Genomic DNA, 57671 nt, shown 5'->3' with positions numbered 1-57671 from the left:
CTTATCAGCTTCGTATTCTTGGTAATTGCCGTCAAAGAATACCCATTGGCTGTCGCCCTCGGCTGCCAGGATGTGCGTCGCGATACGGTCGAGGAACCAACGATCGTGGCTGATGACCAGCACGGTGCCAGCGTATTCCAGCAACGCGTCTTCCAGCGCACGCAGGGTTTCCACGTCCAGGTCGTTGGACGGTTCGTCCAGCAGCAGCACGTTGCCGCCCTGGATCAGCGTCTTGGCCAGGTGCAGGCGGCCGCGCTCGCCCCCGGACAGGTTGCCCACCTTCTTCTGCTGGTCCTGGCCGTTGAAGTTGAAGCGCCCGGCATAGGCGCGCGACGCCATTTGGAACTTGCCCACGTTGATGATGTCCAGCCCGCCGGAGATGTCCTCCCACACGGTCTTGTCATCGGCCAGTGCGTCGCGGTGCTGATCGACAAAGGCCATCTTCACGGTCTGACCGATTTCCACGGTACCGGAATCAGGTTGCTCCTTGCCCGCGATCAGCTTGAACAGGGTCGACTTGCCGGCACCGTTCGGGCCGATGATGCCGACGATGGCGCCGGCAGGGATGTTCATGCTCAGGTTGTCGATCAGCAGGCGGTCACCAAAGGCCTTGGAGACATTCTTGAATTCGATGACCTTAGAGCCCAGGCGATCCGCTACAGGAATGAAGATCTCCTGCGTTTCGTTGCGGCGCTGGTATTCGTAATCGCTCAGCTCTTCGAAGCGGGCAATACGTGCCTTGGACTTGGCCTGGCGGCCCTTGGCGTTCTGGCGCACCCACTCCAGTTCCTTCTTCAAAGCCTTGGCGCGAGCCTCCTCGCCTTTTTGCTCGGCTTCCAGACGGTTGCCCTTCTGGATCAGCCAGTCAGAGTAGTTGCCCTTGTAGGGGATGCCGTGGCCTCGGTCCAGTTCCAGAATCCACTCAGCGGCGTTGTCCAGGAAGTAGCGGTCGTGGGTGATCGCCACCACGGTACCGCTGAAGCGGTGCAGGAATTGCTCCAGCCAGTCCACGGATTCGGCGTCCAAGTGGTTGGTGGGTTCGTCCAGCAGCAGCATGTCGGGCTTGGACAGCAGCAGCTTGCACAGGGCCACGCGACGCTTTTCGCCACCCGATAGCTTGCCGATCACCGCATCCCACGCCGGCAGACGCAGCGCGTCGGCCGCAATTTCCAACTGGTGTTCGGAATCGGTACCGGCCGCGGCGATGATGGCCTCCAATTCACCCTGCTCTTTGGCCAGCGCGTCAAAGTCGGCATTCTCTTCCGCGTAAGCAGCGTATACCTCTTCCAGGCGGGCTTTGGCGTTGTTCACCTCGGCCATGGCTTCTTCCACAGCCTGGCGCACGGTGTGCTCGGGATTGAGTTGGGGCTCCTGGGGCAGGTAGCCGATCGACAGCCCGGGCATGGGCAGTGCCTCGCCTTCGAATTCCTTGTCCACGCCCGCCATGATCTTGAGCAGAGAGGACTTGCCGGAGCCGTTCAGGCCCAGCACGCCGATCTTGGCGCCCGGAAAGAAGCTAAGGGAAATGTCCTTCAAGATCTGCCGCTTGGGCGGCACGGTCTTGGTGACGTGGTTCATCGAGAAAACGTATTGGGCCATGGATTTATTCAGGAAACGGGCAGAAGAAGGCGCCAAAATTTTTTGCGCACAAACGCGGATTATCGGCGCATGCGACAATAGACCCCGTCTTGGGCTCCAGTTGCCCACGGCATCAGCCTAGACAAGCTGGGGACGAAGGAAGAATTTTCCGGGCTCCCACCCTTGCAATCATCTGCCTAACAAACTGGCTCGGCGGCCCGTAAAGTCGCCTGCGACAGGCCGATACCCAGCGCCCCGGATGGGCGCATCCAATTACATGACATTTGAAGAACTGAAGCTGGCGCCGGCCATTTTGCGGGCCGTGCAAGAACAAGGCTACGACAACCCGACCCCTATCCAGGCCCAGGCCATCCCAGCCGTCCTCGCTGGACACGACCTTCTCGCCGGCGCACAGACCGGCACCGGCAAGACCGCCGCGTTCACGCTGCCCATGCTGCACCGCCTGGCCGAAGGCCAAGCCCCACGCAGCCAGTTTGGCGGCAAGGGTGTGCGCGCCCTGGTGCTCACGCCCACGCGGGAGCTGGCAGCGCAGGTCGAAGAATCCGTGCGCGGCTACGGCAAATACCTGGATCTGAACTCCACTGTGATCTTCGGCGGCGTCGGTATGAACCCGCAGATCGAACGCATCAAGCGCGGCGTGGACGTGCTGGTGGCTACCCCTGGCCGCCTGCTGGACCTGCAGCAGCAAGGCTTCATGGACCTGTCCACCGTCGAGATCCTGGTGTTGGACGAAGCCGACCGCATGCTCGACATGGGCTTCATCCACGACGTGAAGAAGGTGCTGGCGCTGCTGCCCCAGTCCAAGCAAAGCCTGCTGTTCTCGGCCACGTTCAGCGACGACATCCGTGAACTGGCCAACTCACTGCTCAAGAACCCGCAGAGCATCCAGGTCACCCCGCGCAACACCACGGTGCAACGCATCAGCCAGGTGATCCACCCCGTGGGGCGCGGCAAGAAGAAGCAGGTGCTGCTGCACATCATCCAGGAGCACGACTGGAGCCAGGTGCTGGTGTTCACGCGCACCAAGTTCGGCGCCAACAACGTGGCCGAGTACCTGACCAAGAACGGCGTTTCGGCCATGGCGCTGCATGGCAACAAGAGCCAGAGCGCCCGCACCCAGGCGCTGGAGGGCTTCAAGACGGGCCAGATCCGTGCCCTGGTGGCTACCGACATCGCGGCACGCGGCATCGACATCGACGACCTGCCGCACGTCGTGAACTACGAAATCCCCAACGTGCCCGAGGACTATGTGCACCGCATCGGCCGCACGGGCCGCGCCGGCCGCGAGGGCCATGCCGTGAGCCTCGTCTGCATGGACGAGGAAGGTTTCATGATGGAGATCGAGCGCTTCACCAAGCAGGAAATCCCCGTGCAGGTGATCGACGGCTTTGGCCCGGACGAGGGAGAGAAGGCCGAGCCCATCGCCATGGGCCGCCAGACCATCTGGGGCGGCGCGGGCAAGCCGCCCAGCCGCGAAGTCATGCAGGCAGCGGCCAAGGCGGCACGCCAGGAGATGATGGAGCGCATCCGCACCAACAAGGCGGCCACTGGCGGCCAGCGCGGTTCGCGCCAAGGCGGTGGCCAGGGCGAAGGCCAGCAGCGCGCCGGGGGTCAGAACGGCAGCGGGGGCCGCGGCGGCAACGCAGGCAATGCAGGCCGTACTGCCGGTCCACGTGATCAGCAACGTCCGCAGAACACGGCCGGTGGCCGCCGCCGCGGCGGTCCCGCTGGTGCAGGCAATGGCGGGGGTAATGGCGGTAATGGCGGAAATCGCCGTTTCGACGACAGCCAGCCTCGCAGCGAGAACGCTCACCTGGGCACGCAGCTCGGCAACATTGGCATCGGCCCACGCCATGGCAGCGGCCGTGCCAGCCAGCCGGACCCCATGCGCACCAGCGTGGACAGCATGGCGGACCGCGGGCGTCGGGGCGGCTTCGGCCGTGGCAACGGCGGCGGCGGTGGTGGCCGCGGCCCACGCGGCGGCGGCTTCGGCCGCTGAGACCTTCACGACAACAGAAAGCCCGGCACAGCCGGGCTTTTTTCCATGGCCCCTGAGCCAACCACCCCGCCGCACGCGCAGGACATCAAAGCTGCCGGGTAACATCCGCCCCAGCACCACTTCCGCCACGCCCACCATGACGCCGAAGAATCTGCTCTCCCACACTTACGCGCTGCCAATCGCCGCAATCGCTGCACGGCACCGCGCTACCGCGCTGCTGGGCGCATTCCTGCTGTCCGCCTGCTCCAGCACGCCCCTGCCTCCGTGGCCCGCGCAGTCCTCCCCCCCCGCGCCCACTGGTCCGCAAACGTCCCGCGCCGTACCGCCGCCGCTGGGAACAGTGCAGCGTGGCGAAGTCGTGCCCAGCCCGGTCACGGTAACGCCCGTCGCCCCGGCCACCGAGCCGGCCTCCACCGCGCTCCCCTACAGCGCGGCTGTCGCGGCACGCTTTCCCGCGCCTTCCGTGCGGTACGAAACGCCGGGGCTCGCCGAGGGGCGCCAGGCTTTCACCACCAACGCCGAACTCACCCAATGGCTGCGTAATCTGGCCACGGCGCAGCGCGGCACGACCCGTGTGCAAATGCTGGACCTGGGGGTATCGCAGCGCGGCACACCCTTGCACGGCCTGGTGCTGACCCGCGCGGCTGGCACCAACGTGGCCGCGCTGGACGCCAGCCGCCGCCCCACGGTGCTGCTGCTTGGGCAGCAACATGGCGACGAACCCGCCGGCAGCGAGGCATTGCTCGTACTGGCGCGCGAACTGGCACAGGGTCTGCTGGAGCCCATGCTGGAGCGCATCAACGTGATCGTCGTTCCCCGCGCGAATCCCGACGGAGCCGAGGCCGGCACACGAGCCACGTCCAACGGCATCGACATGAACCGGGACCACCTGCTTTTGCAAACTCCGGAGGCCCAGGCACTCGCCAAACTGGTGCGCAACTATCGCCCGATCGCCATTTTCGATGCGCATGAATACACCGTCACCGGACGGTTCCTCGAGAAATTCCATGCCATCCAACGCTACGACGTGCTGCTGCAGCACGCAACGACGGCTAACCTGCCGGAATTCATGACCAAGGCAGCTCTGGAATGGTTCCACCACCCCATGATCAGGGCCCTGGAAGCGGAAGGCCTGAGCCAGGAGTGGTACTACACCACCTCGACCCGCGCCGAAGACCTTCGCCTGTCCATGGGAGGGACGCAAACCGATACCGGCCGCAACGTGAATGGTCTGAAGAACGCCGTCAGCATGCTCGTGGAAACGCGCGGCGTGGGCATTGGCCGCACCCACATCCAGCGGCGCGTGCACTCGCAGGTGACGGCCCTCACCAGTGCACTGCGCAGCACCGTGGACCGCGCCGCCGACTTGGAGCAGGTGCGCTCCTATGAAGCGCGGGACATTGCCTCCCAGGCATGCCGTGGCGAGATCGTGGTGGAAGCCACGCAAACCCCCGGCCAGCGCGACCTGGTCATGCTGGACCCACAGACCGGCGCAGACCGGACCCTGCGCGTGGATTGGAATTCCTCGCTGCAACTCAAGCCGGTCAAAAAACGCCACCGCCCCTGCGGCTATTGGTTGGCAAGCGGCGCAACGGATGCAGTGGAGCGCCTGAAGCTGCTGGGCATCCAGGTGATGCACGTCGCCGAGGCGGGCTCCGTACTGGCCGACATCTATGAGGAAACCAGCCGGGAGAGCTCCGAGCGAGAGGACGTGCGCGGAGCCATCCCTGGCGCCCGCCCGATCATCCGCGCCACCGTGACCCCCATGCGCAGCGCCATCGACGTGCCGGGAGGCAGCTACTACGTGTCTCTCAACCAGCCCTTGGCCAATCTGGCCGTGGCAGCGCTGGAGCCCGATACGCAGAACAGCTATTTCGCCAACCATGTCATCGGCCAGCTCGGCGATGTGGCACGGGTCATGGCACCTCCATCGCTGGTGTTTGAGGAGATGGACTGAAGAGCACGCCAGACTGCGGCCACTCTTTAAATGATAGCTGCTTGCGCTTGCTGGATAAGCGCTAAAGGCATATTTGGCATCATACACAGCACCCGCATGCCGTCTTCTATTTCATGGGCTGCGCAGGCTGGCGCGGAAGCGCTCCGGGCGCCTGTATGATCCTGCACTTCGAGCGCGCACATCACCGCTCGCACCGCATACCTGCATCATCTGCCCGTAGCTCAACCGGATAGAGCAATTGCCTTCTAAGCAATAGGTCGGGGGTTCGAGTCCCTCCGGGCAGGCCAAAACAGACCTCCACACAATCTCACGACCTTTTAGAGCCCGCATGCTTCCTAGCGTTGCGGGTTTTTTGTTGTCTCAAGCCGTTTCACCGCGTACCGTGACATACCAACAAAAAGTTGGTACTTTTGCCGGCATCTCCACATACTGTTGACCCAGCAGAAACTGCACAGGTCACAGGTCATGCCGCTAATGCGAATGCCTCAGCGGGGGTTCTCACGTTCAGCGCCTGGTGCGGGCGCCGGTGGTTGTAGAAATGGATCCAGTCCCCGATCAGGCGACTGGCATGCTGCAGCGAGTCGAAGCGATGCCGATGCACGCACTTGAGCGTGCGGATCACCCGCTCGACCAGACCGCTCTGCTCAGGGCTGTGCGGCGTGATGAATTCTTGACGCAGTCCGTAGCTTCCCAGGGCCGTGAAGCTGCGGCTGGTGAAGACCAACCCATTGTCCGAACGCAGCAGGAACGGCTCGGGTACTCGGCCCAGCGTGGCGAAGCGCGCGATCAGGGCCTGCTCCAGCGCTGACTCGGCCGTCTTCGATTTCCCGCTGCGCGACAGGTGCGCAAGCTCTACTGGCCAGCCTGATCGAGAGGCTCTGCCGCAGGCGTTGCGGCCTGGGACGCAGTGACGGTGTCTGGCCGCGCCAACAAACCCTGCCCACCATGCCACATAGCCTGACGCCACGGCGAATCGTGCTGGGGAGGTGGGTTCACCAGATCGGTGGGATACCAACTGCCCCGCGTGCGCTGCAGCAGTTCCGGCACCACCGCTTGGCCTTCTTGCAGGCGCACCAGGTCAGGCGCCCTCAACTCCTTGCCCACCACCAGCACACCCGCCTGCTGCGCCACATGCACCACGGCCGCCAGGTTTTCCACACAGGGGGCATGGCCCATGGTCCATCCATCGGCCAACAGCCAGTAACGCGACCGCTCCATGCCGTCCAGCCCTGCGATGGTTTCCTCATAGACCAGACACAGTGGACCATCCGCACCCGGCCCTACCGGGGTGCCGTAGGCTTTCCAGACGGACAAATAGCGTTGCACGTCCGGCGCTTCCGCCTTGCGCGCCTGCAGCCAAGGTCCGTATCGGGCGGGGTGCTTGTAATGGTCTACAACCAAGTGCGGCGGCACATCCTCCCTGCCGTCCAACCAATCCCTGCGCAGATTCAAATAACCTGCCGCCCAATCCAGCAATGCCGGGGTCAGCTTGGGCTTGAGTTGCTCAGGCGACGAGCAATCGGCCATACCCAGCCCAGGCTTGGCCTGGGCGATAGCGGCGGGCACCAGGCGAATGATCTACTGCCGAGGCACGCCATGCGCCTCAAAGGCACGGATCAGGCGCTGAGCCGCACGACGGGCCGGGTCGCGCCTGCCCCGCCACCAGTCCCAGCCCTTGCTGAGCACACCCCACAGGCCCGTGGCTTCGCCTACCCAAGACATGGTCAGGCGACCTCTTGCACCAGCGCCTCGGCCAGACGGGCCTGCACGGACTGGCGTTCGGCCAGGCGCTGGCGCAGGTCGGCGCACAGGCGGCGCAGGGCGGTGACGCGGGTGACGATGCGGGATTGTTCGGCCAGGGGTGGCACTGGAAATGCGCAATCTTTTAACTGCGTCATGTTGATCGAAGCCAAATTGGTTGTTTGCTTTGCAGAGGAAGCGAAATAGCTCCGGGCCACCGCCGAGTTGAGAAAAAGCTCTGCCCAAACGGCATTCCAGTCACTCGTGATCCCTCGTGCTTTAAACACATGGTTCTGATGCAAGCATGTTGTGATTTCATCGCGCCAAATGGCTGTTCGTCCCACCTTGTCCCAGTCGCCACCTTCGGTGATGAGCAAATCCCCCTTTTGCAGCTGATAACGGGGCAGTTCAGTCTGATCAACAACAACTTCCTTCATGGAAGTGAGGTCTAAGCGCCACCGCTGAACATTCGCAACACGCAGATATGGCAAAGACACAGGCTTGGTCAAAGGCGTCTTTCGCCCAAGCGTGACGCCACTGGAAACCGAGACAACATCCCCAAACCTCACCCACTCCCACCCAACAGGCAACTCAAACGGTTTTTCCTCGTCGGTGATGGGCGGCAGGGGTTTGTCGCGTTTGATCTTCCCCTCGGCGATGAGGCGGTCTTTTTCGGCGCGGATTTTTTGCAGCAGGGCGCTGGCGGGTTCGTCGGTGGGGTCTTGGGGCACGAGCAGGCCGCGCACGGCCAGTTGCAGCAGGGTTTGCTCCAGGGCGTCGATGGCTTCGGGGCGGTCCAGCAGCAGGTCGAAGTGCTGGGCCACGCGCTGCCAGTGGGCGGCCAGCTCTTCAGGCGTGGTGCTGGCGGTGAGCGTGCCCAGCAGGGTGCTGACCAGTTGGGCGTGTTGCGCGGCCTCCAGCCGGTCCTTGGCCTCCAGCGCATCGCACAGGCGCATGAGGGCTTCGACACGGTTTGCGATACGGGATTGTTCAGCGAGGGGCGGTACTGGAATTGGTATCAGTTGCAAACGAGCAGATTTGATTCCTTGGGCTGTTACGCCAGTAGCTTGGTCTGAGAACACACCTTGCATCCAGGGCGACCGGAGAAATGTTGAGAGCGCACCGGACATTTGGGGCTCGTACAGTCCAAAACAGATGACGCGCTGGGCGAGTGCAAAGCGTTCTTCAATATCAATTGCAGCGACATTTCCAAGCGGGGCTTCGGTTGTGAACAACAGATCACCGACTTTCGGGAATCCGCGAGTCATCCAGCCAGCGTAAGCCGCTTCAGCAATGAATTCGCGCGGCAAACGGTTGATGAACCCTTGCCGAACATTTTTTGCGGTGATCAGTGGAATACCTGACTCGGTCTTCGTCGGCGTTTTGCCGCGATAGTCGATGAAGTTTGCAAGTTGGCCAAGCCGCACCCACTCCCACCCCTGCGGCAACCCAAACGGCTTTTCCTCCTCCGCAATCTCCGCCAGCGGCTTGTCCCGCTTGATCTTGCCCTCGGCGATCAGCCGATCTTTCTCCGCCCGAATCTTCTGCAGCAGCACGCTCGCCGGTTCATCGGCCGGGTCTTGCGGCACCAGCTTGCCTTGCACGGCCAGGGTGAGGATGAGTTCGCGCAACTTGGCGACGCCACCGGGGGCGGTGGCGATTAGCTCCATATTTGATAGCAGCATGCGCTTGCTCCTCAAGCGCCAGAGGCGTTTTTGTTCAATAACGGGGCCAGCTTGTGCTGCGCCAGCTCGCTGAGCGTTTGGGCCTGTTGCAGGCATTCGCGCAGGGTTTGCTCGGTGACCAGCTCGCCGTCGTAGTCGCTCAGGTTGCGCTGTTTGCGCAGGGCATCGAGCACGCGCACGGTGGCGGGGCTGACGCCCAGGGTGTGCACCAAGCAGCCGATGGTGGTTTGGTGGTGGCCGGGCTTGCTGGTGGAGGTGCGCCAGCCTTGGGCGTGCAAAGCGGCGTCGGCCAGGGCGCGGATGGCGGTGTAGGCGCAGTCAAAGCGCGTTTCCGTGCTGTTGTCGGTGCGCTGTGCGTCTTGCAGGCGGGTGTGGGCGGTGGCCAGCATTTTTTGCAGCAGGGCGGCAGAAAACGGCACCTTGTCGAGCATGCCAATGCGGGCCAGGTTGTTGAGTTCTTCTTCAGGCATCGAGGGTTCCGGTCAGCAAAATTCGGGGCTTGGCCAGCAGCTCTTGCACAAAGGGGTGGCCTTCGGCGCGTTTGGCGGCCCATTCGGTGGGGGTCATGACCTTGGGGTTGATGTCGCGCCCCAGCTGGGTCTGGGCGGCGTAGGTGGCTTCCACCACCTGGGCAAAGCTGGCGCTGCCCACCACCAGCACATCCACATCGCTGCCTGCGTGGGCGCTGCCGCTGGCCATGGAGCCAAACACAAAGGCCAGCGCCACCTGGTCGCCCAGCGGCTGCAGGGCCTGGCGCAGCACATCAGCCAGGCCAGTGGTTTTGCGGATGAGGGCTTGCAGCTCGGCAAACACGGGGTGGCTTTGGTTGGCCTGGAACTGCACCTGGTTGCCTACGCGCTCGCTGGTGAGCAGGCCCACATGGCACAGCGCGTCCAGCTCTTTTTTCAGGGTGCCGGGGGCGGCCTGTGTTTGCCGAGACAGTTCGCGCAGGTGCATTTTTTGGTCGGGCTGCATCAGCAGCAAGGCCAGCACTTTGCGGCGGTACTGGTTGGGGAACAGCAGCTCGGCCAGGGTGGGTGGTGTTTTCAAAATGGAAACGAATGTTTTCTTTTAGAGAACAAATTATGCGTTCCGGCGCATGAATGTCCAGCCCCCCGGCGCCCCCCCCAACGTGGCTCAGGGGCTTGGCGGGTGCACGAACTGCTCTTTTTTTGATAGCTACTAGCGCTTGTCCTTCAAGCGCTAGCGGCTGTTTTTGCCAAAGACTGGGCCAGGATGCCCTTGAGCTCATCGCGCAGGGCCTGGGCCTCGGCCTGCAGGCGGGCGTAGTCGGCCAGCAGCGCGTCGGGGTCGTGGCTTTGCTGTTCGCCGATGTGGGGGTTCTTCTGGTCCAGGTTGTAGCCTGCGGCCTTGATCTGGTCGATGCCGACCTTCCAGGCCCGTTCGTTTTCCACGCGGGCGGCAAAGCCGTCCTGCTCGGTGCCCCACCAGGCTTTCTCGGCGTCGAACTCGTCGATGCGGATGGGTTTGGTCTTGTTGTAGGTTTTGACGCCCTGGGGGTAGGGGTGTTCGTAGTACCAAATGTGCTGGGTGGGCTGGCCCTTGGTGAAGAACAGCAAGTTGGTTTTGATGCCGGTGTAGGGCGCAAACACGCCGTTGGGCAGGCGCACGATGGTGTGCAGGTTGCAGTGCTGCAGCAGTTGCTCTTTGATGCGGGCCTTGACGCCTTCGCCAAACAAAAAGCCATCGGGCAGCACCACGGCGGCGCGGCCGCCGGGTTTGAGCAGGTGCTGGATGAGCACGAGGAAGAGGTCGGCGGTTTCCTTGGTGCGCACGTCGGCGGGGAAGCCCGCCTCGATGCCCGGCTCTTCAATGCCGCCAAAGGGCGGGTTGGTGAGGATGACGTTGACGCGGTCTGCCGCCGTGTAGTCGCGCAGCGGGCGGGCCAGGGTGTTGTCGTGCACGATCTGGCTGGGCACTTCAATGCCGTGCAGCAGCAGGTTGGTAACGCACAGCATGTGCGGGAGCTGCTTTTTCTCTACACCCCGAATGCTGTTTTGCAGCACGGCTTCTTGCTCTGCGTTGTGCACTTGTTTGCGCAGGTGTTCGATGGCGCAGACGAGGAAGCCGCCGGTGCCGGTGGCCGGGTCCATGACGCTTTCGCCCAGCTGGGGGTTGGTCATGTCCACCATGAATTGGGTGACGGCGCGGGGGGTGTAGAACTCGCCCGCGTTGCCTGCGCTTTGCAGGTCGCGCAATATCTTCTCGTACAGGTCATTGAACTGGTGGCGCTCGGCCTGGCGGTTGAAGTCGATGGCGTTGAGTTTGTTGACCACCTGGCGCAACAGGTGGCCGCTTTTCATGTAGTTGTAGGCGTCTTCAAACACGCCGCGTACCACGTAGCCGCGCGGGTTGCGCTGGGGGTCGGCGCTCAGGCCCTTGAGGGCGGGGAAGAGTTGCTTGTCCACAAAGTCGAGCAGGGCGTCGCCGGTCATGCCCTCGGCATCGGCCGCCCAGTGGCGCCAGCGCAGGTGCTCGGCAATCGGGCTTTGGTAGTCGTCGCGGGTGTGTTCGAGTTCTTCTTCCAGAGCGTCGAACACCTTGAGGAACAGCAGCCATGTGAGCTGGCTGATGCGCTGGGCGTCGCCATCCACGCCAGAGTCCTGGCGCATGATGTCTTGGATGGATTTGATCACGGGGGTGAGGTTGGACATGGGGTGCAAAATTTAAGTCAAAACAGGCTCTAGCGCTTATGGGATAAGCGCTAGTAGCTATCATTTTATGAGCTACTGCGCCACTGTTTCGGGCGGTGTCCGGGGCAACAGGCGGTCGCGATAAAGCGTCCCTTGGGCACGGCAGGCGGCGAGTTGCTCTTTGAAGCTGCTCCGGTAGTTTGGCCCCAGCCAGGCGCCAAAGCCCACCAACCCGTCGCAGATGACCTGCCCTTGAAACACCAGCAGACCGCAGGAGATGACGGCACCGCTGCTGCCAAGCATTTCTTTGAGGGGCGTGGTCAGCGTCTTGATGGCATACCCCGCATTCGTCTCATGGGGCTCCAGAAAGTGGCTGTGTATGGCGGTGTCGTTGACATAGATCCAGTTGTCAACGCGCAGCGTGTGCACGGCTTGCAGCACGTCGTCGGCACAGAAGCGGCCCTGGTCCTGCAGTTGTGCCAGCGCTTGCTGCAAAAGCGCAGGGTTGGCATACAGGGCATCGCGTGCCGCGGTCAGTTGCGCCACCAGGTTCGCCTTGCGCTTGGTGGTGGGGATGGTTTCGAGCAGGCTTTGGTAGTTGGCAATGAAGTGCCGTGCCGCTGCAGGGTCGATGCATTTTTTGTTCGTCATAGGGGTTTCCAACGCGGCTCTTGAGAGGCTGGCGTTTGTCTGAATTTCGGCGGGCAGCAGTCAGCGAGGAGCGTACAGCTCGCGCTCCAGGGTTTGCAGCGCGCTCAGGTACTGCGGGCGGCCGCCAAAGCTGCGCACCAGCTCCACGGGGCTGCCCAGGTCGGTGAAGGGTTGGAGCTTGAAGACTTCGTTGCTCTCGATGGTGGTGATGCCTTCGTCCGCGTATTTGTCGAGCAATGCCTCCAGCACCTTGCGGGCCACGGGGCCGTATTGGGTGAAAACGTTGCGCTTTTGCACGCGGCGTGCGCGTTCGCGGCGGGTGAGCGGGGGCTGGTCGTAGGCGACGTGCAGCAGCAGGTCGAAGGGGTCGAGGTCTTTGCCAACCTCGTCGGCCAGCGCATCGAGCAGCACGCCCTGCGCTTCCAGTTCTTGCAGCAGGGCGGCCTTGCGGTCGGCCTGTTGCCAGGCTTGCAGGAACTGGTCGAGCGACTCGTATTGCTTACGCACGTTGATGCGGGTGTAGTCGCGCAGGCTCTCGGTGATGAGCTTGCCTTCGGCGTTGAGGTACTGCACGCGCTCGCGGGCCACGGCCACGGTGACGTTGTTGCCGAGGACGTATTTTTTGGGGCCATCTGATTCGCCACTGCCGCCAGCAAAGGGGCCTAAAGTGCTCAAAGGATCCAGAGGGTCTGGCGCACCTGGGTCGCCAGGAGTGGAGCCAGGCAGTGCCGGTTCGGGCGGGGCCACAGGTTCACCACCGCCGGGTTCGTAGATTTGCACGGGCTCGCCATCAAAGTCCTTATCGGCAAACAGTTCGGTGGCGCGCTTGAAGTCGAGGATGGTGAACCAGGTCTTGCCCAGGTCTTCGCGTAGGCGGGTGCCACGGCCGATGATCTGCTTGAACAGCGTCATGGACTTGATGGTCTGGTCCAGCACGATGAGCTTGCAGGTCTGGGCATCCACCCCGGTGCTCATGAGCTTGGAGGTGGTGGCGATCACCGGGTAGGTTTTCTCGGGGTCGATGAAGTTGTCGAGCTCCAGCTTGCCCTCGGTGTTGTCGCCGGTGATCTGCACCACGTATTTGGGCTGGGTGGCGCACAGGTCGGCATTGGCGTTGCTCAGCGCTTGGCGCATGCGAGCGGCGTGGTCGATGTCTTCGCAAAAGACGATGGTCTTGGCGTAGCGGTCGGTGGCCTTGAGGTATTCGGTGATCTTGGCGGCCACCACGGCGTCGCGCTGCTCCAGCACCAGCTTGCGGTTCATGTCGGCGCCGGTGTAGATGCGGTCTTCGATGGCGTGGCCGTGTTTGTCGGTCATGCCCGCCGTGGGGCGCCAGCCAAAGGTGTCTTTGTCCAGATCGACGCGGATGACCTTGTACGGCGCCAGGTAGCCGTCTTCGATGCCTTGCTTGAGGCTGTAGGTGTAGACGGGCTCGCCGAAGTAGTCGGTGTTGGAAACGTCCTTGGTTTCTTTGGGCGTGGCGGTGAGGCCGATCTGCGTGGCGCTGGCAAAGTAGGTGAGGATGTCGCGCCAAGCGGAGTCTTCGGCCGCGCTGCCCCGGTGGCATTCGTCCACCACGATCAGGTCGAAAAAGTCGGGGCTGAACTGCTTGTAGATGTTGCGCTCTTCCTCGGTGCCGGTGACGGCCTGGTACAGCGACAAGTAAATCTCGTAGCTCTTGTCCACCAGCTTGGTGGTTTTGTTGACAGCCAAGTCCACGTCTTCGACCGACACCGCGCCCTGCGCATCGACACGCTCCACGCCCTTGGCGTTGGGGCTGAGCTTGGCCATGGCGCCCTTGAAGGGGCGAAAGTCGTTGACCATGGTCTGGTCGATGAGGATGTTGCGGTCGGCCAGGAACAAGATGCGCTTCTTGGCGCCGCTCTTCCACAGGCGCCAGATGATCTGGAAGGCGGTGTAGGTTTTGCCGGTGCCAGTGGCCATGACCAGCAGCACGCGGTCTTGCCCTGCGGCAATGGCCTCGACGGCGCGGTTGACGGCGTTGAGCTGGTAGTAGCGCGGGGTCTTGTTGGGGGCGTAGTCAAAGCCGGCGATGCGGCTTTCTTCGGCGGACCAGCCCTTCCAGGCGCAGTAGCGACTCCACAGCTCGGCAGGTGACGGAAATTCCTCCAGAGTCAGGTTGCGCTCCAGCACACCATCGGCCAGCGTGGCATCACGGAACACGAAGCCATCGCCATTGCTGGCGAAACTGAACGGCACGCCCAGCAGCTCGGCATATTGGATGGCCTGCCCCATGCCTGCGCCCACGGCATGCTGGTTGTCCTTGGCCTCCACCACGGCCAGGGGGATGTTGGCCTTGAAGAACAGGGCGTAGTCGGCACGCAGCACGGTGCTTTTGTCGCGCTGGGCCTGCTTGCCGCGCACCACCACACGGCCCGCGCGCAACGGGTACTCCCGGTAGATCTGGTCCATGCCGTCCCAGCCCGCCTGCTCCATGGCCGGCCGGATGAACTTTTCGCAAATGTCGCTTTCGGAGAGTTTGGTTTTATCCATTCGGCAGTTCGCACCATCCCAGTGCATGCAAAGGCGGCGTGTGGTTGTTACCGGATACTACCGCCCCTGCCCGAGACCACCGAAAGAATCACTACCATTAAAGCCGTCTCATAGCGTGTCCTAAGCGCCACAAACGAGACGCACCGAAAATGATGGTACTTTTCAAAATCGAAAGTACGAAACGTAGCATCTGTGCGGCTTTCAAGGCGTTATGTGAACTCGTCCGGGCTTCGAGTGTGCATCCGCATCCTGGAGAAGACGTCTCTCTGCGGCCGAAGTGCCACTGTCGGGCGGAAATGCGGGACGCCGTCCGACACCCTACAGCGCGTTGCGCGCTCTATGGTCTTGCTACCCCTTCACAGGAGAAGACCATGCTCAAGCGCCTCTTTGATCCCGCTGCCATGTATGCCCACCGTCTCGAGACCAGCCTGAATGAGGCGCGAATGGGGGCATTCGAACACGAAAACGCTGCCGAACACCATGCTGCACTGGCACGGATGTACCGGCAGCGCATTGCACGGCTGGAAGCCGAGCTGGCTCCCGCAACTGCGGGCATACCTTCGCGGTTGATCCTCGACCCGGCGGGGCCCATTCCACGTGTGACCCCGCTCAAGAAGCCTCGGGAGCCGCACCAACGCATGCCAGCTTATCTGCCTCAAGGGGCGGGAGGATAGTGTGCGGTGCGACTGTGCAGAGCAACCTTTGGTACCCCGCCCCCTTCCCAGGACTCACGCCATGACGCCCCAGGACCCGACAGAACACCCGCTGCACACTGTGCCAGACGACTTACCGCGCCCGCCCGGTGATTTGCCACCGGCCCCACCCCCGGCCTCGCCACCGCGGCAGCCCAACGAGGAAATACCAGCCAACTTGCCGGGTTAAACCACCTGCAGGCTCCACTAGCTTGGTTCTTGCATAGGGTCACCGGGTAGTTCGATGGGCGGCGTATTGTCGGGCGGATCAATGGGAATAGGTCGCGGCGGCACCTCGCCGGGATTTGGCGGGACGGGCGGGACCGGTTGAGGGGCGGGGGTTGCTGGCATGGGGCATCCTTTGTGCTGGTTGTAGTGCCTTTGCACTTGGCACTCCCGTCGGACAAAACCGTATGCAGGCGAACGACTTCCGGCACGATCAGTCTGCTGTTCGGGAGTGCCTCTTCAGTCAGGCCACCGGTCACACCAACCTTGTTGAATGCAAAGGCCCCCGCAGCTTGCGCTGCGGGGGCCTTTGTTATTTGGGGTGGCTGATGGGACTCGAACCCACGACGACAGGAATCACAATCCTGGACTCTACCAACTGAGCTACAGCCACCGTAGCCTTGAATTATAGCCTGATAAATCTACCCGCTGAGGTAACCGGCTTAGTTTTGTAGCTCTGCCTGGGCCACCGGTCGGGGGGCCTTGATCTGGACCTTGAAACGCTGCTTGAGCAAATCGTAATACGCTAGCGCCTCGGCCGACGCCCACGATTGCAAGTATTGCTCTCGCTCCATACGCGCACGAGCGTCGTCCACACCGTCCCGGGGAACGACGCGGTTGATTTTCACCACGGCATAGCCCTGCGCACCAAGGTCCACACCTGTCCAGGCCGGGAGTTGGTCCACATTGGCACGCAAGGCGGCATCCACCACGGAACGAGGTTGATCCTGCAGCCGGTCCCGCGACACCGTCAACGCAGCAGTCAACCCGGAGGCTGCGTCCGGCGCGGCCTTCCAAGCGGTCAGTTTGGCTTGGCCTTCCTGCCGCGCAAGTTCAGCGGACTTCTCGGCGATATAGATCGCGCGCACCTGGTCGCGCGCCTTGTCCAGCGGCAGCGTCATGGCGGGCTGGTATGCCGTAACGCGGCCGGCTGCCAGCACACTTGTACCGATCTCGATAGCCTCGGTATTGCGCTTGTTCTGCAGCGAGTCCGACTGGAACAGCGCCTCCAGGAAGCGTGCGTTGGCAAGCGGCCCCGCGCCGCCCGCAGCCGGAGTACGGGTAACCCCGTCGGCCGTCTGAATCTTGAGCTTGAGCTTGTCGGCGACGGGTTGCAGGCTGTCCGCCTGTTCATACACACCATTGGCAAACGCCTCGGCCACTTCGGCGAACTTGCGTTGGGCCTGTTGCTGCTTGAGTTCTGCCTCGAGCGAGGGGCGCAGCTCCTCGAAACTAGGCTGGCGCGGAGTCTTGATATCGGAAAGCAGGATGATGTGGAAGCCGAAGTCGGTTTCCACTACGTCGCTGATCTCCCCCTTCTTCATGGAAAAAACGGCGTCTTCAAAGGGTTTGACCATGGCTCCCCGGCCAAAAAAACCGAGGTCACCGCCGGACGGTGCTGAGCCCGGGTCCTGCGACTCCTTTTTGGCAATCTCCGCGAAGCTGCCCGGCGCTTTGCGTACCTGCGCGAGCAGTTCCTCCGCCTTGGCCTTGGCCTGGGTGCGCGCATCCGCAGGGGCGTCCTTGCTGGCGTTGATCAGTATGTGACTTGCGCGACGCTCCTCCTTGCCCGCGAGGCGATTCAGGTTTTCCTTGTAATAGGTGCGCAGGTCATCTTCGCTGAGCGTGATTCCCGCTTTCACGGCATCAAGGTCAAGCACCACATACTCCACTGACGCTTGTTCAGCCTGCTGGAATTTCGCAGGATGGGCGGTGTAATAGGCCTCCAGGTCGGCATCCGTCACCACGACCTTGGACACAAACGCCGAAGCATTGAAACGAGCGATTTGGATTTCACGGCGCTGGAACAGTGCATCCAGTGCCAAACGTGCTTCCGCCGGGCCGCTGAATGCTGAACCCATGACACCGCCCATGACCTGGTTGACCGACAAGTCCTGCCGGATGCGTGCTTCAAGCCCCTCAGGGGTGAGTCCCTGCGCACCAGCCAGGGCGCGATAGGCTTCGGCATCCAGCGTGCCGTCAGCTCGTTTCAACGCCGCTATCTGCGGAATGCTCTGCAGCTCGCGTGCCAACCGCGCATCGCTGGTCAGCATGTGCATGTCCTGCGCCGCGACTTGCAGCACGCGGTCACGCACCAGCCGCTCCAACGTGGCATAGCGTGCCTGCGGTGAATCCAGCAGCTTGGCGTCGATACCTGGCGACTGAGCGCGGATTCGATCACTCTCCATACGGTGGGCGTTGTCCCAGTCGGCTTGGGTGATGTCCTTGCCATCGACCCGCGCTACCACCGGGCTTCCTCCGCTGAAATAGTTGCTGTCGATACCCACGAGGATGAACGACGGGATGATCAGCAAGAACAACAAGAACATGACGATCTTGGAGTGCTTGCGGATGGATTCGAACATGGTCAATCTTTCAACAGCTGCAAAAGAAAAGGCGAACTTGCGTTCGCCTTTGAATGGGGTGGTGGGTGCTAACGGGGTCGAACCGCTGACCTACGCCTTGTAAGGGCGCCGCTCTACCAACTGAGCTAAGCACCCCCCATATTTCACAATCAGTTCAAAGCATCTTTCAGTGCTTTGCCTGGACGGAACTTTGGAACTTTAGCAGCCTTGATTTTAATCGTAGCCCCCGTGCGGGGATTACGACCAGTGCGCGCAGCGCGCTTGCCGACGGCGAATGTGCCGAAACCGACGAGCGACACCGTGCCGCCCTTCTTGAGAGTCTTCTTAACCGCTTCGATCGTGGACTCCAGTGCGCGCGCAGCTGCAGCCTTGGAGATATCAGCGTTGTTGGCGATGTGCTCAATCAATTCGGTTTTATTCACAAGAAGCCTCTCGGGAAAAGAGTGGATGAATGTCTTTATGCAAATCTGGCCTCCGCGCCCCCTGCAACGGAAGCGGTCCGAAAGGCAGAGGCGGAGGGAACTGAAGCAGCGTCAGAAATTGCTGTGTCAGATTAAAGCCATCGCACTGTAGGGTGTCAATAAGACGTACCGCGTGGGCGACAGCGTGGGAGCGAATTCTAGTCGTATTTGATCCCCGTCCCGGATTCGAGCACCGCTTTTGTTTCGACCTTGCGCGCTAGGCGCATTCCGTATTGACAAGCACTTTCGCCCTGCGGTGCCGAGTTGCCGCCACCAGCCGTCTCCATGTGGGCGCGGATTGCCTTGCTATGTCATATATAGCAATGAACCCTTTTGACACAAGGCTCTCCCAGCAGCAGCAAGAAACTTAACGGACTCTCGCTCGAATTTCTGGCAGTGCTTTTTGCAGGTAATAAACCATGGACCACACCGTCAGCACTGCGGCGCCCCAGATCAGCCAGGTACCCCACACACCCGTGTCAATGACGCCAAACAACTGCCCGTCATACAACAGGAAAGGAATGGCAATCATCTGCACCGTGGTCTTGAGCTTGCCGATCATGTGCACGGCCACACTCTTGCTCGCCCCGATCTGCGCCATCCATTCCCGCAAGGCACTGATAGCGATTTCGCGGCCGATGATGATGAGTGCCACGAACACATCGGCACGTTGCATATGCACGAGTACCAATAGCGACGCACATACCAAGAACTTGTCAGCCACGGGATCCAGAAACGCCCCGAACGCGGAGGTCTGGTTGAGCTTGCGTGCAAGAAACCCATCGAGCCAATCGGTGGCCGCAAAAACGATGAACATCACCGTGGCGATGAGGTTGCGCATCGCAGGGTCCAGCGGCGCATAGAACACTCCCACGATCAAGGGTATCGCGACAATGCGCGTCCAAGTCATGATGGTGGGAATAGTGAAAAACATGGGTGCCAATTGTGGCACGCGCGGCAATGCCCCGGGCCGTCAACCGGGTCAGCGCAGCGCGCGATAGATCTCTTCTGCCAAGTCGTGAGATATGCCCTCGACCGTGGCGAGGTCGTCCACGCTGGCATCTGCCACGCCGCGCACGCCGCCAAAGCGCTGAAGCAGCCTTGCCCGTTTTTTAGGCCCCACACCGGGTATATCTTCCAATCGGCTGCCGCCTACGCGTACTTTTGCACGAGCGGCGCGCATTCCGGTGATGGCGAAGCGGTGGGCCTCGTCACGGATCTGCGCCACGAGCATCAGCGCAGCCGAGTCTCGCCCCAGATAGACTTTGTCGCGTCCATCCGCAAAGACCAGTTCTTCCAGCCCCACCTTGCGGCCCTCCCCTTTTCGACACCAACGATGCGTGAGATATCCAGGCCCAGTTCCTGGAACACATCGCGCGCCATGCTTACTTGCCCCTTGCCACCGTCCACCAGCACCAGGTCCGGCAAGCGCGGGGCATTTGTCACCTCCGCTCCCCTGCCTCACGCTGTGCTTCGGCAACCTTGCTGTAGCGACGCATGAGTACCTGACGCATAGCTGCATAGTCATCGCCCGGGGTAATGCCCTCGATTTTGAAACGCCGGTACTCGCCACTTTGCATTTTGTGGTGATGAAAAACCACGCAGGAAGCCTGGGTCGCCTCCCCTGCAGTGTGCGAAATGTCGAAACACTCGATGGTGAGGTCATCCAAGCTCTCTGCCTCCAGATCCAGCGCTTCCGCCAGGGCACGCGTGCGCGCCCGCTGGGAACCCTCCTCCGCCAGCAACCGTGCCAACTGAATCTGTGCGTTCTGCTCCGCCATTTCCAGCCAGATTCGCCGTTGTTCGCGCGGCTGGTGGACGACTGTCGCTCGCACCCCCGTCTGCTGTGCCAGCACCCAAAGCAATGCGGGGTCGACTGGCTCGTTCGTGATCAGTGTCGGTGGCAAGGGTACCCCAAGGTAGTGCTGCGCAATGAACGCAGCAAGGATCTGCGCCGGCACCGACTGCTCGAGTCCGCCAGCCTCCTCTACCATCAGGTTATCCGGGGCATCCTCGCGCGTTTCCAGTTGGAAGACACCTGTCGCTTCCTCTACGTGAACCGGAAAGTAAGGCCTGTCGCCAAGGTGCCGGCCACCGCGCACCATCGCCAGGTTGACGCAGGCACGGCCGCCAGCCACTTTAACGGCGAGTATGTCCACGTCCTTGTCCGATGCCGTCTCCACCGCTTGTTGGTGCAACACACGTGCGAGTGCCGTGATCTGGTTGCGGACCTCGGCAGCCTGTTCAAACTCCAGCTTCTCGGCGTACGCGAGCATGCGTTCTTCCAGCGTTTGAAGCAGTTCCTGGGTTTCACCCAGCAGCATCGACTCCGCACTGCGGACATCTGCTGCATAGGCCGTTGGGGAAATCAAACCCACACACGGAGCGGAGCAGCGTTTGATCTGGTACAGCAAGCAGGGACGCGTGCGATTCGCAAACACCGTGTCTTCACAAGTACGCAACCGAAAAACCTTCTGCAGTAGCTGAATGCTCTCTTTGACGGCCCATGCGCCAGGGTAAGGACCGAAGTATCGGTGACGTTTATCCACTGCCCCGCGGTAATACGCCATGCGCGGGTAGCACTGTCCCGGAGCATCCCCCGTACCGTCCTTTGCCGAGACACCGGTGATCTTGAGATAAGGGTAGCTCTTGTCGTCCCGAAAAAGAATGTTGTACTTCGGGCCCAGGGACTTGATGAGATTATTTTCCAGCAGAAGCGCTTCGGCCTCGGAGCGCACCACCGTCGTTTCCAGCCGCGCAATTCTGCCCACCATATGGCCAATGCGCGTGCCTCCGTGCTGCTTGCTGAAGTAGCTGCTGACCCGCTTTTTCAGGTTGCGCGCCTTGCCGACATATAGCAAGACATTCTGTGCATCGAAGTAGCGGTACACCCCTGGCAAAGGTGGCAGCGCCGCCACCTGTGCCAGAAGCTCATCCGAATAGGTTGTGGTCATGACGCTATTGTGGGCACGCGTCGAAAGCCTCTTCTATACCGTGCGAGGGGAGCACTGCAACTCACGCCATGGTGTCCGATACAAAGATTTGTCGAGCACGTCAGTGAAGGTGACGCGGCCGGCGTCCGCCGCCATGCCCGCTGCCACCCGGACCTCGTGGCGGTTTACCAATTTCAAGCGAACTCACCAGCGCATCAAAACGTTGAGAGAAGAGCTTGTCAATCTCTGAGACAACGCCACCGAGCTCGGAGCCGTCGAAGTGCCGCTCCATCAGATTGACCACATCTTGCACAAGAAGGTCACGTTGTACTTGCATGATGGCGGCGGGAGTGGGCCCCACAAACAGCATCACGAAATCATCACGCGCCTCTTCGTCCTCGGGTGCCTCATCCTCATCGAACTCGGCATCATAGAACGTCACCTCGATGGCTGCGCCCTGCTCGGCCAATTCATTGAGACTCATGCACATTTCATCCAAAGACTGGCGGAAGTCTTCGTCGCCACGCACCGTCCAGCACATCTGCAGAATGTGCTCCTTGGCATCGAACTGTATGCCCGGCTCCTCCTCATAGGCGCTCGAAGCCCCATCCGCGAGAGAACGCGCACCAGCGTACTTCCACAATGGCTTGAGTGCTTCCTGAAGCTGATTGAAGTCCACATCAGCACGCAATTGCACTTGACCATGGACGTGGATTTCAAAGGGAGCGTTGTAATGTGACATAGCGAATCCAGATGGTGCCCCGAGCCGGGGTCGAACCGGCACGCCCCTTCTCAGGAAGCGGCGGATTTTAAGTCCGCAGTGTCTACCAATTTCACCATCGGGGCGCCGGTCGGTATGCAAGCCATGAAGACAGAGTAGCGGGGCCGGCATTGTTGCGCAACACCACAGACGAACCGACTTCTTGCACCAGCACTTCGACCAATAAAAAAGGGAAGCCGTAGCTTCCCTTTCAAATTTTGGAGCGGGAAATCGGTCTCGAACCGACGACCTCAACCTTGGCAAGGTTGCGCTCTACCAACTGAGCTATTCCCGCATTTTCCGCCACCAACTGGTACCGGAAAGACTTTGATTGTAGCATCAATTTTCCACCATTAGGCTTCCAATTGACCCTTTGAAGAAGCTTGCGCCTCCTCTACATAACACCATCTGGAGGCGCGGCCCGGAGTCGAACCGGGCTAAACGGATTTGCAATCCGGTGCATAACCGCTTTGCTACCGCGCCAGGTCTTGCGCCTTGATGAAAAGCGGAAGCATTGCCTCCTCTTTTCTTGGATATGGAGCGGGAAATCGGTCTCGAACCGACGACCTCAACCTTGGCAAGGTTGCGCTCTACCAACTGAGCTATTCCCGCATTTATCTAAGCCTCACACTGTAGCATGTTTAGCGTCGATAAGTGAAATTATAGAGTACTTTTCGCGGGCTCCAAGAATAGTGCAAAGTTTTTTCCATCAATGTTTCACGGAGCCCCGTGACACATCGGCGGGTGCAGGCACCGTCACGGTTTGGGCACCGTCGTCCTCTGCCAATGCAACAGGCTTGCGCTCGAGTGCTATCTCCAGCACCTTGTCGATCCACTTCACAGCAATGATCTCCAGCCCCATCTTGACGTTGTCTGGAATTTCCTGGAGGTCTTTTACGTTTTCTTCAGGAATCAACACCGTCTTGATCCCTCCACGCAATGCCGCCAAAAGTTTCTCCTTGAGCCCACCAATTGCTGTGACCTCTCCGCGCAATGTGATCTCCCCCGTCATCGCAACATCTGCGCGGACCGGTATTCCGGTCAGCGCAGAAACGATCGCCGTCGTCATCGCAATGCCGGCGCTAGGACCATCTTTAGGGGTCGCACCATCGGGCACGTGGATATGAAGATCTCGCTTCTCGAACGCCTCATCGCGAATACCAAGTAAGCGCGCACGGCTACGTACTACTGTGCGGGCCGCTTCGACCGACTCCTTCATGACATCGCCCAGCGATCCTGTGCGAAGGATGTTGCCTTTGCCGGGCATGGTCGCGACCTCGATCGTGAGCAGATCCCCGCCGACTTCGGTCCATGCCAGGCCAACCACTTGTCCCACTTGGTTCTGCTGTTCCGCGCGACCGTAGGTGTACTTGCGCACTCCCAAGTATTCAGGCAAGTTGTCCGCCGACACCTCCACGGGAGCCGTCAGCTTCTTGAGCTGGATTGCCTTGACCACTTTTCGGCAGATTTTGGAGAGTTCGCGCTCTAGGGAGCGGACGCCCGCTTCACGCGTGTAGTAGCGCACAATGTCCCGTACGGCGGATTCCGTGACCTGCAACTCGGCGTCTTTCACGCCATTGTTTTGCATCTGCTTGGGGAGCAAATACTTGATGGCAATGTTGGTTTTTTCGTCCTCGGTATATCCGGAAAGACGTATCACCTCCATGCGATCAAGTAGCGCCGGCGGGATGTTCATCGAGTTCGAAGTCGCGACAAACATGACATCGGAAAGGTCGAAGTCGACCTCTACATAGTGGTCGCCGAACTTGTGGTTCTGCTCAGGATCGAGGACTTCCAATAACGCGCTCGAGGGGTCACCTCGAAAGTCCATGCCTAGTTTGTCAATTTCATCGAGCAGGAACAACGGATTGCGCGCCCCCACCTTGCCCAGGCTCTGCAACACCTTGCCTGGCATCGCCCCAATGTAGGTACGACGGTGACCCCGGATCTCTGCTTCGTCACGCATCCCCCCCAGCGCCATACGCACGTATTTGCGCCCCGTTGCCTTTGCAATGGACTGACCGAGCGAAGTCTTGCCCACACCCGGTGGGCCGACCAAGCACAGGATGGGCGCCTTCACCTTGTCCACCCGCTGCTGCACGGCGAGATATTCCAGGATCCGGTCTTTCACCTTTTCCAGGCCATAGTGGTCCTCGTTTAACACAGCCTCTGCATGGGCAAGATCGTGCTTGACCTTGGACTTCTTGCTCCAGGGCAGTCCCGTGAGCACATCAATGTAGTTGCGAACCACAGTGGCTTCGGCAGACATAGGAGACATGAGCTTGAGCTTTTTCAGCTCGCCTTCCGCCTTCTTGCGCGCTTCGACCGGCATGCGCGCGGCCTTGATCTTTTTCTCGATCTCCTCAAGATCCGCGCCTTCTTCGCCTTCGCCCAGTTCTTTCTGGATCGCCTTGACCTGTTCGTTGAGATAGAAGTCCCGCTGGTTTTTCTCCATCTGGCGCTTCACGCGACCGCGAATGCGCTTATCCACATTGAGGATATCCACTTCGCGGTCCAACTGCTCGAACAGATTCTCCAGACGCTGCTTGACGCCTGCCAAGTCGAGAACAACCTGCTTGTTCTCCAGCTTGAGCGGCAAGTGCGCGGCAATGGTGTCAGCCAGCCGCCCCGGATCGTCGATGGCCGAAATGGAAGTCAGAATCTCAGGGGGAATCTTCTTGTTCAGTTTGACGTACTGATCAAACTGCTGCATTACCGCCCGGCGTAGCGCTTCAATTTCACTCGAAGCGGCGTCCTCAGCGGATGCCTGCATGGGCTCAACCGTCGCCGTGAAGTGAACGTCCGATTCATGCACCATGCGAACGTGGGCGCGCTGCTGCCCCTCCACCAGCACCTTCACCGTGCCATCGGGAAGCTTCAGCATCTGCAGGATGGTGGATATGCAACCGACTTCGAACATATCCGAAACCTGCGGTTCATCCTTGGCGGCTGCTTTTTGCGCAACCAGCATGATTCGTCGATCGGCATCCATGGCGGCTTCCAGCGCCTTGATGCTCTTGGGACGCCCCACAAACAGCGGAATCACCATGTGAGGAAAGACCACCACATCGCGCAAAGGCAACAGTGGTAGATCCAGGGGCGTATCGGGCAGGGGTGTGTGTCCGGACATGGGGCAATCCTCTAGTAGTTCCATGGAATATGGTCCATGGACCACATTTTTCAACCCGGCAGCATCTGCACCCAGGTGTTAGCAACATGGCTCGCCGGGGCGCATCACTAACGCGCGCGACTCCCGGCGACACACGGCTTTCAGGCGGTCTTGGCGGCCTCGCGATAAACCAGCAAAGGGGCCTTGTTCTCTTCGATGGTGGCCTCGTCCACCACCACCTTTTCCACGTTGGAGACGTTGGGCAAGTCAAACATGGTGCCAATCAACGCTTGCTCAAGAATGGAGCGCAAGCCGCGGGCACCCGTCTTGCGTGCGATGGCTTTTCGCGCGATGGACTTCAACGCAGCGGGACGAATTTCCAGCTCAACGCCTTCCATCGCCAGCAACTTGCTGTACTGCTTGACCAAGGCGTTTTTGGGCTCGGTGAGGATTTGCACCAGCGCGTCCTCGCTCAGTTCGGCCAGCGCTGTGACCACGGGCATGCGACCCACCAACTCTGGAATCAGGCCGAATTTGATGAGGTCCTCAGGCTCGATATCCTGAAACACCTCGGTCAAAGAACGCTGCTTTTTGCTACGCACTGCCGCGCCAAAGCCAATACCGGAAGCTTCAGTACGGTTCTCAATGACCTTTTCCAGCCCAGCAAACGCACCACCACAAATGAACAGAATGTTGGTGGTATCGATCTGCAGAAAATCCTGATTGGGATGCTTGCGTCCACCTTGTGGAGGCACGCTCGCCATGGTCCCCTCGATGAGCTTGAGCAGCGCTTGCTGCACACCTTCACCTGAGACATCCCGCGTAATACTGGGGTTGTCGGATTTGCGCGAAATTTTGTCGATTTCGTCGATGTAGACAATGCCCCGCTGGGCACGTTCCACATCGTAGTTGCAGCTTTGCAGGAGTTTCTGGACGATGTTCTCCACGTCCTCTCCAACATAGCCGGCTTCCGTCAGCGTGGTGGCGTCAGCCATCACGAAAGGCACATCGAGCTGCCGCGCCAAGGTCTGCGCCAGCAACGTCTTGCCCGACCCCGTAGGGCCGATCAACAGGATGTTGCTCTTGGACAGTTCCACCTCGTCCTTACCGGCCTTGTCCTTGTGGCGCAGGCGCTTGTAGTGGTTGTACACGGCGACGGCCAGCGTACGTTTGGCCTTTTCCTGGCCAATCACGTAATGATCGAGGTTGGTCTTGATTTCCGCAGGCGTAGGCAGATCTCCGCGGCCTTCGCGTCCGGCATCGCCGGTGGGCAGCTCATCACGGATGATCTCGTTGCACAGGTCAATGCACTCGTCGCAGATAAAGACCGACGGACCGGCGATCAGCTTCTTTACTTCATGCTGGCTTTTACCGCAAAAAGAGCAGTAAAGGGTTTTTTCGCTGGAGGAGCCTTTTTTCTCGGCCATGGGGGCAATGCCTTATGACTGGGGATGTTGTCAAGATGATAACGAAATAAAAACGGCGTTTCCCACAGGGGGAAACGCCGCGCGCGCCGGCCAAAACTCAGGGGCGCTTGGCAATGACCTGGTCCACGATGCCGTAATCCTTGGCTTCGTCCGCGGTCATGAAATAGTCCCGCTCGGTATCCGCCTTCACCTTCTCGATGGGCTGTCCCGTGCGCTCCGCCAGGATGCGGTTCATCTGATCCTTGGTACGCAGAATGTCGCGGGCGTGGATCTCGATATCCGTCGCCTGTCCGCGGGCGCCGCCCAGCACCTGGTGGATCATGATTTTGGAGTTGGGCAGCGAATAGCGCTTGCCCTTGGCCCCTGCAGCCAGCAGGAAAGCCCCCATGCTCGCCGCAAAGCCGCAGCACAGCGTGGACACATCCGGCTTGATGAACTGCATGGTGTCATAGATGGCCATGCCCGCCGTCACGCTGCCCCCCGGGGAGTTGATGTAGAACGAAATATCCTTGTCCGGGTTCTCGCTCTCAAGGAACAGCAGCTGCGCAACCACCAGGTTGGCAGTCTGGTCATTGACCTCACCCACCAGGAAGATCACGCGCTCCTTCAACAGGCGCGAATAAATGTCGTAGGACCGCTCGCCGCGGCCGGACTGCTCAATGACCATGGGGATCATGCCCAGGGCTTGCGTTTCCAATGCGCTCATACGTTTCTCCAGTCAGGCGGATACTGTACCCAGAAAATGAATTGGCGCTTGTGCCGCAAAGCACAAGCCCCGCCGGGTTTCGTCCTCACCCCTGGGTCAAAGCCCGGGGCAAGGGCCAGCTACTCAGGCCTGGCCCATCAGTTCATCGAAGGACACGGCCTTGTCGTTCACCTTAGCCTGGCCCAGCACGAAGTCGGTCACATTGTTCTCGATGACCACGGCTTCCACCTCAGCCAGGCGATTGCGGTCGCTGAAGTACCAGCGCACCACGTCCTCAGGCTTCTCGTAGCTGGCAGCCAGCTCGTCCACGTGGGCCTTCAACTGCTCCGGCTTGGCCTGCAGGTTATTGGCACGCACGAGTTCGGCGACCACCAGGCCCAGGCGCACGCGGCGCTCGGCCTGAGGGCGGAACACGTCCTCGGGGATTTCGGCCTTGTCGGCGTCCTTGATGCCGCGCTGCTTGAGGTCAGCGCGTGCAGCCTCCAGCAGGCGGGCAATTTCAGCCTGCACGCTGGCTTTGGGCAGATCCAGTTCCGCTTTGGACACCAGAGCGTCCATCACGGCTTGCTTGTTGCGGGCCAGCAGGCGGAATTTGACTTCGCGCTCCAGGTTCTTCTTGATGTCGGCGCGCAAGCCTTCCACCGTGCCGTCGGCAATGCCGAGCGACTTGGCCAGTTGCTCATTCACCTCGGGCAGGTGGGCCGCTTCGATCTTCTTGACGGTCACCATGAAGTCAGCCGTCTTGCCAGCCACGTCCTTGCCGTGGTAGTCCTCGGGGAAGGCCAGGGGGAAGGTCTTGCTCTCGCCCGACTTCATGCCGCGCACTGCGTCTTCGAATTCCTTGAGCATCTGGCCCTCGCCCACCAGGAACTGGAAGTCCTCGGCCTTGCCGCCCTGGAAGGGCTCGCCGTCGATCTTGCCCTCGAAATCCACCGTCACGCGATCGCCGTCTTCTGCAGCAGCGGCCAGGGCACGCTGTGCAAAGGTACGGCGCTGCTTGCGCAGGATGTCCAAGGTCTTGTCGATGGCGCTGTCGGTCACTTCGGCGGAGAGCTTCTCGACTTCCGCGGTGGACAGATCGCCGATCTTGACCTCGGGGAACACCTCGAACACGGCCTCGAAAGTCACTTCGCCTTCAGGCGCGCCGTCCTTCTCCGTGATGCGGGGCTGGCCTGCCACGCGCAGGTTGGCTTCATTGGCGGCCTGTGCAAACGCCTCGCCCACCTTGTCGTTCAGCACTTCGTATTGCACCGAATAGCCGTAACGCTGAGCCACTACGCTCATAGGGACCTTGCCGGGACGGAAACCATCCATCTTCACCGTACGGGCCAGGCGCTTGAGGCGCGCGTCCACTTCGGTCTGGATCGTGGTCAGGGGCAAGCTCAGCGTGATCTTGCGCTCAAGCTTTTCAAGGGTTTCAACAGTTACGGCCATGGTTGTTCCTAGTGTCTGGATGTGGACCGTGCCGACTTGCAGTGCAAGCCTGCACCACGTTCCGCCAAAGTCTCACGTTGGTGCGCGGGGGGGGACTCGAACCCCCACACCATTGCTGGCGTCAGGACCTAAACCTGGTGCGTCTACCAATTTCGCCACCCGCGCAGTTCTGAAAGCCACCCGGATGGCAGGCACAGCAGGCCACCCCGGTGAAATAGGTCAAACGGCAGATTTTACCCTGTTGCGGCCCGCCTTTAAATGGAATCGGTTATCGGCGCTCCGGGATCGGGCCGCCGCACACGAAACCACGCGGCGTACATCGCGGGCAGTGCCAGCAGCGTGAGCACCGTGGCCACGACCAGTCCACCCATGATGGCCACAGCCATAGGCCCCCAGAACACACTGCGCGACAGCGGGATCATGGCGAGCACCGCCGCCGCCGCCGTCAGCACGATGGGCCGCAGGCGCCACACGGCCGCCGCCACGATCGCGTCCCACGCGGGCACGCCGGCCGCACGGTTGAGCTCGATCTGGTCGATCAGGATCACCGAATTGCGCTGGATCATGCCCATGAGAGCGATAACCCCCAACAGCGCCACAAAGCCGAAGGGCCGGTTCAGCAGCAGCAGCGCCGCCGCCACTCCCGCAATCCCCAACGGGCCGGTGAGGAACACCAGCACGGAGCGGCTGAAGCTGTGCAGCTGCAGCATCAGCAGCGTGAACACGATGAACAGCATGACGGGCACGCCCGCCACGATGGAGGCCGAGCCCTTGCTGCTCTCTTCCACCGCACCCGCGACCTCGATGCGCACGCCGTTCTCACCGGCCGCCTGCCAGCGGGCCTCCAGCGCGCGCAGCTCGGGCAGCAGTTGCGCCGTGACGGTGGCGCCCTGCAGCCCCTCCACCAGGTCGCCCTGCACGGTGATGGCGTAGTTGCGGTTCCAGCGCCACATCACCCCCGGCTCCCAGGTAAACACGGGCCTGGCGATCTGCGTGAGCGGAATGGAGCGGCCCGAAGCCGTGGGCAGGTAGGCGTTGCCGATGTCGGAGATCGCCTCGCGCTCGTCCTGCGCCTGGCGCAGCACGATCTCGATGAGCTTGTCGCCCTCGCGGTACTGCCCCACCGTGGAGCCGCTGAACATGATGCGCGAAGCCTGGGCGATGGACTGGCTGGTCACTCCCAGCGCGCGCGCCTTGTCCTGGTCCACCTCCAGGCGAACCACCTTGACCGACTCGTTCCAGTTGTCGTTCACGCCGATCAGGTTGGCGTTGCCGCGCATCAGCGCCTTCACCTCGTCGGCGCGCTCGCGCAGCACGGCCGGGTCGCTGCCCACCACGCGGAACTGCACCGGGTAGGGCACGGGCGGGCCGTTGGGCAGCAGCTTCACGCGGCCGCGTGCCTCGGGGACCTCCTCGGCCAACAACCGGGGCAGGCGCAGGCGCAGCGACTCGCGCTCGGGCAGGCTCTTGGCCAGCACGATGAACTGCGATACGTTGGGCTGGGGGAACACCTGGTCCAGCGGCAGGTAAAAACGCGGGGCGCCCGAACCCACCCACGCGGCCACGCTGGCCACGCCTTCCTGCTCCATCAGCCGCTGCTCTACCCGGCGCACCACGGCCTCGTTGGCTGCGAAGGAGGTGCCCTCGGGGAACCACAGGTCCACCATGATTTCCGGCCGGCTGGAGTCGGGGAAGAACTGCTGCTGCACGCGCCCCATGCCCATCAGCCCCAGCGCAAAGATGCCGATGGTGGCACCGATGGTGATCCACCGGTGCGCCACGCACCAGTCCACCATGTGCCGGAAGCGATGGTAGAGCGGCGTGTCGAACACCTCGGGCGGCGGCGCATCGGGCGCATGCGGCTTCACCTTCAGCAGCAGCGTGCCCAGGTAGGGCACGAAATAGACCGACACGATCCACGACAGCACCAGCGAAATCACCGTCACCGCGAAGATCGCGAAGGTGTATTCGCCCGTGACCGACTTGGCGATGCCGATGGGCAAGAAACCCGCGGCCGTGATGAGCGTGCCGGTGAGCATGGGCTTGGCCGTCACGTCATACGCAAACGTGGCCGCGCGCACCTTGTCGTAGCCCTCCTCCATCTTGCGCACCATCATCTCCACGGCAATGATGGCGTCGTCCACCAGCAGCCCCAGCGCGATGATGAGCGACCCCAGCGACACCTTGTGCAGCCCTATTCCCAAATAGTGCATGGCCAGGAAGGTCACGGCCAGCACCAGCGGGATGGTGATCGCCACCACCAGCCCCGGCCGGTAGTCCACGTGCCAGCCAAAACGCCCGCCCTTGTGCAGCCCCAGCGAAATGAAGCTCACGGCCAGCACGATCACCACGGCCTCGATCAGCACCTTGATGAACTCGCCCACCGAATCGGCCACGGCCGCCGGCTGATCCTGTACCTGGTGCAATTGCACGCCGGCCGGCAGCCGCGCCTGGATGTCGGCCGCTGCAGCGCGCAGCGCCTTGCCCAGCCGGATGATGTCGCCACCCTTGGCCATGGAGATGCCCAGGCCGATGACCTCGTGCCCCTGGAAGCGCACCTTCACCCCCGGCGGATCGACATAGCCCCTTCGCACCTCGGCGATGTCGCCCAGGCGCAGCTGGGCTCCAGAGCCGCCGCGGATCGGCATGTCACGCAGCTGCTCCACGCTGGTGAACTGCCCGCCCACGCGCACCTGCACCACGTCCTGCGGCGACTGGATCGCGCCCGCGCTCTCCACCGCATTCTGCGCACCCAGCTGCTGCAACACCGCGTTGAAGTCCAGCCCCAGCTGCGCCAGACGCTTTTGCGAGACCTCGACCCAGACGCGCTCGTCCTGCACGCCGAACTGCTCGACCTTGGCCACGTCCCTCACGCGCAGCAGCTGCTGGCGCACGTCGTCGGCGAAGTCCTTCAGCTCGGCATACCTGAAGCCCTCACCCTGCAGGGCGTAGATCACGCCGTACACGTCGCCGAACTCGTCGTTGAAGAACGGCCCCTGGATATTGCCCGGCAGCTGGTAGCGCATGTCACCCACCTTTTTGCGCACCTGGTACCAGATGTTGGCCACCTCCGCCGGCTTGGACGAGTCCTTGAGCTCGAAGATGATCTGCGACTCGCCCGGCTTGCTGTAGCTGCGGATCTTGTCGGCGTAGGGCACCTCCTGCAGGGTGCGCTCGATCTTGTCCGTCACCTGCTCGGCCACCTGCTGCGCCGTGGCGCCGGGCCAGTAGGTGCGCACCACCATGGCGCGGAAGGTGAAGGGCGGGTCCTCGTCCTGCCCCAGCTGAAAGTACGCGGCGATGCCCAGCACCATCAGCACCACCATCAGGTAGCGCGTGAGCGCGGCATGTTCCAGCGCCCAGCGCGACAGGTTAAAGCCCTGCTTGGGCTGCGTCTGCTGCATGGGGCGGCTCCTCAGCGAGCGGCAGCGGAGGCCGCTGGCGCTTCATTATTAATAGCTGGTAGCGCTTGTCCTTCGGGCGTTGGAGCCGTTTTTGGCTTGTAAACCGTCACCACCTGCCCCGGGGCCAGCACATGCACGCCCGTGGCCACCACCTGCATGCCGGGGGTGAGGCCGGCGGCGATCACGGCCTCGTTGCCGTCGGCCGTGGCGATCTGCACCGGCTGCAGGCGCACGGTGCCGGTGGCGCTGCCGTCCTTGGCCTCATAGACCCACACCACCGTCTGGCCGCCCTCCTGGCGCAGGGCGCTGGTGGGCAGCTTGATCGCCGGCACGCCGCCCCGCGCCAGCACCTGCGGCGCCACATACACGGTGGAGCCCAGCGGCGGCACGTCCGCGCCCTCCACCGCCACTTTCACGAGGAAGGTGCGCGTCACCGGATCGGCGCTGGCCGCCACCTCGCGCACCCGGCCCTGCAGCAGCGCGTCGCCCGACCAGGCGCGCACCTGCACGGCCTGCCCTGCGCGCAACTGGCCCACCTTGTCCTCCGGCACCGAGAACACCGCGTCGCGCGGGCCGTCGCGAGCAATGCGCACCACCGGCGTGCCCGCAGACACCACCTGGCCGGGCTCGGCGTCAACCGACGTCACCACCCCCGGCGCATCCGCCACCAGGCGCGTGTACTCGGTCTGGTTGCCCTGGGAAGCGAGCTGCGCGCGCGCCTGGTCCAGCGAAGCCTGCGCGGCCTTCAGCTGAGCCTGGCGGCGGTCCAGCTCCGCCCCGCTGATGAAGTTCTGCGCGCGCAGCTTGGAAAAGCGCTCGAAATCCGCCGCGGCCAAATCACGCTGCGTGGTGGCGGACGCCACCAGGGCGCGCGCGGCCTGCGCAGCCAGCTCATAGTCGCGCGGATCCAGCTGCGCCAACACCTGGCCGGCCTGCACGCGCTGGCCCAGCTCGGCCTGGCGCTGCACGATCTTGCCGGCCACGCGAAAACCCAGGCGCGATTCCACGCGCGCGCGCACTTCGCCCGCGTATTCCAGGTGCATCTGCAGGGGCGCCACGCCGACGGTGAGCAGTTTCACCGCGCGCACCGGCTCTGGCGCCGGCTCGCGGCGCGAACATCCCGCCAGCGCCAAGGCAGCCACGGCCAGCACCAGTGCAGCACCCGCCACGCCGCCACGCGGCGGCCACAAAAAAACCCCGCGGCGGGGTTGCAATGAAGACGGGCCCGGCAGGCCCGCGGCGCGCTGTGCGACAGGGTGGGTCATGGAAACATCCGGTATGCCAAATTACTGACTGACTGGTTAGTAATCTATGAGAGGCCGGTCGCTCTTGTCAAGCACGACAATGGCCGCGTGAAGCATCCCGAGTCCCCCGCCCCCCTGCGCGATCCGCGCACCGCGCCCGCCGAGGCGCCGCCGGTCACGCACTACGAGAACTTTCCCGTGGCTTCGCTGCTGTGCCCGCCACGGCTGCGCCCGCCGATCGCCGCGATCTACGCGTTTGCGCGCACGGCCGACGACATTGCCGACGAGGGCACAGCCTGCGCAGCCGAGCGCCTGGCGGACCTGCGCGCTTACCGCACCGAACTACAGGCAGTGGCGAGCGGCCAGGCACCCGAGCCCCGCTGGGCCAGCGTCTTCGGGCCGCTGCAGGCGGTATTGCACAGCCACCAGTTGCCGGTGCCGCTGCTGGATGATCTGCTGGACGCCTTCATGCAGGACGTCACCCTGACCGAGGCCGGCGCCACCTACCCCGACCGCGCCGCGCTGCTGGACTACTGCCGCCGCTCGGCCAATCCCGTGGGGCGTCTGCTGCTGCACCTGTATGGCGAGCACGGGCAGGACGCACTGCGCGAGAGCGACGCCATCTGCAGCTCGCTGCAGCTCATCAACTTCTGGCAGGACCTGAGCGTGGACCTGCCCCGCGGGCGCCACTACCTCACCGATGCCGACTGCGCCACCCATGGCGTGGCGCGCGCGGACCTCGCGGCGCAGCGCCGCTCCGCCGCCAGCGACCGGCTGGTGCTGGACTGCGCCGCCTGGGCCCGCGCTCTCATGCTCCAGGGCAGCCCCCTGGTACACCGGCTGCCCGGCCGTGTGGGGTGGGAGCTGCGCCTGGTCGTGCAGGGCGGTCTGCGCATTCTGGACAAGGTGCAGGCGCTGGATGGCGCCAGCCTGCTCGCGCGGCCGCGGCTGGGCACGCTCGACTGGCCCCGCATGCTGGCGCGCGCCGCGCGCATGTAAGGGGCCGCCCCACCCGCTGCAGCAGCGCGAGCGCGCGGGGGTCAATGGCCCCCCATCACCGCATCGCGCGGCGCGCGTGCAACCCTCAGGCCACCCAGCGCCCGGCCCATTCGGCGCGGGCCTGCGCATGGCGCAGGATCTGCGCCAGCGCCTGCGGCACTTCGGCCGCCGCACGGTTGTGCATGCGCCGCGTCGCGGCCTGGTAGCGCGGCAGGTCGGCCAGCAGGGCCTGCACGCCCGATGCGATGGACCGGAAGCTCGGCAACACCAGTCCCAGGCCCTGCTCACCCACCCATTCCGTGCAGTAACGCTCCTGCGGCATGGTCCACGCATTGCGCGTGACGATGGGCGGCAGCCCCATGTGCACCGCCTCGCTCAGGCTGCCGCTGCCCGGCTTGCCGATGAAGAAGTCCGCCAGCTGCATGACGCGCGCCATCTCGCGCGTGTATTCGAGCACCACGGTAGGCGCGTTGCGGCGCAGTACCCGCAGATCCTGCGCCAGGGCCGCGTTGCGCCCGCACGCCAGGATCAGCGGGGTGTCCGTCAAGCGGCGGGCTATCGTCACCATCTCCCTGGAACCCTCGGAGCCGAAAAGCACCAGCCCCACGGGACGCTCGTCCAGCCCCAGCCGCGCCCGCTCGGCGGCACGATCCTGGTCCACCGGCGCATGGAACTGCGCACTCAGCACCATGCCCGAGGTTTCCCAGATGCGGTGGGGCGGAAAGTCCGCAGCGCGCGCCTGGTCCACGGCATAAGGCGAGCCACAGACCACGATCTGCTGGGTTTGCGGCTCCATCCAGAAGCTGGGCGGGCAGTCGGCCAGATCGGTCATCACCGTGACGTAGGGCACGCCTGGCAGGGCCTGCTCCAGCGCGTCGGCCATGGCGCGGTTGAAGTTGGGCACCAGCGACACCACCATCGCCGGCCGGCGTGCCGCCCAGTGCCGGCGCAGCGACTGCATGAGCCGCTGGTGGCTCCAGCGGATCATGCCCTGCAGCAGGCGCAACTCGTGCGTCAGCCCCAGCGTCCAGCCCCGGGCCAGGCGCTTGTTGTAGACGTCTTCCGGCTCCATGCCCGTCCACTGGCGAAAGCGCGCGTTCGGGTCCAGCACCTCGAAGAGATTGGTGCGGCACACCTGCCACGGCAGCCCGGCGCGGGCGATGGCCGCTTCCAGCGCCAGCGCGGAGGTGCGGTGTCCGCCCCCGGCATTGAAATAGATCAGCTCGACCAACGGGGCAGCTTCAGGCGCCATGGACTTCAATCGGTAGTGACAGGAATGGGTTGCGGTAGTTCTGCGCCGCTCTTGCGCTGCACGGGCATGTGCTGCGCCCAGTGCAGGATCTCCAGGCGCCCATCGGCGTGCTCGGCCAGCGCGCTGAGGCTTTCCACCCAGTCGCCATCGTTGGCATACAGGATGCCGTCGATGTCTCGCAGCTCCGCATGGTGGATGTGCCCGCACACCACGCCGTGCAGGCCGCGCTTGCGCGCTTCGCGCGCCACCGCGTTCTCGAAGTCGCCCACGTAGCTCACGGCGCGCTTGACCTTGAGCTTGAGATATTTGGACAGCGACCAGTACGGCAGCCCCAGGCGCGCGCGCAGGGTGTTCAGGTGCCGGTTGAGCTTGAGCGTGAATTCGTAGAGCGAGTCGCCCACATGGGCCAGCCACTTGGCGCACTGGATCACGCCGTCGAACAGGTCGCCATGGATCACCCACAGTGCGCGGCCGTCGGCCGTCTCGTGCACCCAGTCCTCGGCGACGGCAACGCCGCCGAAGTTGAGCTGCACATAACGGCGCGCAAACTCGTCGTGGTTGCCGGGGATGAAGATCACGCGCGTGCCCTTGCGGGCCTTGCGCAACAGCTTCTGCACCACGTCGTTGTGCGCCTGCGGCCAGTACCACTGGCGGCGCAGTTGCCAGCCGTCGATGATGTCACCCACCAGGAACAGCGTCTCGCACTCGGTGTGCTTGAGAAAGTCCAGCAGCGCCTGCGCCTGGCAGCCGGGCGTGCCCAGGTGCAGGTCGGAGATCCAGAGCGTGCGGTAGCGCAGCGGGGGGCGCGCCGGGTCGCATGCATCATCCGCTGGGTCGTCCGGCGGCCGGGCCGCCGAGGATTTCCAGGCGTTCAGGAAGGCATCGTCGCGCATCATGAACAGGCATGGTGGGCCGGCGCCACGACAGCGGCATGACATTTCCACGTCTGGCCCGTGACGTTGCGGCGGCGCAGCGCTCAGGCCCTGCGCCGCGCATGTTTCCCCCGCGAGCCCCGCCCAGGGCCATGGGAGAATCACGCCCCCATGAGTCCTGAACAGTACGTCCAGCAAAAGGCCGCCGCCTCCGGCAGCAGCTTCTACTACGCTTTCCTCTTCCTGCCGCGCGAGCGGCGTACGGCCATCACGGCCTTCTACGCCTTTTGCCGCGAGGTGGACGACGTGGTGGACGAAGTCTCCGAAGCCAGCGTGGCCCAGGCCAAGCTGGCCTGGTGGCAGGGCGAGGTGGCCAAGGCCTTTGCCGGGCAACCCAGCCACCCGGTGATGCAGGCGCTGATGCCGCATGCGGCCGCCTACGGCATCGAACAGCGCCACCTGCTGGCCGTGATCGAGGGCTGCCAGATGGACCTGGAGCAGACGCGCTACCTGGACTTCGCGGGTCTGGCGCGCTACTGCCACCTGGTGGCCGGCGTGGTGGGCGAGGTGGCGGCGCGCATCTTCGGCCAGCAAGATGAGCGCACCACGCAGTACGCGCACAAGCTGGGCCTGGCGTTCCAGCTCACCAACATCATCCGCGACGTGGGCGAGGACGCCATGCGCGGGCGCATCTACCTGCCCATTTCCGAGCTGCAGCAGTTCGATGTGAAGGCGCACGAGATCACCAAGCGCGAGTACTCCGAGCGCTTCACCACGCTGATGCGCTTTCAGGCCGAGCGCGCGCACCTCTTCTACGACCAGGCGCTGGCGCTGCTGCCCGACGTGGATCGGCGCGCGCAGAAGCCCGGCCTGATGATGGCCAGCATCTACCGCACGCTGCTGCGCGAGATCGAGGCCGACAACTTCCAGGTACTGCACCAGCGCACCAGCCTCACGCCGCTGCGCAAGTTCTGGCTGGCCTGGAAGGTGCAGGCGCTGGGGATGATGTGAAGGTTGCCATCGTCGGCGCCGGCTGGGCCGGCATGGCCGCGGCCGTGCATGCGGCCCAGGCGGGCCACGCGGTCAGCGTGTTCGAGGCCAGCCGCACCCTGGGCGGGCGCGCGCGCGCCGTGGCCGGCCAGCGCGCGGACGGCTCGCCCCTGGTGCTGGACAACGGCCAGCACATCCTCATCGGCGCCTATGCCGAATGCCTGCGCCTGATGCGCGCCGTGCGCGTCACGCCCGACTCCGCCCTGCTGCGCCTGCCGCTGGCCCTGGTGTTCCCCGATGGCAGCGGCCTGGCCCTGCCCGATGCCCCGCCGCCCTGGGATGCGCTGGCCGGCATCGCCCGCGCACGCGGCTGGAGCCTGCGCGAGCGTGCGGCCCTGCTGGCGCGCGCCGCACGCTGGCGGCTGGCGGGATTCCGGTGCGCGCCGGGCGCCAGCGTGGCGGACTTGTGCGCAGGCCTGCCGCAGCGGCTGGTGGACGAGTTCATAGCGCCGCTGTGCGTGTCGGCGTTGAACACGTCCGTGCAAGATTCCTGCGGCCAGGTGTTCCTGCGTGTGCTGCACGACAGCCTGTTCGCCGGCCGGGGCGGCTCCCACCTGCTGCTGCCGCGCACCGACCTGGGCGCGCTGTTCCCCGAGCCCGCCGCGCAGTGGCTGCAGCAGCGCGGCCACGCGGTGCACCGCGGCCAACGCGTGCAGGCACTCGCACGCGACGAGGCCGGCTGGCGCGTGGACGGCTGCGCGTTCGACGCCGTGCTGTTGGCCACCAGCAGCACCGAGTCCGCCCGCCTGGTGGCCGAAGCCGCCGTGCCCGCGCCCCAGCGTCCCGCCCTGCGGACCTGGGCCGCCGGTGCGCAGGCACTGCGCTTTGGCGCCATCGCCACCGTGTATGCCGAACTGCCGGGAGCGCGCACCCCGCTGCTGCCCCGCCCCATGCTGGCGCTGCGCGCGCGCGCGCAGCGGCCCGCGCAGTTCGTCTTCGACCGCGCGCTGCTGGGCGGCCCGGCCGGGCTGCTGGCGTTCGTGGTCAGCGCCTTCGAGGGCGAGCGCACCGCGCTGGAGCGCGACGTGCTGGCCCAGGCGGCCGAGGACCTGGCCCTGCCCGGCCTGCGCGCGGTGCAGACGGTGGTGGAAAAGCGCGCCACCTTTGCCTGCACGCCCGCCCTGGCGCGCCCGCCGCGCGTGATTGCGCCTGGCCTGCAGGCCTGCGGCGACTACGTGGCAGGGCCCTACCCCGCCACGCTGGAGGGCGCGGTACTGCACGGCGCGGCGGCCGCGCAGGATTTAGGCCAAAGCAGCCTCTAGCGCTTACCTATCAAGCGCTAACAGCTATCGTTTAAGGAGCATCTCAGGCGGCCGCTGCACGGACTCGCGCGGCAGCACGTCGGCCAGCGTGAGCACCTCCAGCCCCGTGTGCGCCCACAGGCGCTCCAGCGGCGGGGTGCGCGCCAGCAGCAGGCGCTGCACCAGCGGCTCCATGTGCGTGGTGGCCGGCTCGGCCAGCAGCACGTAGCGTGCGTCGGCTGCGTCGGACCCATCGGCGGCCGTCTCGTCCACCCGCACCACCCAATCCAGCGCCGCCAGCACCGGCAGCACGGACCCCACCTGCAGCACATCCACGCGCAGCCGCTGGGCCAGCTCCAGCACGCTCAGCCCGTGGGGCGGTTGCTGGCGCGCGCGGTGCAGCTGCTGCAGCACCTCCACGGCCAGCAAGAAGGCCCAGCCCTCGCCCGTGGCGCAGCGCGCCACGCCGGCGAGCAGGCTCGGCAGATAGGCGGCCACCACCGCACCCAGCAGCACGATGACCCAGGCCACGTACACCCACAGCAGCAAGATGGGCAGCGTGGCGAACGTGCCGTACAGCACCGAATAGGTGGGTACCGACGCCAGGTACAGCGACAGCACTTTCTTGGCCAGCTCGATGCCCACAGCGACGAATACCCCGCCCGCCCAGGCGTGGCGCCAGTGCACCTGGGTGTTGGGCACATAGCGGTACAGCGCCGCCATGCCGGCGGCCAGCACGAAGAACTCGATCGCATCGAACAGCAGGCGCGCTCCGCCCGGTAGCGTGTCGCCGATACCGCGCGACGCGGCGCTGGCGACCGAGGTGGTCAGCGCCAGGCTGGCCGCCAGCACCAGCGGACCAAGCGTGAGCGCGGCCCAGTAGATCAGCACGCGCTGGCCCAGCGGGCGCAGGCGCTGCACGCGCCAGATGTTGTTGAGCGTGCGGTCGATGGTGAGGATCAGCGCCAGCGCGGTCACCATGAGGATGGACAAGCCCGCCGCGCCCAGGCCATGCGCCTTGGCGGCGAACTGCGTGAGGTAGCCCAGCACCGGGCGCGAGATGCTGTCGGGCACCAGGCTGTCCACCAGCCAGCGCTGCAGCACGAGCTGCATCTCGGCAAACATGGGGAACACGGTGAACATGGCCAGCGCCACCGTCACGAACGGCACCAGCGACAGCAGCGTGGTGAAGGTGAGGCTGCTGGCCGTCAGCCCCAGGCGGTCCTCGCGAAAGCGCTCGCGCAGCGTCTGCGCGGTGGTGCGCCAGGGGAAGTGGGAAAGCTCCACCAGCCACTCCTCGGCACGCACTGCAATGGACTGTAGGGACAACGACATGACCGATATGATGCCAGCCCCATGCATCGCGAAACCCTGCCCCCCGCCCCCGCCCTGCACATCGCCACCGACGTGGCGGCCACGCGCTGGCTGGCCGTGGGCAGCCTGGCGGCGCTGATCGTGCTGTGCCTGGCCTGGGAGCTGTGGCTGGCGCCGGTGCGCCCGGGCGGCTCGTGGCTGGCGCTCAAGGCCCTGCCGCTGGCGGTGCCGCTGGCCGGGCTGCTCAAGCGGCGCATGTACACCTACCGCTGGGTCAGCCTGCTGGTGTGGCTGTATTTCACCGAAGGGGTGGTGCGCGCATGGAGCGACCCGGCGCCCGGCAACTGGCTGGCGGGCCTGGAGATCGTGCTGTGCCTGCTGCTGTTCACCGCCTGCGCGCTGCATGTGCGGCTGCGCCAGCGTGCCGCCAAGGCGGCCCGCGCTGCCGCGCCTGCATGAGCGTACTGAGCCTCTGCCTGACATCGACTGGATTGACCGCCATGACCACTGCCCTGCTCGACACCCTGCGCCGGATCGTCGGCGCCGCCCATGTACTGACCGAGGGCGACCTTGCCGCCTATGAACAGGACTGGCGCAAGCGCTCCCATGGCAAGTCACTGGCCGTGGTGCGCCCGGGCTCCACGGCCGAGGTGGCAGCAGTGGTGCGCGCCTGTGCCGATGCCGGCGTGGCGATCGTGCCGCAGGGCGGCAACACCGGCCTGTCGGTGGGCAGCACGCCCGACGGCAGCGGCACACAGGTGGTGCTGAACCTCACGCGCATGAACGCGGTGCGCGCCATCGACCGCGACAACCTCACCATGACGGTGGAGGCCGGCTGCATATTGCAGGCCCTGCAGGAGACGGCCGAGAAAGCCGATCTGCTGTTCCCGCTGTCGCTTGCCGCAGAAGGCAGTTGCACCATCGGCGGCAACCTGTCCACCAATGCCGGCGGCACGCAGGTGGTGCGCTACGGCAACACGCGCGAGCTGTGCCTGGGCCTGGAGGTGGTTACGCCCCGGGGCGAGGTGTGGAACGGCCTCTCGGGCCTGCGCAAGGACAACACCGGCTACGACCTGCGCGACCTGTACATCGGCAGCGAAGGCACGCTCGGCATCATCACCGCGGCCACCATGAAGCTCTTCCCCCAGCCCGCTGCGCAGCTCACCGCCTGGGCCGCCGTGCCGTCGATGGGGGCGGCCGTGCGCCTGCTGGGCCTGTCGCATCAGCACCTGGGGGCCGGGCTCACGGGTTTCGAGGTGATGGGGCAGTTCGCGCTGTCTTTGGTCATCAAGCACATGCCGCAGCTGCGCGTGCCGTTCGCCGGGCTGGACGGCGCGCCACCCTACTACGTGCTGCTGGAAAACAGCGACAGCGAATCCGAAGAACACGCGCGCCAGCGCTTCGAGGCGCTGCTGGAACTGGCCTTCGAGGACGGCTGCGTGCTGGACGCCGTGGTCGCCGAGAGCCTGTCGCAAGCGCATGAGCTGTGGCATATCCGCGAGAGCATTCCGCTGGCCCAGGCCGAAGAAGGCCTGAACATCAAGCACGACATTTCGATCGCCGCGTCGCGCATCCCCGCGTTCGTGGAGCACACCGATGCGCTGCTGCAGCGCGAGATTCCCGGCGTGCGCCTGGTCAACTTCGGCCACCTGGGCGACGGCAATCTGCACTACAACGTACAGGCGCCGGCGGGCGGCGATGCGCGGGAGTTCCTGCGCACGCAGGAGGACCGCGTCAACGCCCTGGTGTACGACGCGGTGGCGCAGTTCGACGGCTCGTTCTCGGCCGAGCACGGCGTGGGCGTGCTCAAGGCCGACAAGCTGGCGCAGTACAAGTCGCCCGTGGCCCTGGGGCTGATGCGCGCCATCAAGCAGGCCCTGGACCCGCAGGGCCTCATGAACCCGGGCTGCATTCTTCAAAAATGAGAGCTGTTGGCGCTTGTCTAGCAAGCGCTGGAGCCACTTTTCATTCAAGACCATGACCCCACGCCCCATCCGCCACCAATACGAAGACCTGATGCGCCATGTGTTCGAACATGGCACGGCCAAGGGCGACCGCACGGGCACGGGCACCAGGAGCGTGTTCGGCCACCAGATGCGCTTTGACCTGGCCGAAGGCTTTCCGCTGGTGACCACCAAGAAGGTGCACCTCAAGTCCATCATCCTGGAGCTGCTGTGGTTCCTGCGCGGCGACAGCAACGTGCGCTGGCTGCAGGAGCGCGGCTGCACCATCTGGGACGAGTGGGCGCGCGACGACGGCAGCCTGGGCCCCGTGTACGGCGTGCAGTGGCGCAGCTGGCCCACGCCGGACGGCGGCCACATCGACCAGATCCAGCAGGTGATCGACACGCTCAAGACCCACCCCGACAGCCGCCGCATCATCGTGAGCGCCTGGAACGTGGCCGAGCTGGACCGGATGGCGCTCATGCCCTGCCACGCGTTCTTCCAGTTCTACGTGGCGCCATCGCAGGTGGCTGGTGAGCCGGGCAAACTGAGCTGCCAGCTCTACCAGCGCAGCGCAGACATCTTCCTGGGCGTGCCGTTCAACATCGCGTCATACGCGCTGCTCACGCACATGGTGGCGCAGCAGTGCGACCTGCAGGTGGGCGATTTCATCTGGACCGGCGGCGACTGCCATATCTACAGCAACCATTTCGAGCAGGTGCAGACCCAACTGGCACGCCAGCCCTATGCCTACCCGACGCTGCAGATCAAGCGCCGGCCCGCATCCATCTTTGATTACGCCTACGAAGACTTCGAAGTGGTGGGCTACGAACACCACCCCGCCATCAAGGCGCCGGTGGCGGTCTGAGGCGGGACGGACGGCCATGCAAGTGAACCTGATCTACGCGCGCGCCGCCAACGGCGTGATCGGCAAGAACGGCACCATGCCCTGGCATTTGCCCGAAGACCTGGCGCATTTCAAGGCGCTCACGCAGGGCCATCCGGTGATCATGGGCCGCAAGACCTGGGACTCGCTGCCCCCGCGCTTTCGGCCGCTGCCGGGGCGCGCCAACATCGTCGTGACGCGCCAGGCCGACTGGCAGGAAAGCGGCGCCCAGCGCGCGTCCAGCCTGCCTGAGGCACTCGCCTTGGCCCAGCAGTCCGGCAGCACCACGGCATGGGTCATCGGCGGCGCGCAGATCTACACCCAGGCACTGCCCCTGGCGGCGCGCGTCGAGGTGACCGAGATCGCGCAGGACTACGAGGGCGATGCCTACGCGCCGGCCCTGGGACCGGAATGGGTGGAAACGGCTCGCAGCAGCCATGTGGGCGCGGGCGGCCTGCCCTACGCCTTCGTGACCTTCGAGCGCCGCGGCTGACGCCCCGCCTTTATCACTCTATTTTTGATAGCTGCTTGCGCTTGCTGGACAAGCGCTGGAGGCCAAAAAAATGCAAATCGCCACCTGGAACATCAATTCCCTCTCCGTGCGCCTGCCGCAGGTGTTGGCCTGGCTGGAGGCCAACCCCGTGGACGCCATTGGCCTGCAAGAGCTCAAGCTGGTGGACGAGAAATTCCCGCACGACGCCTTCGAAGCAGCAGGCTACCACGCGGTGTGCTTCGGCCAGAAGACCTATAACGGCGTGGCCATCCTCAGCCGCACGCCGCTGCGCGACGTGGTGCGCAATATCCCGGGCCATGGCGACGAGCAGGCCCGCGTCATCGCCGCTACGCTGGATACGCCTGAAGGCCCGCTGCGCCTGGTGAACTGCTACTTTGTGAATGGCCAGGCGCCAGGGACCGAGAAGTTCAGCTACAAGCTGCTGTGGCTGGAGGCGCTGCGCGACTGGCTGCGCACCGAGCTGGCCGCGCATCCACGGCTGGTGCTGGTGGGCGACTTCAATGTGGCCCCCGAGGACCGCGACTCCTTCGATCCCGTGGGCTTGAAGGACACCATCCACCACACGGTAGAGGAGCGCCAGCACTTCCAGGACCTGCTGGGGCTGGGCCTGACCGACGCCTTCCGCCTGTTCGATCAGCCCGAGAAGAGCTACTCGTGGTGGGACTACCGCATGCTGGGGTTTCAGAAGAACCGCGGGCTGCGCATCGACCACATCCTGGTCAGCGCTGCGCTGCGGCCCTCCGTGACGGCCTGCCGCATCGACCGCGCGCCGCGCAAAAATCCGCAGCCCAGCGACCACGCGCCGGTCGTGGTGTCGCTGGGCTGAGGTGGCCAACGCGGGCGACAGGCGCCCGCGCTGAAGGCCATCAGGACGCGGCCTGGTAACGGTTGCGCAGCGCGCGCACTTCGTTGTGGTTGCGCTTCACGCCCTGGGCCTGGCGCTCGACCAGGGCGCGCACGGCGGGTGGCAGTGCGTTCTCCAGCGCCTTGTTGTAGCGGGCCACGGCCACGTCCTCGCCGCGCTCGCACTCTTCCAGCACGGCCTTGTCGTCATAGGTACTCAGCGCCGCCTTCACCGACACCCAGCCGCGGTGCAGCGCGCCGGCCATGGTGCCGCCGCTGGAGGGCTCGCCGCCGTGGCTGCGGATCGCGCTCTCCAGCTCCGTGGCGGCGGTTGCGCATTCCTGGGCGCGGCGCTCCAGCAGGCTCTTGAGTTCGGGCGATTCCGCACGCTCGGCCGAGGTGCGAAACCCGTACTCGCCGTCGCGGCTGCATTCCAGCAGATCGTCCAGCACGTCCACCACGTCCTCGTTGTCCATCAGCGTGGCGCCTGCCGCGGTGCCCGACGCGGTCACCGTGGGGTTGCGGCGCACGCGGTCCCACGCGGCGCGCGCGGCGGGCTGGGCCTGCGCCCATTCCAGCGAGCTTTGGGCCCGGGCGCGGCCCCAGTCGCGCGACAGTTCGGGCTCTACCGTTTCAAAATCACCGGGGTAGCGGCTGGCGGCGCTCCAGCCCATCTCATAGGCGGGGCGGTATTCTTCGTAGGCCCGGCCGGTCACGTAGTACGGTTCGCGCTGGTAGGTTTCACGCCAGTAGGCGTCCTCGGCCGTGGGGTTGACCGCCTCGGCCGCCGCCTTGCCGGCCAGACCGCCGACAATGGCTCCCGCCACACCGCCCACGGCAGCACCGATGGGGCCGCCGATGGCGCCCGTGGCGGCGCCCGCAACGGCTCCGCCCGCGGCGCCTACGCCCGTGCCGATGGGGTGGGCCCCCGGTTCATTGGTCAGGGGGTCACGATTGGCATCCTTGAAATCCGACATGTATCGACTCCGGTTGGTTGAACAATGAATTCATTGTTGAAGCCCCCCGGGCACCATCGGGTCGGTGACGGCATCCCCTGCCTGTAGGACTCACGCGCACGCTGTGCATGCGCGCCACAAGGTCTTATGCTATCGAATCAATAGCTTCTAGCGCTTGTCCTCAAAGCGCCAGCGCCTTGTTTCACTCATCATCGTGCGCATCCAGGCCCAGTTCCTGGATCTTGCGCGTGATGGTGTTGCGGCCGATGCCCAGGCGCTGCGCCGCTTCCATACGCCGCCCGTGCGTGGCCTGCAGCGCCGTGCGGATCAGGCGCGACTCGAAACGCCGCGTGAGCACGTCCCACACGTCGGCCTGGCCGCTGCGCAGCAACTGCTGGGCCTCGCTCACCAGCGCGGGCTCCCAGCCCATGCCATCCAGGGCCGCAGCCTGGTCGGTGCGCGTGCCCGCCGGCGCAGGCGGCAGCGCGGGGGCCGACGCGCTCGTCGCGCCAGCGGCGACCTCGTCCGCCACGCCCTGCAACGGCGCGGCGGGATGCGGCGTGGCCTCCAGCACCTCGGGCGGCAGGTCCTGCGCCGAGATGACCTGCGCGGGCGCCATCACCGTCAGCCAGTGGCAGATGTTCTCCAGCTGGCGCACGTTGCCGGGGAAGGCAAAGCGTGTGAGCAGGGCCAGCGCCGCGTCGGAGATGCGCTTGGGCTCCACGCCCAGCTGCCTTGCGCTGCGCTGCAGAAAGTAGCGTGTGAGCATGGCCACGTCTTCGCTGCGCTCGCGCAGCGCCGGCAGGCGCAGGCGGATCACGTTGAGGCGGTGGAACAGGTCCTCGCGGAAGGCCCCGTCCTTCACGCGCTGCTCCAGGTTCTGGTGCGTGGCGGCGATCACGCGCACATTGGCCTTCACGGCGGCATGGCCGCCCACGCGGTAGAACTGACCGTCCGACAGCACGCGCAGCAGGCGCGTCTGCAGGTCGAAGGGCATGTCGCCGATTTCGTCGAGGAACAGCGTGCCGCCCTCGGCCTGCTCGAAGCGCCCGCGCCGCTGCGTCTGCGCGCCCGTGAAGGCGCCGCGCTCATGGCCGAAGAGCTCGCTCTCCAGCAGGTCCTTCGGGATGGCCGCAGTGTTGATGGCCACGAAGGGCCCACCCGCCACGGGCGAGTGCTTGTGCAGCGCGCGTGCCACGAGTTCCTTGCCCGAGCCGGATTCGCCCGTGATCAGCACCGTGACCACGCTCTGGCTCAGCCGGCCGATGGCGCGGAACACGTCCTGCATGGCGGGTGCCTGGCCCAGCATCTCGGGCATGGCGGTGAGCTGCTGCTCGGCGACCTCCTCGCGCTGGCTCTCCTCCACGGCGCGGCGGATCAGCTCCACCGCCTTGGGCAGGTCGAACGGCTTGGGCAGGTATTCGAAGGCGCCGCCCTGGAAGGCGGACACGGCGCTGTCCAGGTCGGAATACGCCGTCATCACGATGACCGGCAGACCAGGTTGCAGGCCGCGCACCTTCTCCAGCAATTGCAGGCCGGAGCCACCCGGCATGCGGATATCGCTCACTAGGACCTGCGGTCCCTGGTGGGTGGGGTCGCCCGCGGCCACATCGGCCAGCGCGTCCAGTACATCGCGCGCCTGCGTGAAGCTGCGCGTGGGCAGGTTTTCGCGCGCCAGCGCCTTTTCGAGGACGAAGCGGATCGAAGGGTCGTCGTCTACTATCCAGATCGGCTTCATGTGTTCCAGCTCCCTTTACCTTTACCCGTTGGGGTCGTGCGTGTCAGGGACTCAAGGCAGTGGTATGAGGATGCGGAAGTCGGTGCGGCCCGGCTGGCTCTCGCACTCAATGAGCCCATGGTGTCGCTGCACAAAGGTTTGCGCCAGCGTCAAGCCCAGTCCAGATCCCCCGTCCCGCCCCGTCACCAGCGGATAGAAGATCCGCTCCTTGATGGCTTCGGGCACGCCCGGTCCGTTGTCGATGACATGCAATTCCAATGCCAGCCGGTAGCGTTGGCGCCCGAACGTGACCTGCCGCGCCACGCGCGTGCGCAGCGTGATGACCGCGTCGCCCGCGGCAATGCGCTCGTGCAACGCCTGCGCCGCGTTCTGCACGATGTTCAGCACGGCCTGGATGAGCTGCGCGCGGTCGCCGCGAAACTCAGGGATGGAGGTGTCATAGTCGCGCAGCACGGCCAGGCCCTGCGGATGCTCAACCAGTACCAGGGAGCGCACGCGCTCGCAGACCTCGTGGATATTCACATCGCCGACGAGGTGCGGGTGGCGGTGCGGCGCCAGCAGCCGATCCACCAGGCTTTGCAGGCGGTCGGCCTCGTGGATGATGACCTGGGTGTACTCGGTCAGGTCGCGGCTTTCCAGCTCCATCTCCAGCAGCTGCGCCGCCCCTCGGATGCCGCCCAGCGGGTTCTTGATCTCGTGCGCCAGATTGCGGATCAGCTCCTTGTTGGCCTGCGCCTGCTCGCGCAGCCGCTCCTCGCGGTCCTGGCGCGCCTGCGCCTCCAGGGGCCACAGCTCTACGATCACGTCGCCGCTGTGCTCCACCACCGCCACGCTGGCGTGCACCGGCAAAGGCTCCTGCGGCGAGCGGCGCAGCACGGCTTCGAAGCGCAGCGCCGCGAAGTCGCGCCCGCGCGCGCCGGCCAACGCCGTCTGCAGGATGGTCGGATCGGTGAACAGGCCTGCGAAGTCCACGCCTTCCAGCGTGCGGCGCGACAGGCCCAGGGCGTTTTCCAGCGCAGCGTTGACGAAGAGGGCCGCCCCGCCGGGGTGCAGCACGGCAATCAGCGTGGAGACGAGGTCCAGCGCCTGGTAGCGGTCCGTTGGGGTGGGCTCTTGGATGATCGCGCCTTTGTGCCGCACGCGGGGACCGCGGCGTTTACTTGTTCAGGCGCGAGAGTTCGCGCTTGATGCCGGCCACATCGGCCTCGGCCCGGGCCACGCTGGCCTTGAGCTCGGCCGTGCGCTCGATGTAGCCCTGCGGGTTGCGCAGCTCCAGCGCCGTGCGCTGAGGCGAGCCGTCGTTGTACTCCTTGCGCAACTCGGCCAGGCGGGTTTCCGCCTTGCTCAGTTCAGACTCCAGGATGGCGCGCGCATCGGCGTCGCGCGCACGTTGGTCGGCCGCGCCCACGCGCGGAGCGTTCGCGGGCGAACTGCTGGCGCTGGCACCGGAAGCGCCGGCGCTGCCGCCCGAGGAGGCCGCCGCCGGTCGCGAACCCTGCAGCACCGTCACATTGCCACCTTCCACGAGCTTGCAGCCGCGCTCCTTGGCCTGCGTGGCGTTGTTGGTGTATTCGTTGCCGCAGCGGTAGATGCGGTCCTGCGCCCAGGCGGGCTGCAGCACGGCGGCGATAACGGTCAGGGCGAACAAAGTGCTTTTCATCGAATTCCTCACATGGCATGCGTCGGGCATGCGCGGTGCCGGTGAGTATCCCCCAATCATTCCAACCCGCCAATTGCGGCGGCCCAACGCTGCGGTTTTGGTGCGACGGGCTGCCGTGCTCCGTCCACCCGGCACGCAGCCCGCCCATAGAAAAAGGCGGCCGGAGCCGCCCTGTTGACAACAGCCGGGGGCCTAAGCCCCTGCCATCACAGCGAGTAGTACATGTCGTACTCGACGGGATGCACGGCCATGCGGAAGCGCGTGACTTCCTGCATCTTCAGCTCGATGTAGGCGTCGAGCATGGAGTCGGTGAACACGCCGCCCTTGGTCAGGAACGCGCGGTCCTTGTCCAGCGCTTCCAGCGCCTGGTCCAGGCTGTGGCACACGGTGGGCACCAGCTTGTCTTCCTCGGGCGGCAGGTGGTACAGGTCCTTGGTAGCGGCTTCGCCCGGGTGGATCTTGTTTTCCACGCCGTCCAGACCCGCCATCAGCAGGGCCGCAAAGCCCAGGTAGGGGTTCATCAGCGGATCGGGGAAGCGCGCTTCCACACGGCGGCCCTTCGGGTTGGCCACGAACGGGATGCGGATGGAGGCCGAGCGGTTCTTGGCCGAGTAAGCCAGCTTCACCGGCGCCTCGAAGTGCGGCACCAGACGCTTGTAGCTGTTGGTGCCCGGGTTCGTGATGGCGTTCAGTGCGCGAGCGTGCTTGATGATGCCGCCGATGTAGTACAGCGCGAAGTCCGACAGACCCGCATAGCCGTCGCCGGCGAACAGGTTCTTGCCGTCCTTCCAGACCGACTGGTGCACGTGCATGCCCGAGCCGTTGTCGCCGTGGTAGGGCTTGGGCATGAAGGTGGCGGTCTTGCCGTAGGCGTTGGCCACGTTGTGGATCACGTACTTCTGCAGCATGGTCCAGTCGGCACGCTCCACCAGCGTGCTGAACCGGGTGCCGATCTCGTTCTGGCCGGCACCGGCCACTTCGTGGTGGAACACCTCGACCGGAATGCCCAGGGATTCAAGGATCAGGGACATCTCGGCGCGCATGTCCTGCGTGCTGTCGACCGGGGGCACGGGGAAATAGCCGCCCTTGGTGGTAGGACGGTGGCCGCGGTTGCCCCCTTCGAGCTTGGCGCCGGTGTTCCAGGGGGCTTCGTACTCTTCGATCTCGTAGAAGGTGTGGTTGGGATCGGTGCTCCAGCGCACGCCGTCGAAGATGAAGAACTCGGGCTCCGGGCCGAAGTAGGCCGTGTCGCCCATGCCGGAGGCCTTCAGGTACGCCTCGGCACGCTTGGCGATGGAGCGCGGGTCGCGGTCGTAGGCCTTGCCGTCGGCCGGCTCCACCACGTCGCACGCCATGATCATGGTGGTTTCTTCGAAGAACGGGTCGATGTTGGCGGTGTTCGGATCGGGCATGAGCAGCATGTCCGACGCCTCGATCCCCTTCCAGCCGGCGACCGACGAGCCGTCGAACGCATGGCCCGAGGCGAACTTGTCTTCGTCGAAGTGCGAGATCGGCACGGTGACGTGCTGTTCCTTGCCGCGGGTATCCGTGAAGCGGAAGTCCACGAACTTGACTTCGTTTTCCTTCACCATCTTCATCACGTCTGCAACGGTCTTGGCCATCAGGGTTCTCCAGGGATAGAAGTGCTCATCAACAATGATGCGCACAGAAAAGCAGTTTGCGTGCCAGCGAATGGGGACACCCGTACGGGGCAAGCCGGGCGCAGAGCCCTGCGACGGCGCACCAAACGCGTGCAGGATTTTAAGTGGCCCGCCTTCTTACCATTTGCGCACCATTTCAGGGCCTATGGATGCACCTGTTTGGTGCAAACCTTCCTGCAGCGCCTGCCACGCGGCAGGCACCAAGGCAGCGGCCCCCTTGACGCCCAATTCCACATGGCGCCCGTGCACCGGATGGTCCACGCTCGGCAGGCTGAACACCTTGATCCCCGGATGTCCGGCCTCGACCCGCTCCATGAGCGGGGTCAGCGCGGCTTCCATCGCGCCGTAAAGCACGACGGAGCGCTCCATCTGCGGCTGCTGGTTGAACCACCGGGCACAGTAATGCTGGAGTGCCCAGTCCACCATAGGCCAGGCCATGACCGGGAACCCCGGCACGAAATGCACCATGCCGCCCCCAGGGCCGTCACACGAGAAGCCGGGGATCTTGTTGTAAGGGTTGGGAATGATGCGCGCGCCCTCAGGAAAAACGCCCATGTTCAGCCGATGCAGATTGTCGGCGCGGTCGGGGTCGAACGCCTCGCCCTGCTCCCGTGCCACATCCTGCATGCGCTCGGTGATCAGGCGCTTGGCCTCGGGGTGCAGGACCAGCGGGCGTTGCAATGCGGCCGCCGCGCACTGGCGCGTGTGGTCGTCGGGAGTGGCACCAATGCCGCCGCAACTGAACACGATGTCCGACGAGGCAAAGGCCCGCTGCAGCGCCGCCGTGATGCGCGGACGGTCGTCGCCTACGTAGTCCGCATAGGACAGCGCAAGCCCGCGTGCCGCAAGCAGTTCGATGACCTTGGCGAGGTGCTTGTCCGCCCGCTTGCCCGAGAGGATTTCATCGCCAACGATGATGAGGCCGAAAGCCGGTGTCATGGGTTGTCCTGCAGGTGAGACGAGGATGGCAAAGAAGACGCTGGCGTTGCGGGCGCGGCGGTTGCAGGCGTATCGCCCGGCGGCCGTTCGCCTCGCTGCTCGCGCAGCTGTTGCAGCGCGGCCAGACAGAAATGCGTGAACCACAGCGATGAGAAGGCGAACACCAGCGTATAGATCCAGATGGCGATCGGCACCAGGACGAGGAACGCCGCTGCGAACACCACGCCCGACGCCCAGACAATGCCGGGCGCGGCCCCTAGAAATCCGCTCAGCACGCCAATGCTCAGCAGGCTGAGCTGATGGCGCTTGAAAATCTCCTGCCGCTCCGGCTTGCTCGCGTGTTCGGCCAGTGCGTCAAAGGCCATGACCCGGTAGGTGAGCCATCCCCAGATGAGCGGAGGCAGGATCAACACCAGCGGCGGGACCAGCCACAGCGGCATGGACAGCACCAGCGCAATGAGCGCCGCGATGGTCGACCCCAGAGACCACAGCACGCTGGCGAGGAATGAACCGCCCCGCTTGCGCTGCAGTTGCGCAAAACGCCGCTGCGCCACCAAAGTCACGATGGCAGGGGCCATCAATACGGCCACCGCGAGCACGCAGACAATGACGATCAGCGGCGTGGCTCCCATGAGCACCAGCAGCGGCGCCAGCGCCACGGGCAGGTTATCCACGCCAAAGTTGTGCAGCCACCCCCACAGCAGGCCCAGCCAGGTGGAGCTTTCCAGCGCCGTCTGCGTCCAGGCCACGGCAGTCGTCCAGAACAGGTAGCCGCTGCCCAGCGCCACCACCGTGATCAGCACCAGCGGCAGCAGCGACAGCGCAATGACGCGCGGCATCAGGCAATAGCCCACTGCGCGCCAGAAGGAATCGATGAAAAGCCCCATGCGCGCGAGCATAGCGCGATCGGCTCTCTACGCCCGCCCCACCAGCCGCAGCAGGCCGCGCCACTGCTGCGCCCAGAACCCCTGCCCGTAATCACGCACGCGGCCGTCCGCGTCCGCCTCCACCTGGTCGCGCACGCCCGTGGGCTCGTAGCGGTGCTCGAAGTTGGCCGTACCGAACAACATGTCCCACCACGGCAACAACACGCCGAAGTTATTGCCCCCCAGCACTGCCGCATGCGGGTGCTGGTGGGTTCCCTGCCCAGGCGCAGCTTCAGGGCCCAGGCCCATGGCGTGGTGCATGCGGTGGAAACGCGGGCTGACCCACAGGCGCTCGCCCACCTGGCCGAACCACAGGTGCAGGTTGGCGTGGTGCAGGTTCTCGCTGAGCTGAGTGAGGGCCACGATGGCGACAAACTGCCCCGGCGCCACACCGATGCACTGCGCGACGAACACGATGATGGCATCGCGCAGCAGATCGTCCAGCAGATGGTTGCGGTTGTCGCTCCACATCGTCATCTGCCGCTGCGAATGGTGGAGCGCATGCAGCCTCCACCACCATTCAAAGCGGTGCTGGCCGCGGTGGATCCCATAGTCCACGAAGTCGAACACCAGCAGGTACAGCAGCAGGCTCACGACGGGCAAGTCGGAGACACCCGGCCAGAGCGCATCCAGCTGCAGGGTCTTCCAGCCATGGGCGCGCAGGGCGCCAAACAGTGCATTCCACAGAGGCTCCGTGGTGAAGAACAGTGCCAGGCGAAAAAGACCCAGGCGATGGATCAGCGTGTAAAGCATGTCCACGTGCACGGCACCACGGTCGCGCAACGGCTCCACCGGGCGCCAGCGCTCCAAAGGCCCGATCACCGTGACCATCACCCCCAGTTGCAGCAGTCCCACCAGCAGCCACCCGGTGGCGGCATAACCGTCCTCCAGCACATTGGCCTGGCCCAGCATGAAGAGCGCGGGCTGTACCAGCGTCTCGAACAGCCATTGCTGCGCGGTATCGAATAAATAGGTCAGCCCTGACATGAGTCACCGTGGCGTTGCGTGGGTGCGCGGCAGCATAGCCGGGCGTTGTGTCATTTTCTCTGCGCTTGTGCTCCGTACACAGGATGCTCGCGCAGCGTGCGAAAGCACAGGCCCCGCGCCTTCAGGCCTTTGACGAGAGGTTCCAGCACAGCGGGTGCCCATGGATCCTTGCGTGACCAGATGCCCAGATGCGCCAGCAGGATGTCGCCGTCACGAACGGTGCGCAACGCACGCTCCAGCAGGGCCGTATTGCTGTAGTGGTCGCTGGGCAGCTCGTCCCCGAGGAACCCTGCAGCACTCCATCCCACATGCGTATAACCGCAGGACTTGGCAGCCTCCAGCAGGCGCTGCGAGGTCTTGCCGCCCGGCGCGCGGAATAGCGGGAGCGGCTCCCGGCCCGTCAGGACACGCAACCTGCTCGCAGCGCCATCGATCTGTGCGCAGTATTGCGCCCCCGTCATCGTCAGGTCCTGACCTGCCTGAGGACCGGCCGATGGTCTGACCTTGAACCGCGGCTGCAGCGGCGTCCCCTGGTCGGCACGCCAGTACACATGGTGCAGCGTGTGCGATGCGAACTCGTGCCCTTCTGCAGCGCGCGCGCGCCACCAGGGCGCCCAGTAGCCATCCAGGCTGCTGCCGCCCGTCTGAGTCGGTTCGTCTGCGGCAAAGAAGGTCGCCTTGACCTGCTGGCGCTGCAGCACCTCGGCCACCAGATGCGCAACGCCCATGTGGCCAGTGTCAAAAGTCAGGTACACCGCGCCTTTGCAGTCATTTTGGCCTGTAGCGCTTGCTGGATAAGCGCAAGCAGCTATCAAAATTGAAGCAAAACAAATATGCCACGTCCGCCGTGCTCCGGGGGAGCGGCCGCGTGGCTCAGCGCCTGGCATGTCGGAGTGTCCAAACGCCGTGGGGAGACTTGCCCACTTGAACGGCCCGTGCCACCTTGCGCTCCACCGTGTCGATCACGAGCATCTTGCGCGCCCAGCGGGCGCTGACGTAGAGCCAGCGACCATCCGCCGAGACATCCATGCAGTCCGGCCCGCCGGGCGCCGGATAGCCATCCACCACGCGCAGCGCCTGCATGTCGATCTTGCTGATGGTATTGGCCACTCGGTTGCTCACGAACAGATGGCGACCGTCGCCCGCAGCGCGAAAGGCATGGGCGCCATCTCCCGTCTTGATGCGTTGCACGCTGCGCGGCTGCTCACCGACAATATCGAAGACCTCCACGCTATCGCTGCCGGTAAGGCCGACAAAAAGATGCTTGCCGTCGGGGCTGCCGTACACATCCGCCGGCATGGCACCTGTCTTTGTGCGCCACTTGATCTTTTGCGTCGATATATCGATGGCCACCAGCTCATCGCTGTCCTGCATGGTCGAATACACCGTGCGGCTGCCGGCATCGATCCACAGGTGGCTTGGCGTCTTGCCAGTGGACACGCGCTGCACGAGCGTGAGCTCCTTGCCGTCCCAACGGTAGAAGTCCACATGGTTGAGGCGGTTGGCCGCCGTGACCAACCATTTCATGTCGGGTGAAAACCGCAAGTGGTAAGGATCCACGATCCCCCGCACCGTACGCTGCACTTGCGCAGTGGCCGGGTCCACGAAGGTCAGGCTATCGCCGAGCGCGTTGGCAACAATCAGCGATTTCTCGTCAGGCGTGAGGTACAGGTGGTGCGGCTCCTTGCCAGTGGCAATACGGCCGATTTCGGTCCAGGTCGCGGGGTCGATGACGCTGATGTCCGCCTGCAGCGAATTGAGAACGAACACCGGTGGCTCACTCGCACCAGCGGACGTTCCCCACACCAGCCAAGCAGCCCACCACGCGCATGCCACGCGCCTCATCATCTGATTGACCACCCTGCTCCCCTTCCTACTGGGCACCCGCCTGCGAACATTCGGACATCACTCACAGAAGTGACTTGCAGACAACGGACGCGATGTGCGCGACGTTGACGCAACCGCCTATTGGATCGCGACGGGCGCAGACCACTTGTCTGTCTTTCGCTACCGCAGCAGGGCGAGGTCCTCTTCGCCGAGCCAACGCCACTCCCCCGGCTGCATATCCGCCGGCAATGCCAAACGGCCGATGTGCGACCGATGCAAGGCTTCCACCCGATTGCCTACCGCGGCAATCATGCGCTTCACTTGGTGGTACTTCCCTTCCGTCAGGGTCAGGTCAAGCACATGCGCGTCGACTAGCGCGCAGGCAGCCGACCGCACAGGGCGTGGGTCATCATCGAGCACCACACCTTCCAGCAAGCGGTCGACCTGTTCCTTGGTCACGGGATGCTTGGCAGTCACACGGTATACCTTTGGCACATGCTTTTTGGGCGAACTCATGCGGTGGATGAATTGCCCATCGTCACTGAGTAACAGCAAACCGGTGGTGTCCTGGTCCAAGCGCCCCACGGCCTGCACACCATCCACAGCACCCTTGCTGGGCCTCTGCCTAAGCGGAGCGGGCAACAACGTGTAGATGCTGGGATAGGCCGATGGCTTCTGCGAACACTCGGTTCCTGCAGGCTTATGGAGCATGACATAGGCCTTGGGTTGGTATGGCCAATCCACTCCTTGAACGCGCAACACCAAACTTTCGACATCAATATCCTGCGTCGCGTCTTGGCAGATCGTGGGCTCTCGGGTGCCTGTCGCATGAATGGCAACTCTGCCCTGCTGAATCAAGCCGGCGCAAATGCGGCGCGTGCCGAATCCTTGCGAATAGAGAATGTCCTGAAGCTGCATGAAATACGGCGTTATCGCTGCAAAGCAAAACGCCCTCCCACTGTTGTAGTGGGAGGGCGGTTTGGGCTGTAAGAGCCTGACGATGACCTACTTTCACACGGGAACCCGCACTATCATCGGCGCGAAGTCGTTTCACTGTCCTGTTCGGGATGGGAAGGAGTGGGACCAACTTGCTATGGTCATCAGGCATAAAGGGTTGCTGAGCAGTGAGGACTGCACAGCGAATTCATAGAGTCTGTGAATCAGCGTGGATTTGATTGCGTACTTGGCATAACAGTCTTGAACTGCGATTGGCAGTCAAAGTTATAGGGTCAAGCCGCACGGGCAATTAGTACTGGTTAGCTTAATGCATTGCTGCACTTCCACACCCAGCCTATCAACGTCGTGGTCTACAACGACCCTTCAGGGGGCTCAAGGCCCCGGCAGATCTCATCTTGAAACGAGTTTCCCGCTTAGATGCTTTCAGCGGTTATCTCTTCCACACTTAGCTACTCGGCAATGCCACTGGCGTGACAACCGATACACCAGAGGTGTGTCCACTCCGGTCCTCTCGTACTAGGAGCAGGCTTCCTCAAATCTGCAGCGCCCACGGAAGATAGGGACCAAACTGTCTCACGACGTTTTAAACCCAGCTCACGTACCTCTTTAAATGGCGAACAGCCATACCCTTGGGACCGACTACAGCCCCAGGATGAGATGAGCCGACATCGAGGTGCCAAACACCGCCGTCGATATGAACTCTTGGGCGGTATCAGCCTGTTATCCCCAGAGTACCTTTTATCCGTTGAGCGATGGCCCTTCCATACAGAACCACCGGATCACTATGTCCTGCTTTCGCATCTGCTCGACTTGTCAGTCTCGCAGTTAAGCACGCTTATGCCATTGCACTATCGTCACGATGTCCGACCGTAACTAGCGTACCTTCGAACTCCTCCGTTACGCTTTGGGAGGAGACCGCCCCAGTCAAACTGCCTACCATGCACTGTCCCCGATCCAGCTAATGGACCTAGGTTAGAACCTCAAACGCACCAGGGTGGTATTTCAACGTTGGCTCCATGAGATCTAGCGACCTCACTTCAAAGCCTCCCACCTATCCTACACAGATCCGTTCAAAGTCCAATACAAAGCTACAGTAAAGGTTCATGGGGTCTTTCCGTCTTTCCGCGGGGAGATTGCATCATCACAAACATTTCAACTTCGCTGAGTCTCAGGAGGAGACAGTGTGGCCATCGTTACGCCATTCGTGCAGGTCGGAACTTACCCGACAAGGAATTTCGCTACCTTAGGACCGTTATAGTTACGGCCGCCGTTTACTGGGACTTCAATCAAGAGCTTGCACCCCATCATTTAATCTTCCAGCACCGGGCAGGCGTCACACCCTATACGTCCACTTTCGTGTTTGCAGAGTGCTGTGTTTTTATTAAACAGTCGCAGCCACCGATTTTTTGCAACCGCTTTTGGCTCCCTTTGTACAAGTTCACCTACTTGCGGCATACCTTCTCCCGAAGTTACGGTATCAATTTGCCGAGTTCCTTCTCCTGAGTTCTCTCAAGCGCCTTAGAATACTCATCTCGCGCACCAGTGT

At 63.9% G+C, this 57671-nt stretch carries 45 protein-coding genes, 8 tRNA genes, 2 rRNA genes and 1 pseudogene (2 of these 56 only partly in view); 12 read left to right on the top strand and 44 right to left on the bottom strand.

Going from position 1 to position 57671, the window contains the following annotated elements; genetic code table 11:
• Positions 1-1599, bottom strand: the 5' portion of a protein-coding gene (gene ettA / locus HND92_RS07060) for an energy-dependent translational throttle protein EttA (protein WP_015912846.1). It extends 63 nt beyond the left edge of the window; 1599 of the gene's 1662 nt are visible here — the first part of the coding sequence; the start codon lies at positions 1597-1599; its stop codon lies beyond the left edge, outside the window.
• A 256-nt stretch (positions 1600-1855) separates the two neighbouring features.
• Here ettA and HND92_RS07055 point away from each other — a divergent pair, with 256 nt between their 5' ends.
• The 3 genes from HND92_RS07055 (at position 1856) to HND92_RS07045 (ending at position 5842) form a co-directional block, all read left to right on the top strand.
• Positions 1856-3598 carry a DEAD/DEAH box helicase gene (locus HND92_RS07055; protein ID WP_172206610.1) on the top strand — a complete coding sequence of 581 codons (1743 nt, stop codon included), beginning with the start codon at positions 1856-1858 and terminating at the stop codon, positions 3596-3598.
• A gap of 136 nt (positions 3599-3734) precedes the next feature.
• On the top strand, positions 3735-5555 hold the full coding sequence (locus tag HND92_RS07050; RefSeq protein ID WP_172206609.1) for a M14 family zinc carboxypeptidase: 1821 nt from the start codon (positions 3735-3737) through the stop codon (positions 5553-5555).
• A gap of 210 nt (positions 5556-5765) precedes the next feature.
• Positions 5766-5842, top strand: a tRNA-Arg gene (locus HND92_RS07045).
• Between the two features lie 176 nt (positions 5843-6018).
• On the opposite strand, the gene HND92_RS07040 is transcribed toward HND92_RS07045, so the two are convergent.
• The 9 genes from HND92_RS07040 to hsdR form a co-directional block, all read right to left on the bottom strand.
• Positions 6019-6279, bottom strand: coding sequence for an integrase core domain-containing protein (locus tag HND92_RS07040; protein WP_253940113.1), 261 nt, complete (start codon positions 6277-6279; stop codon positions 6019-6021).
• Between the two features lie 128 nt (positions 6280-6407).
• Positions 6408-7121 carry a hypothetical protein gene (locus tag HND92_RS07035; RefSeq protein WP_172206608.1) on the bottom strand — a complete coding sequence of 238 codons (714 nt, stop codon included), beginning with the start codon at positions 7119-7121 and terminating at the stop codon, positions 6408-6410.
• 12 nt (positions 7122-7133) lie between these two features.
• Positions 7134-7277, bottom strand: a complete 144-nt coding sequence (locus HND92_RS07030) for a hypothetical protein (protein ID WP_172206607.1) — start codon at positions 7275-7277, stop codon at positions 7134-7136.
• Positions 7278-7279: 2 nt separating this feature from the next.
• The gene (locus tag HND92_RS07025) at positions 7280-8980 is read right to left on the bottom strand and encodes a restriction endonuclease subunit S (protein WP_172206606.1); all 1701 of its coding nucleotides are present in this window, start codon (positions 8978-8980) and stop codon (positions 7280-7282) included.
• An 11-nt stretch (positions 8981-8991) separates the two neighbouring features.
• Positions 8992-9450, bottom strand: a complete 459-nt coding sequence (locus tag HND92_RS07020; RefSeq protein WP_011805807.1) for a hypothetical protein — start codon at positions 9448-9450, stop codon at positions 8992-8994.
• A complete protein-coding gene (locus tag HND92_RS07015) occupies positions 9443-10030 on the bottom strand; it encodes a nucleotidyltransferase domain-containing protein (RefSeq protein WP_011805808.1) in 588 nt (195 codons plus the stop codon). The genes HND92_RS07020 and HND92_RS07015 overlap by 8 nt, the downstream gene beginning before the upstream one ends.
• 146 nt (positions 10031-10176) lie before the next feature.
• On the bottom strand, positions 10177-11655 hold the full coding sequence (locus HND92_RS07010) for a class I SAM-dependent DNA methyltransferase (protein WP_172206605.1): 1479 nt from the start codon (positions 11653-11655) through the stop codon (positions 10177-10179).
• Between the two features lie 72 nt (positions 11656-11727).
• Positions 11728-12285 carry a hypothetical protein gene (locus HND92_RS07005; RefSeq protein WP_011805810.1) on the bottom strand — a complete coding sequence of 186 codons (558 nt, stop codon included), beginning with the start codon at positions 12283-12285 and terminating at the stop codon, positions 11728-11730.
• Between the two features lie 60 nt (positions 12286-12345).
• A complete protein-coding gene (gene hsdR / locus HND92_RS07000; protein WP_172206604.1) occupies positions 12346-14799 on the bottom strand; it encodes an EcoAI/FtnUII family type I restriction enzme subunit R in 2454 nt (817 codons plus the stop codon).
• 371 nt (positions 14800-15170) lie between these two features.
• Between hsdR and HND92_RS06995 the strand changes: the two genes are divergently transcribed.
• Positions 15171-15473, top strand: a complete 303-nt coding sequence (locus HND92_RS06995; RefSeq protein WP_083766757.1) for a hypothetical protein — start codon at positions 15171-15173, stop codon at positions 15471-15473.
• 561 nt (positions 15474-16034) lie between these two features.
• Here HND92_RS06995 and HND92_RS06990 read toward each other — a convergent pair.
• The 18 genes and pseudogenes from HND92_RS06990 to HND92_RS06905 form a co-directional block, all read right to left on the bottom strand.
• A tRNA-His gene (locus HND92_RS06990) sits at positions 16035-16110 on the bottom strand.
• A gap of 49 nt (positions 16111-16159) precedes the next feature.
• Entirely contained in the window at positions 16160-18082 is a 1923-nt protein-coding gene (locus tag HND92_RS06985; RefSeq protein ID WP_015912839.1) for a SurA N-terminal domain-containing protein, read from the bottom strand.
• A gap of 59 nt (positions 18083-18141) precedes the next feature.
• A tRNA-Val gene (locus HND92_RS06980) sits at positions 18142-18217 on the bottom strand.
• A 14-nt stretch (positions 18218-18231) separates the two neighbouring features.
• Positions 18232-18504 carry an HU family DNA-binding protein gene (locus HND92_RS06975; protein WP_011805814.1) on the bottom strand — a complete coding sequence of 91 codons (273 nt, stop codon included), beginning with the start codon at positions 18502-18504 and terminating at the stop codon, positions 18232-18234.
• Between the two features lie 406 nt (positions 18505-18910).
• Positions 18911-19477, bottom strand: coding sequence for a CDP-diacylglycerol--glycerol-3-phosphate 3-phosphatidyltransferase (gene pgsA, locus HND92_RS06970; RefSeq protein WP_041836028.1), 567 nt, complete (start codon positions 19475-19477; stop codon positions 18911-18913).
• Between the two features lie 48 nt (positions 19478-19525).
• Positions 19526-21497 (bottom strand): annotated as a pseudogene (gene uvrC / locus HND92_RS06965) (excinuclease ABC subunit UvrC).
• A gap of 100 nt (positions 21498-21597) precedes the next feature.
• Complete coding sequence (locus tag HND92_RS06960; protein WP_172206603.1) at positions 21598-22218, bottom strand: DUF6806 family protein; 621 nt, start codon at positions 22216-22218, stop codon at positions 21598-21600.
• 12 nt (positions 22219-22230) lie between these two features.
• Positions 22231-22322, bottom strand: a tRNA-Leu gene (locus HND92_RS06955).
• A 133-nt stretch (positions 22323-22455) separates the two neighbouring features.
• Positions 22456-22531: transfer RNA gene (locus tag HND92_RS06950), tRNA-Gly, on the bottom strand.
• A 114-nt stretch (positions 22532-22645) separates the two neighbouring features.
• Positions 22646-22719: transfer RNA gene (locus HND92_RS06945), tRNA-Cys, on the bottom strand.
• A gap of 53 nt (positions 22720-22772) precedes the next feature.
• Positions 22773-22848, bottom strand: a tRNA-Gly gene (locus tag HND92_RS06940).
• A gap of 97 nt (positions 22849-22945) precedes the next feature.
• Positions 22946-25366, bottom strand: coding sequence for an endopeptidase La (gene lon, locus HND92_RS06935; protein ID WP_172206602.1), 2421 nt, complete (start codon positions 25364-25366; stop codon positions 22946-22948).
• 140 nt (positions 25367-25506) lie between these two features.
• Positions 25507-26772 (bottom strand): ATP-dependent Clp protease ATP-binding subunit ClpX, encoded by a 1266-nt coding sequence (gene clpX, locus HND92_RS06930; RefSeq protein WP_011804642.1) that lies wholly within the window; start codon positions 26770-26772, stop codon positions 25507-25509.
• A 97-nt stretch (positions 26773-26869) separates the two neighbouring features.
• Positions 26870-27478, bottom strand: a complete 609-nt coding sequence (gene clpP, locus HND92_RS06925) for an ATP-dependent Clp endopeptidase proteolytic subunit ClpP (protein ID WP_015912823.1) — start codon at positions 27476-27478, stop codon at positions 26870-26872.
• A 123-nt stretch (positions 27479-27601) separates the two neighbouring features.
• Positions 27602-28912 carry a trigger factor gene (gene tig / locus HND92_RS06920; protein ID WP_047351258.1) on the bottom strand — a complete coding sequence of 437 codons (1311 nt, stop codon included), beginning with the start codon at positions 28910-28912 and terminating at the stop codon, positions 27602-27604.
• A 78-nt stretch (positions 28913-28990) separates the two neighbouring features.
• A tRNA-Leu gene (locus HND92_RS06915) sits at positions 28991-29077 on the bottom strand.
• Between the two features lie 89 nt (positions 29078-29166).
• Positions 29167-32316 (bottom strand): efflux RND transporter permease subunit, encoded by a 3150-nt coding sequence (locus HND92_RS06910; protein WP_172206601.1) that lies wholly within the window; start codon positions 32314-32316, stop codon positions 29167-29169.
• 11 nt (positions 32317-32327) lie between these two features.
• Positions 32328-33581, bottom strand: coding sequence for an efflux RND transporter periplasmic adaptor subunit (locus tag HND92_RS06905; protein WP_172206600.1), 1254 nt, complete (start codon positions 33579-33581; stop codon positions 32328-32330).
• Positions 33582-33668: 87 nt separating this feature from the next.
• Here HND92_RS06905 and hpnC point away from each other — a divergent pair, with 87 nt between their 5' ends.
• The gene (gene hpnC, locus HND92_RS06900) at positions 33669-34559 is read left to right on the top strand and encodes a squalene synthase HpnC (protein WP_172206599.1); all 891 of its coding nucleotides are present in this window, start codon (positions 33669-33671) and stop codon (positions 34557-34559) included.
• Between the two features lie 85 nt (positions 34560-34644).
• Here the strand turns inward: hpnC and HND92_RS06895 are convergent, their stop codons facing one another.
• Both HND92_RS06895 and HND92_RS06890 read right to left on the bottom strand, forming a co-directional pair.
• Positions 34645-35811: a glycosyltransferase gene (locus HND92_RS06895; RefSeq protein ID WP_172206598.1), complete on the bottom strand. Its 1167-nt coding sequence runs from the start codon at positions 35809-35811 to the stop codon at positions 34645-34647.
• 5 nt (positions 35812-35816) lie between these two features.
• Complete coding sequence (locus HND92_RS06890) at positions 35817-36707, bottom strand: UDP-2,3-diacylglucosamine diphosphatase (RefSeq protein WP_011804635.1); 891 nt, start codon at positions 36705-36707, stop codon at positions 35817-35819.
• A gap of 147 nt (positions 36708-36854) precedes the next feature.
• Between HND92_RS06890 and hpnD the strand changes: the two genes are divergently transcribed.
• Complete coding sequence (gene hpnD / locus HND92_RS06885) at positions 36855-37694, top strand: presqualene diphosphate synthase HpnD (RefSeq protein WP_011804634.1); 840 nt, start codon at positions 36855-36857, stop codon at positions 37692-37694.
• Positions 37691-38995 carry a hydroxysqualene dehydroxylase HpnE gene (gene hpnE, locus HND92_RS06880; protein WP_172206597.1) on the top strand — a complete coding sequence of 435 codons (1305 nt, stop codon included), beginning with the start codon at positions 37691-37693 and terminating at the stop codon, positions 38993-38995. The genes hpnD and hpnE overlap by 4 nt, the downstream gene beginning before the upstream one ends.
• Positions 38996-39019: 24 nt before the next feature.
• Here the strand turns inward: hpnE and HND92_RS06875 are convergent, their stop codons facing one another.
• Positions 39020-40309, bottom strand: a complete 1290-nt coding sequence (locus HND92_RS06875) for a YihY family inner membrane protein (protein ID WP_172206596.1) — start codon at positions 40307-40309, stop codon at positions 39020-39022.
• Positions 40310-40330: 21 nt separating this feature from the next.
• On the opposite strand from HND92_RS06875, the gene HND92_RS06870 reads away from it, so the two are divergent.
• The 5 genes from HND92_RS06870 to xth all read left to right on the top strand — a co-directional run bounded on the left by HND92_RS06870 (position 40331) and on the right by xth (position 44457).
• A complete protein-coding gene (locus HND92_RS06870) occupies positions 40331-40747 on the top strand; it encodes a DUF2069 domain-containing protein (protein ID WP_011804631.1) in 417 nt (138 codons plus the stop codon).
• A gap of 41 nt (positions 40748-40788) precedes the next feature.
• Positions 40789-42213: an FAD-binding oxidoreductase gene (locus tag HND92_RS06865; RefSeq protein ID WP_011804630.1), complete on the top strand. Its 1425-nt coding sequence runs from the start codon at positions 40789-40791 to the stop codon at positions 42211-42213.
• 52 nt (positions 42214-42265) lie between these two features.
• A complete protein-coding gene (locus tag HND92_RS06860) occupies positions 42266-43099 on the top strand; it encodes a thymidylate synthase (RefSeq protein ID WP_088887181.1) in 834 nt (277 codons plus the stop codon).
• Positions 43100-43115: 16 nt separating this feature from the next.
• Complete coding sequence (locus tag HND92_RS06855; RefSeq protein WP_172206595.1) at positions 43116-43610, top strand: dihydrofolate reductase; 495 nt, start codon at positions 43116-43118, stop codon at positions 43608-43610.
• Positions 43611-43680: 70 nt separating this feature from the next.
• Positions 43681-44457: an exodeoxyribonuclease III gene (gene xth / locus HND92_RS06850; protein ID WP_011804626.1), complete on the top strand. Its 777-nt coding sequence runs from the start codon at positions 43681-43683 to the stop codon at positions 44455-44457.
• A 40-nt stretch (positions 44458-44497) separates the two neighbouring features.
• On the opposite strand, the gene HND92_RS06845 is transcribed toward xth, so the two are convergent.
• The 13 genes from HND92_RS06845 to HND92_RS06785 all read right to left on the bottom strand — a co-directional run.
• Complete coding sequence (locus tag HND92_RS06845) at positions 44498-45451, bottom strand: PA2169 family four-helix-bundle protein (protein WP_172206594.1); 954 nt, start codon at positions 45449-45451, stop codon at positions 44498-44500.
• A 181-nt stretch (positions 45452-45632) separates the two neighbouring features.
• Complete coding sequence (gene ntrC / locus HND92_RS06840; protein WP_103738720.1) at positions 45633-47168, bottom strand: nitrogen regulation protein NR(I); 1536 nt, start codon at positions 47166-47168, stop codon at positions 45633-45635.
• Positions 47169-47219: 51 nt separating this feature from the next.
• Positions 47220-48290 carry a nitrogen regulation protein NR(II) gene (glnL, locus tag HND92_RS06835; protein ID WP_047351613.1) on the bottom strand — a complete coding sequence of 357 codons (1071 nt, stop codon included), beginning with the start codon at positions 48288-48290 and terminating at the stop codon, positions 47220-47222.
• A 34-nt stretch (positions 48291-48324) separates the two neighbouring features.
• Positions 48325-48828, bottom strand: coding sequence for a hypothetical protein (locus HND92_RS06830; protein WP_015912808.1), 504 nt, complete (start codon positions 48826-48828; stop codon positions 48325-48327).
• A gap of 206 nt (positions 48829-49034) precedes the next feature.
• A complete protein-coding gene (glnA, locus tag HND92_RS06825) occupies positions 49035-50450 on the bottom strand; it encodes a type I glutamate--ammonia ligase (RefSeq protein WP_047351607.1) in 1416 nt (471 codons plus the stop codon).
• Positions 50451-50606: 156 nt separating this feature from the next.
• Positions 50607-51428 carry a molybdopterin-binding protein gene (locus HND92_RS06820; protein ID WP_172206593.1) on the bottom strand — a complete coding sequence of 274 codons (822 nt, stop codon included), beginning with the start codon at positions 51426-51428 and terminating at the stop codon, positions 50607-50609.
• Entirely contained in the window at positions 51425-52315 is an 891-nt protein-coding gene (locus HND92_RS06815) for an EI24 domain-containing protein (RefSeq protein ID WP_253940112.1), read from the bottom strand. The genes HND92_RS06820 and HND92_RS06815 overlap by 4 nt, the downstream gene beginning before the upstream one ends.
• A 27-nt stretch (positions 52316-52342) precedes the next feature.
• On the bottom strand, positions 52343-53341 hold the full coding sequence (locus HND92_RS06810) for a sterol desaturase family protein (protein ID WP_172206591.1): 999 nt from the start codon (positions 53339-53341) through the stop codon (positions 52343-52345).
• A 50-nt stretch (positions 53342-53391) separates the two neighbouring features.
• Positions 53392-54228: a polysaccharide deacetylase family protein gene (locus HND92_RS06805; RefSeq protein ID WP_172206590.1), complete on the bottom strand. Its 837-nt coding sequence runs from the start codon at positions 54226-54228 to the stop codon at positions 53392-53394.
• Positions 54215-55189, bottom strand: a complete 975-nt coding sequence (locus HND92_RS06800) for a beta-propeller fold lactonase family protein (RefSeq protein ID WP_172209187.1) — start codon at positions 55187-55189, stop codon at positions 54215-54217. The genes HND92_RS06805 and HND92_RS06800 overlap by 14 nt, the downstream gene beginning before the upstream one ends.
• Positions 55190-55348: 159 nt before the next feature.
• Complete coding sequence (locus HND92_RS06795; protein ID WP_172206589.1) at positions 55349-56086, bottom strand: 16S rRNA pseudouridine(516) synthase; 738 nt, start codon at positions 56084-56086, stop codon at positions 55349-55351.
• Between the two features lie 74 nt (positions 56087-56160).
• Positions 56161-56273, bottom strand: a 5S ribosomal RNA gene (gene rrf, locus HND92_RS06790).
• A 120-nt stretch (positions 56274-56393) separates the two neighbouring features.
• Positions 56394-57671: ribosomal RNA gene (locus HND92_RS06785) — 23S ribosomal RNA — on the bottom strand (it continues 1597 nt past the right edge of the window).

It is taken from the genome of Diaphorobacter sp. JS3050 (assembly GCF_013154915.1).
In the GTDB taxonomy this organism is placed as follows: Bacteria; Pseudomonadota; Gammaproteobacteria; order Burkholderiales; family Burkholderiaceae_C; genus Diaphorobacter; species Diaphorobacter nitroreducens.
Note: the sequence above shows the minus strand (reverse complement) of the source record. Positions and strands in the feature narration are given on the sequence as shown.

Excerpts from the sequence above, each read along its gene's own strand:
- hsdR (WP_172206604.1), bottom strand. The coding sequence starts at position 14,799 with ATGGATAAAACCAAACTCTCCGAAAGCGACATTTGCGAAAAGTTCATC.
- HND92_RS06875 (WP_172206596.1), bottom strand. The coding sequence starts at position 40,309 with ATGTCGTTGTCCCTACAGTCCATTGCAGTGCGTGCCGAGGAGTGGCTG.
- HND92_RS06985 (WP_015912839.1), bottom strand. The coding sequence starts at position 18,082 with ATGTTCGAATCCATCCGCAAGCACTCCAAGATCGTCATGTTCTTGTTG.
- HND92_RS07020 (WP_011805807.1), bottom strand. The coding sequence starts at position 9,450 with ATGCCTGAAGAAGAACTCAACAACCTGGCCCGCATTGGCATGCTCGAC.
- HND92_RS06905 (WP_172206600.1), bottom strand. The coding sequence starts at position 33,581 with ATGACCCACCCTGTCGCACAGCGCGCCGCGGGCCTGCCGGGCCCGTCT.
- pgsA (WP_041836028.1), bottom strand. The coding sequence starts at position 19,477 with ATGTTTTTCACTATTCCCACCATCATGACTTGGACGCGCATTGTCGCG.
- HND92_RS06865 (WP_011804630.1), top strand. The coding sequence starts at position 40,789 with ATGACCACTGCCCTGCTCGACACCCTGCGCCGGATCGTCGGCGCCGCC.
- HND92_RS06855 (WP_172206595.1), top strand. The coding sequence starts at position 43,116 with ATGCAAGTGAACCTGATCTACGCGCGCGCCGCCAACGGCGTGATCGGC.
- HND92_RS06805 (WP_172206590.1), bottom strand. The coding sequence starts at position 54,228 with ATGCCAGGCGCTGAGCCACGCGGCCGCTCCCCCGGAGCACGGCGGACG.
- HND92_RS06820 (WP_172206593.1), bottom strand. The coding sequence starts at position 51,428 with ATGACACCGGCTTTCGGCCTCATCATCGTTGGCGATGAAATCCTCTCG.
- lon (WP_172206602.1), bottom strand. The coding sequence starts at position 25,366 with ATGTCCGGACACACACCCCTGCCCGATACGCCCCTGGATCTACCACTG.
- xth (WP_011804626.1), top strand. The coding sequence starts at position 43,681 with ATGCAAATCGCCACCTGGAACATCAATTCCCTCTCCGTGCGCCTGCCG.
- HND92_RS06910 (WP_172206601.1), bottom strand. The coding sequence starts at position 32,316 with ATGCAGCAGACGCAGCCCAAGCAGGGCTTTAACCTGTCGCGCTGGGCG.
- HND92_RS07025 (WP_172206606.1), bottom strand. The coding sequence starts at position 8,980 with ATGCTGCTATCAAATATGGAGCTAATCGCCACCGCCCCCGGTGGCGTC.
- HND92_RS06800 (WP_172209187.1), bottom strand. The coding sequence starts at position 55,189 with ATGATGAGGCGCGTGGCATGCGCGTGGTGGGCTGCTTGGCTGGTGTGG.
- HND92_RS07030 (WP_172206607.1), bottom strand. The coding sequence starts at position 7,277 with ATGTCTTGGGTAGGCGAAGCCACGGGCCTGTGGGGTGTGCTCAGCAAG.
- HND92_RS07050 (WP_172206609.1), top strand. The coding sequence starts at position 3,735 with ATGACGCCGAAGAATCTGCTCTCCCACACTTACGCGCTGCCAATCGCC.
- HND92_RS06860 (WP_088887181.1), top strand. The coding sequence starts at position 42,266 with ATGACCCCACGCCCCATCCGCCACCAATACGAAGACCTGATGCGCCAT.
- HND92_RS06830 (WP_015912808.1), bottom strand. The coding sequence starts at position 48,828 with ATGAAAAGCACTTTGTTCGCCCTGACCGTTATCGCCGCCGTGCTGCAG.
- HND92_RS07005 (WP_011805810.1), bottom strand. The coding sequence starts at position 12,285 with ATGACGAACAAAAAATGCATCGACCCTGCAGCGGCACGGCACTTCATT.
- HND92_RS06960 (WP_172206603.1), bottom strand. The coding sequence starts at position 22,218 with ATGTCACATTACAACGCTCCCTTTGAAATCCACGTCCATGGTCAAGTG.
- HND92_RS06890 (WP_011804635.1), bottom strand. The coding sequence starts at position 36,707 with ATGATGCGCGACGATGCCTTCCTGAACGCCTGGAAATCCTCGGCGGCC.
- HND92_RS06815 (WP_253940112.1), bottom strand. The coding sequence starts at position 52,315 with ATGGGGCTTTTCATCGATTCCTTCTGGCGCGCAGTGGGCTATTGCCTG.
- clpX (WP_011804642.1), bottom strand. The coding sequence starts at position 26,772 with ATGGCCGAGAAAAAAGGCTCCTCCAGCGAAAAAACCCTTTACTGCTCT.
- HND92_RS06810 (WP_172206591.1), bottom strand. The coding sequence starts at position 53,341 with ATGTCAGGGCTGACCTATTTATTCGATACCGCGCAGCAATGGCTGTTC.
- HND92_RS07010 (WP_172206605.1), bottom strand. The coding sequence starts at position 11,655 with ATGTCCAACCTCACCCCCGTGATCAAATCCATCCAAGACATCATGCGC.
- HND92_RS07055 (WP_172206610.1), top strand. The coding sequence starts at position 1,856 with ATGACATTTGAAGAACTGAAGCTGGCGCCGGCCATTTTGCGGGCCGTG.
- HND92_RS06795 (WP_172206589.1), bottom strand. The coding sequence starts at position 56,086 with ATGCAGCTTCAGGACATTCTCTATTCGCAAGGATTCGGCACGCGCCGC.
- tig (WP_047351258.1), bottom strand. The coding sequence starts at position 28,912 with ATGGCCGTAACTGTTGAAACCCTTGAAAAGCTTGAGCGCAAGATCACG.
- glnA (WP_047351607.1), bottom strand. The coding sequence starts at position 50,450 with ATGGCCAAGACCGTTGCAGACGTGATGAAGATGGTGAAGGAAAACGAA.
- hpnD (WP_011804634.1), top strand. The coding sequence starts at position 36,855 with ATGAGTCCTGAACAGTACGTCCAGCAAAAGGCCGCCGCCTCCGGCAGC.
- HND92_RS06895 (WP_172206598.1), bottom strand. The coding sequence starts at position 35,811 with ATGGCGCCTGAAGCTGCCCCGTTGGTCGAGCTGATCTATTTCAATGCC.
- HND92_RS06870 (WP_011804631.1), top strand. The coding sequence starts at position 40,331 with ATGCATCGCGAAACCCTGCCCCCCGCCCCCGCCCTGCACATCGCCACC.
- ntrC (WP_103738720.1), bottom strand. The coding sequence starts at position 47,168 with ATGAAGCCGATCTGGATAGTAGACGACGACCCTTCGATCCGCTTCGTC.
- HND92_RS06995 (WP_083766757.1), top strand. The coding sequence starts at position 15,171 with ATGCTCAAGCGCCTCTTTGATCCCGCTGCCATGTATGCCCACCGTCTC.
- HND92_RS06845 (WP_172206594.1), bottom strand. The coding sequence starts at position 45,451 with ATGTCGGATTTCAAGGATGCCAATCGTGACCCCCTGACCAATGAACCG.
- clpP (WP_015912823.1), bottom strand. The coding sequence starts at position 27,478 with ATGAGCGCATTGGAAACGCAAGCCCTGGGCATGATCCCCATGGTCATT.